Here is a 42,137-nt window from a genome sequence, read left to right as displayed (position 1 = left end):
CGTGCGTACAGCGCGAGGGGGCCGCACGGCCTCCGTCATCACGACCGCCGCACTGCTGGGAGCACTCGCGTTCCCGAGCGCGGCGGGGGCCACCGAGATCCTCGAGGCACTCGCCTCCGAGGCGACGCCGACCGCGGTCGCGCCGGTACTCGAGCCCACGCCGACCCCGATCGCCACCAGCGACCCGGAGCCGACGAGCACTCCGGAGCCGACGAGCACTCCGGAGGCGACGAGCACGCCCGAGCCGGCTCCGGTGCCGACCAGCGCTCCCGAGGCGACGACCGCGCCCACCGCGGCGCCGGCCGCTCCTGCGGCCGCGACTCCGGTCCTGACCCTCACCCGCACGACGTACACGGCCGGATTGGAGCCCCGCGAGGGCGACCTCGGCTGGGGCGACGGGATCAACGCCCTCCTCACCGGATTCGCCCCGGACTCGATCGTCACCGTCTCGCTGATGGACGGGCCGACCGAGGAGGCCCGCACCGAGTCGATCGTCTCCACGTCAGGAGTTGCAGCGGTCACGGACTGGTCGCCCTCGACCCTCACCGACGGCACCAGCCTGAACCCGCACCTCCCCCGACCCGGTGAGCGGATCACCGTCGTCGCGACCGGCCTCGACGCGGCCGGGCAGAGGGTCTCCTCGAACGCCGCGCCGCTGACGATCCTGCAGCCCGACCCCGCCGTCACCTTCTGGGTCGAAGAAACGTTCGGAATCCCTGCCGGCACCGAGATCGGCGTCGCAGGATTCCGGGTGTTCGGAGCGGTCGGCGTCCTGAGCGGCTTCGATCGCGACGAGACGGTCACGACGACGCTCACCGCTCCCGACGGCACGGTCACGACGATCGTCGGCGAGTACTCCAATCCGCTCTACGGCGAGGCCGCCGTGCCGCTGACCGAGGACACGATGGCCGACCAGTTCGGCACCTTCACCGTGACGGGCGTCGGAGAGACCAGCGGGCGCACCGTCTCGGCCTCGCTCGTGCAGGTCGCCGGCGACCCCGGTATCCGCATCTGGCCGATCCAGGCTCCGTTCGAGCCGGCTCCCGGTGACGGACAGCCCACGAGCGGCGGATGGGTGTTCGGCTTCGCTCCGAGCGAGAGCGTGACCGTGACGATCCACTCCGTCGACGGCACGCGCCAGCGCCTGGCCGACGGCGGCACTCGCCTGTCGTACACCGTGGATGCGGTCGGCTGGACCCCGATCGCGATCGGCGAGTACCCCCTCGCCGACCCCGAGGCCGAGGTCTACTGCGTCGTCGCCGTCGGCGCGAGCAGCGGCCGCGTCGCGAGCACGGCCTACGACTACGGGACGACCGAGGCCGACCCGATCGCGGAGGGGGCCGACTGCTCGGTCGCCGAGGCGGCGGCCCGCGCCGGCGCATCGACGGGCGCGGGCACCGGCTCGGGCACCGGAGTCACGGCAGGCCGGCCGGTCCTCGCCGCGACGGGCGTCTCGCCTGCGGCTCCCCTCGCCCTCGCGGCGTTCGGGATCCTCAGCGGACTCGCGCTGATGATCACGCGCCGCCGCCGCGCCTAGCGGTCTCGGCACTACCGGAGGGGCGTCCCGAGAGGGGCGCCCCTCCGTCGTTCCCACTGGTGCGCCGCTCGAGGCGCAGCGCTCAGAGGTCGCGCGAGAAGCAGAGCGACCACTCGCCGCCGATGTAGGCGCCGAAGAGCGGGACGGACGTGTAGCCCTCGCGCTCGTAGAAGCGGACTGCGTCGGGCTGCCGGGTGCCGGTCTCGAGGACGAGTCGCGTCGCTCCGAGCCCAGCCGCGAGCTGCTCGAGCCGGCGGAGGACGAGGGTCGCGACGCCGGAGCCGCGCGCCGACGGGTCCACGAACATCCGCTTGACCTCGATCACTCCGGGGCCGAGCACCGAGTCGGCCAGCGGTCGGAGGCCGCCGCAAGCACGTGCTGTGCCGTCGGCGTCGCGGGCGACGACGAACACGGGGACGTCGGCGGCGGAGGGAGGCACGCCGGGCTCGTGGTCGGTGCTGCCGTAGCGCTCGTCGAGCTCGACGCGCTGGGCGGCGCGGAGTGCATCCGCGTCGGGATGGTCGTAGGGGATCGTCTCGAGCTGCCAGGTCATGGGCGCCTCCGTTCGGGCTTCACCGTAGCGGGGGGCACGGACGTCAGGCGGCCGGGAAGGCCCGGCTGCGGGTGGTAGCCCTCCGACCCCGTCCCGTGGCAGGGTCGGGAGCGCCGACGAGAGGACGAGGATGTCGAACGACCGAGCACTGCGGGTGGCACTCGTGGGGACCGCATTCATGGGCAGGACCCACTCGCACGCCTGGCGCACCGCCGGCCGCTTCTTCCCCCTGCCGCTCCAGCCCGAGCTCGCGGTGCTCGTGGGGAGCAACCCCCGGACGACCCGCGAACGCGCCATGGTCCTCGGCTGGAGCGAGTCCTCGACCGACTGGCGCGCGGTGATCGAGCGCGACGACATCGATCTGATCGACATCTGCACCCCCGGGGACACGCACGCCGAGATCGCGATCGCGGCCCTCGAGGCGGGCAAGCACGTGCTCTGCGAGAAGCCGCTCGCCAACTCCGTCGAGGAGGCCGAGCGGATGGCGGCCGCCGCGCGCGCCTCCGACCGCGTCGCGATGTGCGGATTCAGCTACCGCCGCACGCCCGCGCTCGCCCTCGCCAAGCGCTTCGTCGACGAGGGCCGGCTCGGGGCGATCCGCCACGTCCGCGCGCAGTACCTGCAGGACTGGCTGCGCGACTCCGAGGCGCCGCTGACCTGGCGCCTGCAGAAGGACCGCGCCGGATCGGGCGCACTGGGCGACATCGGCGCGCACAGCATCGACACGGCGCAGTGGCTGACCGGCCGGCGCATCTCCTCCGTCTCGGCCGTGCTGCGCACCTTCACGACCGAGCGGCCGGTGCTCGCCGAGCAGTCGGGTCTCGGCGGGCGCGCCGAGGAGGGCGCCGAGCGCGGTCCGGTCACGGTCGACGACGCCGTCGCGTTCACGGCCGCGTTCGAGGGAGGCGCCCTCGGCGTCTTCGAGGCGACCCGCGTCGCGACCGGCCGCCGCAACGCCAACCGCATCGAGATCGACGGCGAGACCGGCTCGATCGCGTTCGACTTCGAGCGGATGAACGAGCTCGAGTACTACGACGCGCGCGACGACGACGAGGCGCAGGGGTTCCGGCGCATCCAGGTGACCGAGCCCGCGCACCCGTACATGGAGGCGTGGTGGCCCACGGGGCACGGCATCGGCTACGAGCACCTCTTCACGCACCAGGTCGTCGACCTGGTCGAGGCGATCGCGGGCGGCACCCCGGTGGCTCCGACGTTCGACGACGCGCTCGACGTGCAGCGGGTGCTCGACGCGGTCTCGACGAGCGCGGGGCGCAACTCCGAGTCGACGAGCGTCGCGCGGGGATCCGGTCCGGTCTGACCCTCGCGGCGGGGCAGCCGATCGGTGGACCTTCCGCCAGCCGACCGGCCGGAGTCGCGGAGCCGGTCTCGCCTCGTGAGGCGAGCTTGCGCCATAATGCGCCTATGAGCAAGAAGATTGACGCGGCCCACCAGGCACTGGTAGCAGCCCTCGACAAGCACGCCCGACTCGTCTCCGACAAGGACTCGAGCCCTCGGAAGGTCGAGCGCGCCGGCGCCGAGCTGCGCTCCGCCACTAAGGCCTACGCCGCCCTCGTCTCGGCCCGCACCGGGTCGGCGAGCCCGTTCGCCGACCTCGCGGACCCGCGCCTGGACCAGCCGACCATCGCGTCGCTCCGGGCCGAGCGCGATGCGATCGCGAAGCGCCTGGCGAAGCACGAGGCCGCGGAGGCCGAAGCCCTCGCGGGCTGACCCTGCTCCCCCGGCGGCGCGAGTCGTCGTGTTACGCGCATGTTTCGCGTCCACCGCGCGACATCCGTACCGTGGTCCCCGGGATCCGCGTCGACGCGGCGTCGTGCGATCGGAGGCCGGTCGCAGCGCCGGCGGTGATCAGCACCGCCCGTGGTCGCCGCTCCGTCAGCAAGCAGCACCGAGCGGATCCTCTCCACGGAAGGATCCACACAGCATGTCCCTGCGCACGACGCTCCTCGCGACCACCGCGATCACCGCCTCCGCCCTCCTCCTCGCCGGCTGCTCCGCCTCGGCGGGCGAGAGCGACACCGTCCGCATCGGCGTCGTCGGCGCCAGCGACCCCTACTGGGCCACCTACGAAGAGGCCGCGGCCGACGCCGGCATCGACGTCGAGATCGTCGACTTCAGCGACTACAACCAGCCCAACCCGGCGCTGTCCGAGGGCGAGATCGACCTCAACCAGTTCCAGCACATCGTCTACCTGGCGCAGTACAACACCTCCGCCGACGAGGACCTCGTGCCCATCGGCGCGACCGCGATCTACCCGCTCGGCCTCTACTCCACGCAGTACGACAGCGTCGAGGACATCCCCGAGGGCTCGACCGTGGCCGTCCCGAACGACGAGAGCAACCAGGCCCGCGGCCTGCTCGTGCTCCAGTCGGCCGGTCTGATCGAGCTGAAGGACGGCGGCAGCATCTTCTCGAGCGTCGACGACGTCGACACCGCGACGTCGAAGGTCGAGGTGACCGCCCTCGAGGCGTCGCTGACCCCGACCTCGCTGCCCGACGTCGCCGCCGCCATCATCAACAACGACTTCATCGAGAACGCCGGCCTCGAGGCCACCGACGCGATCGCGACGGACGACCCGAGCGACCCCAACGCCCTCCCCTACGTCAACGTGTTCGCCGCCCGCTCCGAGGACGCCGACAACGAGACCTACAAGAAGCTCGTCGACATCTACCAGAGCAGCCAGGCCGTGCTCGACGGAGTGTCGGAGCAGTCCGGAGGCACCGCGATCTTCGTGAAGACGCCCGCGGACGAGCTGGAGGCCTCGCTCGAGACCGTCGAGGCGGACACCGCCGCGCAGGGCTGATCCGCCGCGAGCTGATCCGTCCTCTCCTCGCGACGGGATCCCCTGCTCCGGCGGGAGATCCCGTCCGTCCGCCGGGACACCGGCACCCCCGCCCGAACCGTTCGAAGGGAGCGCCGTGCCGCTCATCCGCCTCACCGACGTGAGCAAGGTCTACCCGCCCCTGTCCCGCGGGGCGACGGCCTCGACCGCGGTCGACGGCGTCAGCCTCGACATCGAGGCCGGCGACGTCCAGGGCGTGATCGGCTACTCCGGTGCCGGGAAGAGCACGCTCGCGCGCCTCGTCAACGCGCTCGAGCCCGCCTCCTCCGGCAGCATCGAGATCGACGGCCGCGACATCGTCGGCCTGCCCGAGCGGGAGCTGCGCCGCATCCGGCTCGGCATCGGCATGATCTTCCAGCAGTTCAACCTCTTCGGCTCGAAGACGGTGTGGCAGAACGTCGCCTACCCGCTGCAGGTCGCCGGCACTCCGCGCGCCGAGCTGAAGACCCGCGTCGACGAGATGCTGAGCTTCGTCGGCCTCTCGGACAAGGCACGCAGCCACCCGGAGCAGCTCTCGGGCGGGCAGAAGCAGCGGGTCGGCATCGCCCGTGCCCTCGCCGCCTCGCCGCGCATCCTGCTCGCCGACGAGGCCACCAGCGCTCTCGATCCCGACACGACCGGCGAGGTCCTGGCGCTGCTCCGGCGCATCAACGAGGAGCTCGGGGTCACGATCCTCGTCATCACGCACGAGATGGACGTGATCCAGCAGCTCGCGACGAAGGTCGCCGTGATGGAGTCGGGCCGCATCGTCGAGCGCGGCGACGTGTTCGACGTGTTCTCGGCTCCGCGCGAGCCGGTCACCCGGCGCTTCGTCTCGACGGTCGTCCGCTCCGTCCCCTCCCCCGCCGAGGCCGCCGTGCTGCGGCAGCGCCACCGCGGCCGGCTCGTGACGCTCTCGTTCTCGGACGGCTCCGCCTCGCAGGGCGACGTCTTCGCCGACATCGCCGCCGCGGGCGTGCCGCTCGAGCTGGTCTACGGAGGCATCACCGACGTCCGCGGACGCGCCTTCGGCCACCTCACGGTCGCCCTCGACGCGTCGGACGACGTCGTCGAGCCCCTTCTCGCCCGCCTCGGCGCTCGCGTCGGCCTCACGGAGGTGCCCCGATGAACGCCCTGATCGAGCTGCTCCCCGAACTCGCGAAGGCCACCGGCGAAACGCTCTACATCGTCGCCCTCAGCCTGCTCTTCGGCGGGCTCGGCGGCCTGCTGATCGGCCTCGGCCTCGCACTCACCCGCGGCGGCGCGCTGTTCGCGAACCGCCTGGTCTACGGACTGCTGAACGTGATCGTCAACGTCTTCCGACCGATCCCGTTCATCATCTTCATCGCGGCCGCCCAGCCGCTCGCGCGCCTCGTGGTCGGCTCGGGGATCGGCACCGACGCGATCATCTTCTCGCTGTCGCTGGCCGCCGCGTTCGGCATCGGCCGCATCGTCGAGCAGAACCTGCTGACCGTGCAGCCCGGCGTGATCGAGGCCGCGCGCTCGGTCGGAGCGAGCCGGCTGCGCATCGTCCGCACCGTGCTGCTCCCCGAAGCGCTCGGCCCGCTGATCCTCGGCTACACCTTCGTCTTCGTCGCCATCGTCGACATGTCGGCGGTCGCCGGCTACATCGGCGCGGGGGGCCTCGGCAACTTCGCGATCCAGTACGGCTACCGCCAGTTCGAGCCGGTCGTGACGTGGGGCGCGGTGCTCGTGATCATCGTGATCGTGCAGCTGGTGCAGCTGCTCGGCAACGTGCTCGCGCGGCGGGTCCTGCGGCGCTGAGGGGCGGAGTGACGGGGCCGGTCCGAGCGCACGGCCCCGCGCCTCGTAGGCTCGTCGCACCATGACCTCCGCCACCGTCCCCACCGTCGTGGCCGTGCTGGTGCTCGCGCTGGTGACGACGGCGATCGCGGCCGCGCTGCGCCTGGAGCGTCCCGGTGCCCAGGTGGTCGCGATCGCGCGGGCCGCGCTGCAGCTCGGACTCCTCAGCCTCGTGCTGCACGGCATCATCGAGGATGCGCGGCTGGTCGCCGCCTTCCTGGTGCTGATGCTCGTCGCCGCGACCTGGACGGTGCGTGCCCGGTCGGGCCTGGACCGCCGCGGTCTGCGGACCTTCGTCGTGCTCCTCGCCGCGGCGGGCGTCCCTCTCGCGGTCGTGGTGGCGACGGGCGCCGTCGGAGCGGAGCCGCGCTACCTCCTCGCGACCGGCGGCATCGTGATCGGCGGCGCGATGACCGCCGCGTCGCTGATGGGACGCCAGCTGCGAACCGGTCTCGCCGCGGGGACGGAGGAGGTGGAGGGCTGGCTCGCGCTCGGCGCCACGCCGCGCCGTGCCGCCGTGCGCCTGGTGCGCGCGGCCGCCTCGACGGCGCTTGCCCCGGCGACGGACCAGACGCGGACGACCGGGCTCGTCACCCTGCCGGGAGCCTTCGTCGGCGCGGTGTTCGCGGGAGCGTCCCCGCTGGAGGCCGCGCAGTTCCAGCTCGTCGTGCTCGCCGCGGCCCTCGCGGCGGGCGCCGTCGTCGCGGCGACGACCGCGCTGCTGTTCGGCGCGCCGCGGCGGCACCCGGGGTAGGGCGGGGGCTTCTGGAGACGGGGGTCTCGATACGCGGCGTGCCGCCGCTACTCGACCAGCAGGGAATGCGCGCCGCTGCACCCACGCTCTACGCCGTCCCTTGCTGATCGAGTAGCCCGCGCAGCGGGCGTATCGAGATCTACCCCCTTGGACACGCGGGTCTCGATACGCGGCGTGCCGCCGCTACTCGACCAGCAGGGATGCGCGAAGCCGCGCCCACGCCCTGCGCCCCGCATCGTCCCTCGCTGATCGAGTAGCCCGCGGGAGCGGGCGTATCGAGATCCGCCTCGCCCGCGAGTCGACGCCAACCGGGCTTCGACTGTCTCTGTGCGCCCGCTCCGCGACGAGTCCCCCTCCGCCGCCGCGGTGAGTGGACGCGAACAGGGCACCGGCGGGCGGGCAGGGCCCGTTGCGCGTCCACTCGGAGGAGCGGCGGGACGACGGAGGGGCCGGGCCGCCGGCGGGGAGCGGTGGCTCCCCAGTCGGCGGACCGGCCCCTCGGGGTCGGCGCGCGAGCGCTAGTAGCGCGGCTTGCGGTCCGGGCGCTCGGACGAGCGGGACGGGCCGGAGGGGCGTCCGCCGCGGTCGGCGCCGGCGCGGCTCGGGCGGCGGTCGGGCTTCAGCTCGATCAGCTGGCCGCTGATGCGGGTGTCGGCGAGACGGTCGAGCACGTCCTGGGGCAGGTCGGCCGGCAGCTCGACGATCGAGAAGTCGGGGCGGATGTCGATGTGCCCGAAGTCGCCGCGGTTGAGGCCGCCCTCGTTGGCGAGCGCGCCGACGATCTGGCGAGGCTCGACGCGCTGGCGGCGGCCCACCTCGATCCGGTACGACGCGAGGTTGCTGTTCGCCGGGCGCTGGCGGCGCTCGGGACGCTCGCCCCGGTCGCGGTCGAAGCGGTCGCCGCGCTCGGGGCGGTCGCCCCGGTCGGGACGCGGCTCGCGGTCCTCGCGCTCGCGCCGGGCGAAGCGGGGGTCGTCGGGCGAGAGCAGCAGAGGCTCCTCGCCCTGGGCGACGATCGCCAGCGCCGCGGCGACATCCGACTCGACGACGTCGTGGTGCTCGACGTAGTGGCCGATGATGTCGCGGAAGCGCTGCAGACGCTCGGAGTCGGCGAGCGCCGCGGTGATCGCGTCGTCGAAGCGCGAGAGGCGCGTGACGTTGACGTCCTCGACGCTGGGCATGCGCATCTCGGTCAGCGGCTGGCGGGTCGCCTTCTCGATCGCGGCGAGCAGGCGGCGCTCGCGCGGCGTGACGAAGCTGATCGCCGCTCCGCTGCGCCCGGCACGGCCGGTGCGGCCGATGCGGTGCACGTACGACTCGGTGTCGATCGGGATGTCGTAGTTGACGACGTGGCTGATGCGCTCGACGTCGAGACCGCGGGCCGCGACGTCGGTGGCGACGAGGATGTCGAGCTTGCCCGACTTCAGCTGCTCGACGGTGCGCTCGCGCTGGGCCTGGGCGACGTCTCCGCTGATCGCGGCGGCGGTGTAGCCGCGGGCGCGCAGCTTCTCGGCCAGCGTCTCGGTCTCGCTCTTGGTTCGGACGAAGACGATCATGCCCTCGAAGTTCTCGACCTCGAGGATGCGGGTGAGCGCGTCGACCTTCTGCGGGTACGACACCATCAGGTAGCGCTGCGTGGTGTTGACGGAGGTCGTGGTCTTGTTCTTGACCGTGATCTCCTCGGGCTCCTTGAGGTACTTGCCCGAGATGCGGCGGATCTGCGAGGGCATCGTCGCCGAGAACAGCGCGATCTGCTTCTCGACGGGGGTGTCGGCGAGGATCGTCTCGACGTCCTCCGCGAAGCCCATCTTGAGCATCTCGTCGGCCTCGTCGAGCACCAGGTACTTCAGCGCCGAGAGGTCGAGGGTGCCCTTCTCGAGGTGGTCCATGATGCGGCCGGGCGTGCCGACGACGACGTGGACGCCGCGACGCAGCGCGGAGAGCTGGGTGCCGTAGCCCTGGCCGCCGTAGACGGGGAGCACGTGCACGCCGCGCAGGGCCGACGCGTAGCGCTCGAACGCCTCGCACACCTGGAGCGCGAGCTCGCGGGTGGGCGCGAGCACGAGGGCCTGCGGGGTCTTCTGCGAGACGTCGAGGCGGGAGAGGATCGGCAGCGCGAACGCGGCCGTCTTGCCGGTGCCGGTCTGGGCGACGCCGAGGACGTCGCGGCCCGAGAGGAGGGACGGGATCGTCGCGGCCTGGATCGCCGAGGGCGTCTCGTAGCCGACCTCCTTGAGAGCCTTGAGGACGGGCTCGCTGAGGCCCAGGTCGGAGAAGGTGAGCGAGCGGGGCTCGTCGGAGGCCGCGGCGGCGGGAGCGGCGGGGGCCTCGGTGGTCGGAGCCTCGGAGGCGTTCTGAGCCGCGGTCGCGCTCTGATCCTCGGGGGCGGTATCGGGTGTTTCGGTTGACGCCATGGTGCAACGGTAGGCCGTCGAGGCCCTCCGCGGTGGCCGCATCGCCCTGATCGGCCCGGATCGTAGTCGATCCGGGGGCCTGTGGAGGCGACTCGGAGGTTCGCGGCGCCGATTCCGGTGCGCGACGGGCCTCCCCCGGCCGTCGGGGTCCGTGCCTGATCCGTCACGAACGGTCGCCGGCGGGCGATCCGCACGGCCGATCGCGACGGATCGGAGCCGCGTCGCCGCGCAGCCCACCCTCGCTCGGATCCGTCACGTACGGCCGCCGTCCGCTGCTCCACGCGACCATCCGCGACGGATCGGAACCGCATGACTGCAGAACTCACGGTGCGGCCCGCCGTCACTTCACTCCCATCCGTCACGGACGGTCGCCGTAGACGGCTCCACGCGACCGTCCGCGACGGATCGGAAGTGCACGACCGCAGAGCCCGCCGCACGGCCCGGCCGTCGCCCGGCCCGCCCGCGTCAGTAGAACTCGACCGTGTCGACGCGGTTGATCAGCTCCTCGCCGTCGAGGAACCGCGTCGCGTTGCGCGCGAAGAGCTCGGCGATCAGCCGGTCCTCGGCGGCGTTCAGCGCCGCGGTGTGCGGGCTGATCAGCACGGCCGGATGCGTCCACAGCGGGCTGTCCCCGGGGAGCGGCTCCTGCGCGGTCACGTCCAGCACCGCGCAGCCGACGCGGCCGTCGTCCAGTGCCGCGAGCAGCGCGTCCTCGTCGATCACGGTGCCGCGGCCGACGCTGACGAGCGTCGCTCCCGGTCGCAGCGCCTCGAAGAACTCGGCGCCGACCAGCTTCTCGGTGGCGGAGGTGCCGGGCAGCGTCACGACGACCCCGTCGATCCGCTCGGCCACCTCGGCGATCGCGTCGGGCCGCACGATCTCGTCGACGTGCTCGACGGAGTCCTCGTGCCGGCTCGTGCCGATCACCCGCGCTCCCAGGCCGTGCAGCTTCTGCGCGGTGGCCCGGCCGATCGTGCCGAGTCCGACGATGAGGATCGTCTGCTCCGAGATCAGGCCCATCGTCCAGCGCGAGCCCCACTCCTTCCGCTGCTGCAGCTCGTGGAGCCTCGGCAGCGACTTGGCGCCGGCGAGCAGTCCGAACACCGAGAACTCGGCGAGCGGCTGGGAGTGGACGCCCGCGCTCGTCGAGAACGCGATCCGCTCGAGCGCGTCGGAGTCGAGCCCCGCAGCCTTCACCTGGCCACCGCCGCCCGCCGGCATCGTCTGCACCCAGCGCAGCGACGGATTCGCGGCGACGGTGCGCGCGAGGGCCGACGGCGTCTCGTCCGGGACCCCGTAGAGGACCTCGGCGGAGTCGACGAGCTCGTCGAACGCGGCCTGCTGCTCGGGAGTGCGCTCGAAGGCGGGATCGCCGCCGTGGTCGCCGGGGTGGCGCATCGGCGGGAGCAGGCTCTGGTCGGCCACGAAGTCGAGGCGCGGCTCGAGCTCCACCACGCGGGCGATCAGCTCGTCGCTGATCGGGGTGGCGGCGACGACGCGGAGGCGATCGGTCATGAGGAGGTCCTTCGGTCGGGGTCGGAGGGGGCCGAGCGGAGCGGCCGGGGTCGGAGGAGTCGGGTCGGAGCGGCCGGGTCGGAGCGGCCGCATCAGAGCACTCGCGCGGTCCAGAGGATCCCGCGCTCCACGAGCGTGCGCACCGTCGGATGCCGCAGCACCTCGACGCTGTGCCCGGGGGTGCTCACCGCGATGCGCCCGCGCCCCCAGTCCCGGGTCCAGACCGCGGGTGACGTGACGGGGCGGTGCCACTCCTGCCACGCCTCGGCGGGATGCGTGGTCGTGGCGAGCACGTCGCTGAGGTCGTCGTGCAGCACCCAGTACTGCTCGGTCACGAGCTCGAAGTCGTCGAGTCCGGCGGTGATCGGGTGCTCGAGCCCGGTGAACTCGATGCGGTGCCGACGGAACGCGTCCTCACTTCCCTCCGCCACCGCGGGGTGCGTGGCGAACTGGCCGCCGACGAGCTGCAGGTAGTCGGAGGAGGCGCGGAAGGAGTCGGCGATGCCGCCGTGCCAGCCGGTGAACCCGGTGCCGCCGGCCACCGCGGCGCGCAGGCCCGCGATCGCGGCGGGCGACGCCTCCGACATGGTCACGCACTGCACGACGACGTCGAGGCCCGCCATCGCGTCGGCATCGGCGTAGACCTCGGGCGAGTCCTCGACGCGGACGGCGAAGCCCTGCTCCTCGAGGAAGGGGAGGAAGAGGTCGGTCGCTTCGACCGGCTGGTGCCCCTCCCAGCCGCCGCGCACGACGAGTGCGCTCCTGGTCCGCGTGGTGTCCGGCATGCTCGTCCTCTTCCTCGTCGACGTCCCTCGACGATGCCATGCCGGGTGCCGCAGGCGCGCGCGCACGGGGCGGATCCTGCGGTTCCGGGACGGGAGGCGCGCACAGCATCAGCTGAGGAGGGGGTCTCTCGGCTGTCAGCGGTCAGAGCCCCCTCTCGGCTGAGGTTCTGCAGGGCTCGTCGCCTCGCGTGCTGCGGCGATCCGGGCCTCCGCCGCCCGATCTCCGCATTCGAAGTCGTAGAGTGGGCGCACAGCCGCAGATGCGGAACCGCACCGACCCGAGGATCCCCATGCTCCGAGTCCGCTCCCTCGCCGCCCTCTCCGCGGCGGCCCTGGCGGGCTCCCTCGCCGGCTGCGCCCCCTCCACCGACCCCGGCGCAGCGCCCCAGCCCCGCAGCATCACCGTCTTCGCCGCCGCCTCCCTCACCGGCGTCTTCACCGAGCTCGCCGACGAGTTCGAGGCCGCGAACCCCGGCACCACGGTCGAGCTCTCGTTCGCGGGCTCGTCCGATCTCGCCACGCAGATCGAGAACGGCGCACCGGCCGATGTCTTCGCCTCGGCCGACACCGCGACGATGCGGACGGTGCAGGAGGCGGGGCTCACCGCCGCCGATCCCGTGCCGTTCGCGACGAACGTGCTCGAGATCGCCGTGCCGCCGGGGAATCCCGCGGGGGTCCGCTCCCTCGCCGACCTCGCCCGCGAGGGCGTGGCGACGGTCGTCTGCGCACCGCAGGTGCCGTGCGGAGCCGCGGCCGACGCCGTCGAGCGCGCGGCGGGCCTCACGATCGAGCCCGTCAGCGAGGAGTCGTCGGTCACCGACGTGCTCGGCAAGGTCCGCTCGGGCGAGGCCGACGCCGGTCTCGTCTACGTCACCGACGTCCGGGGCGCGGGCGACGACGTGGTCGGCGTGCCGTTCGCCGAGGCCGAGCAGGCGGTGAACACCTACCCGATCGCTCCGCTCACCGACTCCGAGGCGGCCGCCGCGTTCACCGCGTTCGTCACCGCGGACAGCGGCCGTGCGGTCCTCGACGCGGCCGGCTTCGGCGCTCCCTGACGACCGCCGTCAGCGCAGCAGCCGCCGGCCGAGCGCCACGGCAGCCAGGCCGCCGAGCACCCAGGGCCCCGCGACCAGCAGCGGATCCAGCAGCTGGTGCCGCACGTCCGAGCGGCCGCGCCGCGACGCGATCGGATGCGCCTCCAGCTCGGAGAGCACGCCCGTCTCGGTGACGGGGTTGTCGGGCCGCAGCGTCGCGAGGGAGCGCAGGTGCGCCCCGGTCGCGTCGACCCGGTCGCCCAGCACCAGCAGCAGCCAGTGGGCCGCGCGCCCCTCGCTGAAGCGGTCGTAGGCGTAGCGGCGGATCGCTCCCGAGACCCCGTGCAGCGGCTGCGCGGTGCCGAAGACGGGCGGAAGCTCCTCGTGCTCGATGCTCTTCTCGCGGTACTCCCCCGGATCCATCGGCTCGGGCTTGTGCCAGTGCGCCCCGGTCTCGAGATCGAAGCGCTCGCGCGGGAACGAGGGCCGGTCGGCCGGGTCGAGGTCGGCGCCCCAGCCGGGGATGCGGGCGCGCAGCTCCTCCGCGGTCGGCGGCGGGATCGGCTTGTCGGCGGTGTACGGCACGGTGACCTCCTACGGCACCACGACGGTCTTGATGCAGCCGTCGAGCTTGGACGAGAACAGGTGGTACCCCTCGGCGATGTGCTCGAGTGGGATGCGGTGCGTGATCATGTCGCTGGGCTTCAGGTACCCCGCCCGGATGTGCTCGAGCAGGCGCGGCCACTGGCGCTTGACCGGCGCCTGGTTCATCCGGAGCGTGAGGCCCTTGTTCATCGCGTCGCCGAACTTCACGGCGCTGAAGAGCGGACCGTAGGCGCCCATCACCGAGATCGTGCCGCCCTTGCGCACGCCGTCGATCGCCCAGTTGAGCGCGACCGGCGAGCCGCCCTGGAGCTTGAGCTTGGCCGAGGTGACGTGCTGGATGAGATTGCCGTCGGCCTCCGCCCCGACCGCGTCGATGACCACGTCGGCACCGAGTCCGCCGGTCGTCTTCTTCAGGTGCACGACGATGTCGTCGTGCTCGAGGTAGTTCACCGTCTCGGCGAGCGCGAAGTCGCGCGCCTTCGCCAGTCGGTACTCGAGCTGGTCGACGACGATCACGCGACCCGCTCCCATCAGCCAGGAGGAGCGGGCGGCGGCGAGACCGACGGGGCCGGCACCGAGCACCACGACCGTGTCACCCTCGACGATGTCGCCGAGCTGCGCGCCGAAGTACCCGGTCGAGAACGCGTCGGTCAGCAGCAGCGCGTCCTCGTCGGGCAGCCACTCCGGGATCACGCTCGGCCCCACGTCGGCGAACGGCACGCGCACGTACTCGGCCTGCCCGCCGTCGTAGCCACCGGTCGAGTGCGAGTAGCCGTAGATGCCGCCGATGGCCGTGGCGTTCGGATTCACGTTGTGGCAGTTGGAGTAGAGGCCGCGCGCGCAGAAGAAGCACGTGCCGCAGTAGATGGTGAACGGCACCATCACGCGGTCGCCGACCTTCAGGTTCTGCACCGACGAGCCGACCTCGTCGACCACTCCGATGAACTCGTGGCCGAAGGTGTGGCCGATCCTCGTGTCGGGCATGAGCCCGTGGTACAGGTGCAGATCGGAGCCGCAGATCGCGGCGAGCGTCACCCGCACGATCGCGTCGTTCGGGTGCTCGATGCGGGGCCGGCCCTTCTCCTCGACACGGATCTTGTACGGACCCCGGTAGGTCATGGCTCGCATGCGTCCTCCTCCTCGACGCCGACAGCCTCCGTCGCGCTCCCGCCGGAGCTGTAGGGGGTTGCCATCGCCCGGCCACCCGTGGGAGCGTCCGGGCGTCTCCGCGTCCGCGGTCCTAGACTCGTCCTCATGCCGCAGATCCGGATCCGTGACGCCGCCGCCGCCCTCGGAGTTAGCGATGACACCCTGCGCCGCTGGATCGACAACGGGGTCCTCGAGAGCGGCAAGGACGCCTCCGGCCGCCTCGTCGTCGACGGACTCGCGGTCGCCGAGCTGGCCCGGGCGAACGCGGTGCTGCCGGAGGATCCGTCGCCCGTCGCGCGCTCGGCCCGCAACCGCTTCGTCGGCATCGTGACGAGCATCGTGATGGACACCGTGATGGCGCAGGTCGAGCTGCAGTGCGGACCGCACCGCGTGGTCTCGCTGATGAGCAGCGAGGCGGTGCGCGAGCTCGGCCTCGAGCCCGGCTCCCCCGCCACCGCGGTGGTGAAGGCGACCACCGTGATCGTCGAGACGCCGCTGCCGCGCACCTGATGCGCACCGGATCCGCGCCGCCGCGCTGGGTCGTGGCCCTCGCCGCGGTCGGCGCACTGCTGGTCCTGCTGCCGCTCGTCGCGATCCTCGCGCGGGTCGACTGGCCGCGCTTCGTGCCGCTGATCACCTCCGACTCGTCGGTCGCGGCGCTCCTGCTGAGCCTGCGCACGTCGGCCGCGGCGACCCTCCTGTGCGTGCTGCTCGGGACGCCGATGGCGCTGGTGCTCGCGCGCACTGCGTTCCCCGGGCAGCGGATCCTGCGCGCGCTCGTGCTGCTGCCGCTCGTGCTGCCGCCCGTGGTCGGCGGCCTCGCGCTGCTGTACACCTTCGGCCGGCTGGGCCTGCTGGGCGGCGCGCTCGAGGCGGTGGGGGTGCGGATCGCGTTCTCGACGACCGCCGTGGTGCTGGCGCAGACGTTCGTGGCACTGCCGTTCCTGGTGCTGAGCCTGGAGGGCGCGCTGCGCACCGCGGGGGCTCGCTACGAGGCGGTCGCCGCGACGCTCGGCGCGTCTCCGGGCACCGTGCTGCGCCGGGTCACCCTGCCGCTGATCCTGCCGGGGCTGGCGAGCGGAGCGGTCCTGTCGTTCGCGCGGGCGCTCGGCGAGTTCGGCGCGACGCTGACCTTCGCGGGCAGCCTCGAGGGAGTGACGCGCACCCTGCCGCTCGAGATCTACCTGCAGCGCGAGAGCGATCCCGACGCGGCGGTCGCGCTGGCCCTGGTGCTCGTGGTCGTCGCGGTGCTGGTGATCGGGCTGGCGTACGGCCGGCGGGAGGCGCGACCGTGACCCTCCGGTTCGACGCGCGCCTCGCCTCCCGCGGGTTCGACGTGGCGCTCGAGGTCGCCGACGGCGAGACCGTGGCGGTGCTCGGGCCCAACGGCGCCGGCAAGTCGACCCTGGTCGAACTGCTCGCGGGCCTCGTGCGCCCCGATGCGGGCAGCGCTCGCCTGGGCGACTCCGTCCTCTTCGGGCCGGGTGCGTGGACTCCCCCGCACCGTCGCGGGGTCGCCCTGCTCGCGCAGGATCCGCTGCTGTTCCCGCACCTGAGCGTCCGCGAGAACGCCGCGTTCGGTCCGCGCAGCGCGGGGGTGGGCCGGGCGGAGGCGCGCGCGCGTGCCGAGCGCCGCCTCGCCGACGTGGACGCGCTGCCCCTCGCCGATCGTCGGCCGGGGACTCTGTCGGGCGGGCAGGCCCAGCGCGTGGCACTGGCGCGCGCCCTCGCGACGGATCCGCGACTCCTCCTGCTCGACGAGCCGATGGCCGCGCTCGACGTGCGGGTCGCACCGGTGCTGCGGCGGATGCTGCGGACCGTGCTCGCCGACCGCACCACGATCCTCGTCACCCACGACGTGCTCGACGCGTGGACGCTCGCGGACCGCGTCGTCGTGATGCACGAGGGGCGCGTGGTGGAGGAGGGGCGGACCGCCGACGTGCTCGAGCGGCCGCGCACGGCGTTCACCGCCGAGCTGTCCGGGCTGCGCCTCGTGCGCGGGGTGCGGACGGCCGCGGGGCTGCGGCTGGAGGACGGGCGCGAGATCGCGGGCGTCTCGGATGCTGCCGTGGGGTCGGCCGTAGCCGCAGCGGTGCGCCCCTCCGCCGTGACGCTGGGCGAGGGCGGGCTGCGGGAGGAGATCGTCGACCTGGAGCCGCGCGGGGACGCGGTGCGGGTGCACGGGCGGGTGCTCGCGGCCGACGTGACTCCGGCGGAGGCGGCGCGGCGCGAGCTGGCCCCGGGGGTCGAGGTCGGGTTCGTGCTGGAGCCGGTCGAGCTGTACGCGGTGTGAGCTAGGTCTTCAGACCTGCATCCAGGATCCGATCCCGGCGCGGCGGCGCCGCTCGGCGCGGTCGACGAGCACCTCCTCCTCGGCGCCCGGCCCCCAGAGCCCGCTCTTCGACACCATCGTCTGCGCGGCCGTCCGCACGTCCTCCATCGGATCGTCCACGAGCGACTCGGCGAGCGCTCGAGGGGCCCCTGCGCGGTAGAGGACGGCCCAGCGGACATCGGCGGAGCGGTCGCGGGCAGCGACGGCGAGGTGCTCGGCGTCCGGGAAGCTGAGTCCGGAAGCGACGGCCGTGCAGCGCGCGCGGCGATCGGGGTCTCTCAGCAGGGCATCGACGTCCGTCCGATCAGCGCGCGGATTGGCGGCGCACCACCCGCGGACACTCGGCCTCTCGTCGCGCAGCAGCAGATCGAAGAGGTCCCGGTAGCTCGTGATCTGCGCGAGCATCTCCCGCGACTCCGCCATGCCGTCGCGCACGAGGAGCTCCTGGGAGGCACGACTCGGGATCCGCCCCGTCGCGCAGGCAGCGCTGACGAAGACGAAGCGCACCCACGGGTCCGGTGATCGGACGAGCTCGGATTCGAGCACCTCCCTGTCGACGGCGGTACCGGCGGCCGTGACGCGGACGAGGTGGTCGTCGTCGCCGAGCAGCACCGTCAGCAGGTCGTCACTCACTCCGGGATTCTCGGCGACCGCCACTCGCACCCGAGGAGACGCGTCGGCGGCGAGCTCCCGCCGCCGAGCGGGGGAGGTCGTCGAAACGGCCTCCGCGACGAGCCCTGCGACGACTCTCCGAGCGCCCGTCATCGTCCGCGCCTCTGCACTGCCACGACGTCATCCTCGCACCGGTCGCGGCTCGCCCCGAAGGAGTGCTCGTGTCCGCTAGGCGGCGGGAACCGGGCGCGCAAGGGGCGCGGGCACCCGGTGACGGCGGGCGGGGTGGCCCCTACGGTGGGCACATGACCGACTCCGGCTCCCGCGCCCTGCACCACGACGTGCTCGTCATCGGCGGTGGCAACGCCGGGCTCTCGGTGGCGGGGCGGCTGCGACGCTACGGAGTGTCGGACGTCGCGGTGATCGAGCCGCGCACGACCCACTACTACCAGCCGATGTTCTCGCACGTCGCCGGAGGCACGGCGCCGGCCTCGAAGGCGACCCGTCCGCAGGGCGAGGTGACACCGAAGGGCGTGACGTGGATCCGGGACCGGGTCGCGACGATCGATCCGGTGGCGAAGACGGTGACGCTCGAGGGCGGGCGCGCGGTCGGCTACGGCCAGCTCGTGGTGTGCCCGGGCATCCGGAAGGACTGGGACGCGGTGCCCGGCCTCGTCGAGGCGATGGAGTCGCCGGTCGGCATCTCGAACTACGAGTTCGAGTACGCGCGGAAGGCGTCGAGCGTGCTGCGCGACGTCCACTCGGGAACCGTCGTCTTCACGCAGCCGAGCGGACCGGCCACCTGCTCCGGGGCCTCGCAGAAGCCGATGTACCTGGCGTGCGACTACTGGCAGAAGACGGGCGTGCTCGACGACATCCACGTGGTGCTGGTCGTGCCGACGCCGACCCTGTTCGGCATGCCGCTCATCGACGCCGAGCTCGAGCGCAAGGTCGCCGAGTACGGCATCGAGGTGCACTACGACCGCGAGCTCGTCGAGGTGGACGCCGCGTCGCAGACGATCGAGCTCGCGGGCGAGGACCGGCCCACCGCACTGCTCGGACCCGATCACTCGACGTCGCTCGAGGGCCTGGAGGGCGACCACCGCGAGACGCTGGCCTACGACGTGCTGCACGTCGTTCCTCCGCAGTCGGCGCCCGCCTTCCTCGAGGGCTCGGGCCTGACCGACGGCGGCTTCGTCGAGGTCGACCCGCTGACGCTGCGGCACGTCCGCTTCCCGGACGTCTGGTCGCTCGGCGACGCGGCCGCGACGACCAACTCGAAGTCGGGCGGGGCGCTGCGCCCGCAGGCGAAGACGCTGGCGAAGAACCTCATGGCCGCGCGGAAGGGGAAGCCGCTGCCGATGACCTACGACGGCTACTCCGTCTGCCCGTTCGTCGTGTCGCGGAAGACCGTCGTGTTCGCCGAGTTCGACGACCGCTACCGCCCGAAGCCCACGATCCCGTTCTGGAAGGGGCTCGCGAAGGAGCGTCGGGCGACGTTCCTCGCGGACCGGTTCGTGCTGCCGTGGGTGTACTGGAACCTGATCCTGCAGGGGCGGGCGTGAGCACCGATCGCGCGGCCGCCACGCCGGCGTACACGACGACGGTGGTGCTGGCCGTCACCGGCCTCGTGCTCGCGCTGTTCCCCGTCTTCGACGTCGCGGGGCTGGTGCTGAGCGTCCTCGCGTTCCGGAAGAGCCGCCGTGACGGCGGGCCGCGCGGGCTGGCGCTGGCGGGGATCATCGTCGCGTCGGTGACGATCCTGCTGTTGGCGGCCGGAGCGGTGCTGCTGGGGACGCTGTTCGGCGGGCTCTTCGCGACGTGCGCGGAGCTGGGCGAGGGCGTGCATGTGGTGGACGGGGTGACGTACACCTGCTCGTGAGGCGCTGACTCGCCACTTGCAGCACGAGTTGTAGCTTGGGCGCATCACTTCCTCCGCTTAGTGGGCGTCCGATGGTCTGCCGGCCGCCAACTGACGAACCGCGAAAAGCATAGATCGCTAGCGCGAATCTCGAGCGCGATCTAAGATCACGCGAAGAGGTCGAAAATCGAACACGATGAACAGAGCGAGTAATGATGAGTAGACCAAATCACTTTTCCCTCGCGTCAAGCATCCTTACGCTTTTGGGGATGCCTGATTTGCTAGTAGGGTCTGTCAGCCTTGCGGGCGAGGCAGCGAGCTCTAATCGAGCGCAGAAAAGTCGAAGTTTGGCCTTTAGTCTGGCGGCAGAAAAAGCCGCCTCCAGACTGGCCGATCAACCTGGCGAGTACTCGCAAGTAACCGACGCTGACAAGCAGGCGTCCATCGCCTACCTCACGAGCGCAATCGATCGAGCCGACCGAAGCAACTTACTCGGTAGCGCACTCCTAGCCGAAGGTCATTTCCGAGTCGAACTACTTGGACAAGTGGACGCAAGAGTGGACGGCCTTAGCCAAGAAGGGCAGTTCTACCTCGACGCTCTGATCGCAACAACGCACGGAGTCGTGCGTTCTCTCTCAATAGACTCGGACGTAGTCGGGGCCAGCGTAGTAGCGATGATGCAGACCGTAGCCCCTCTGGTGGATGCGAGCACTACACGTGCCGAAGTCGAAGACTTGATCACACAAGCCCTACAGACGATTGAAGACGAAAGACCAGTTGCCCTCCGCGTGGCAGGTCGAAGACCACGAGTCATATCAACACCGGTGGCTCGAGATGAGTTGCTAGCCCTAGAGAAAGCTTTCGTCGCCGACGACCGAGCAACTATTTGCTCCTTGGGAGGAATGCGAGGAATCGGTAAGACGCAACTGGCTGCGCTGTTCGCAGAGCGCTGCGAGAACGCCAGCTGGGCCTTTGTCGGTTGGGTGACAGCATCGTCGAGAACTCAAGCGATAGCAGACTTAGCTGCCATGGCCTGGAGCGCAAAACTGCTCAGGTCCGACGCTAGCGCCGAAGAAGCTGCTCAGATGCTTTTGACGCACTTGTCGAATCTTTCAGGAGACCGACTGCTCGTCTTCGACAACGTGGAAGCGTTCGAAGACCTAAATGAGCTTCTACCGTCCGGCGCCGGCATTCGAGTCCTTGTGACGACAACAGTGGTCGATTCAAACTTCGGGATAAAGATCGCCGTACAGCTATTTGATGAAAAACAATCCGTAGCTCACCTGGAAAACGGGACAGGACTCCGGGACGACGGGCGGGCTGCGCCTATCGCCACCAAACTAGGGTATTTACCGCTTGCTCTAACTCAAGCAGCGACGACCATCCGCCTCCGCGACTACACTTATGGCGAATATCTCGAAGCGCTGAATTCCTCACAAGCGCTCGATTCCCTTTTCCTGAGCGAAGGCGGAGACCCGTACCCTCTTCACGTTACGCGCGCGCTCAGACTTGCCGAGCAGTCTGTCCTCGACTGCATGCCGACTGACGCCATTCGCTCAGCGGCTAGGCGGATCCTGGAGGCCCTGGCGCTTCATGGCGGTGGCTCCGTTCCGAGAAAGTGGCTATATGCACTGGGCGAGCAAGAAACAGCTCGTGATGCTGTCGGCATACTTGTACGGGAGTCGATCCTTACGCAAACTGTTGATCGCACAGTCTCCTTGCATCGGCTTTTCGCGCGCTTGGTGAGGGACGACGCGCGTTTAGGAGAGTATGAAGATGAATCATTAGATTCCGCGCTAAACGTTTTCGGAACCGCGATATCGATCGCAGTTCAGCAACTTCGCGATGCGCAACACCAGCGAGCGCGGGTCGCTTTGAGAGAGCTGGGCCAGAGTCTTACGGACCTAACTCCTCAGAACGAGTTGAGGACGCTCTGGAATTCGCCCGCTGTGCTCGGCATCGTCCTTGAAGTGCAGAGACTACAGAATCAAATTTCGGATCCGGGCCCAGCCATGGCCCTGTCAAGATACTTAGACATCGCCGAGGGGCACTTGGGCAAAACCCATAAACTTGTAATGAATATTCGTGACGCTCTAGCCGTATCGTACCTGCATGGCGGGTTCACGACTAAAGCCTTGGCTCTTCATGAAGTAAATCACTCGGAATGGAGAAAGCTCGAATCGAGTAGTGATCCAGACGCGATCCATGGACTCAACAACTATGCCCTCGCTCTCGAACGAGATACCCAGTTTTCACAGTCGATATCCATTTACCTTGAGATCCTACCGATTGCCGAGCGGATACATGGCACGAACGGGGAAGTTGTTCTTAATATTTTGAACAACCTCGGCGGCGCCTATGAGAGAAGTGGTAACGCTGGGCAGGCGATCTCGATTCACCAGAGAGTTCTCAAGGGGCGCGCCGCATTGCTGGGAGACCAACATAAGGATACGCTTACAAGTCAGAATAATTTAGCAAATGCCTACTTCTCGTCTGGGAGTGTCGATGTCGCGATCGATCTATATAGGAGCACTCTCGGTACTCGAGAAAAGGTTTACGGACTGGATCATGCACATACCATCACAAGCAGGAACAGCCTTGTCGGAGCCTATATTCGACTCGACAGGGGTGCAGAAATTGTGACCTTATGCGAGGAAGCCTACGAAATAGCTCAGATGGCGCTGGGTTCGAGCCACCCGGCGACCATCACGGCGATCGGAAGTTTAGCTGCAGCATACCGTTCAAGCGGCAACTTTTGGAAAGCATTGAAGCTGCTAAAAAGGCAGCTTGAATATTGCGTAAGCACCTTCGGCCCCGCCAATCAGATGACATTCGTGTCTCGAAATAATCTGGGGGAAATTTTCCTTAGTGCGGGCAATGCGGTGAAGGCTGTACAACTTTTTGAGCAAAACCTGGCGATCGCTCAGTCATCGTCGGAACTGTCGGCTGACGTAGAACGAGCCGCGAAGAATCTTGCGTTGGCGCGGACTCAACTGTGACCGCAGGGCGCCGGCCGAGACCGCGGCCGCCACGCACCCGGCCCGGCCAGCCGAAGCGGCGGCGCTGCACACGTACCTGATGAAAGACTTCGTCGCGCTGGCCCGCGAGGGTTGCCACTACAAGATCGAGTTCGAACGGGTCTCGACGCGCTCTTCGACGGTGTAAAGGTGTGGCGGGCGGGATGACGATCGGAACACTGACCTGCCTGCATCGGTCTCAACCGGAGGGTCCCACTGGTGAAGCACCGGCAGGAGTCGGACGGTCGCGGACGGCATTCGAAGGGCGGCGTGTGCGCAGAGCGGGCTCCTCGACAGTCGCGGCTACCGGACCGGTTCCGAGCGGGCCGGCGAGGTCGGCACCTCCCCCGGGAAGGCTGTGGCACAGGCAGGCGGTCGCGCGACAGTACCCGCCAGCAGAAGGGCCGATTACTCAGAAGAGCGATAGAATAAAATAAATACCGTTTGGAGGTCGAGATGGTGGATACCGCGCCGAGTCCGTTCACCCCTGGCTACGGCAGGAAGCCTGCCGTCTTCGGCGGTCACGGGGAAGAGCTCACCGAGCTCCGAGCGGTGTTCGACACGCTCGACTTCGGCGAGAACCACTCCGTTCTCGTCTCGGGTCTGCGCGGCGCAGGCAAGACCTCGTTCCTGACGACTCTTCAAGACGACGCGCGTGACGCCGGTTGGCTGGTCATCAGCGACGACGCCAGCGCCGGTTTGATGGGACGGGTCATGGACTCGACCATCCCGGCGCTCATCAACGAGATGACCCCGGAGAGCCGCACTCGTCTGACCTCGCTCGGGGTCTGGGAGATCAGCGCGGAGATCGAGTACGTCGACCGGCACCGCGGCGTCAAGCCGCAGCTGCGCACCGACCTCGTCGCCCTGTCCTCAGCGCTCGGCGCGAGCGGCGGCATCCTCATCACCATCGACGAAGTGTCCTCCGGCAAGGTGCGCCTGCGTGAGCTGAGCCGATTCGCGTTGCAGGTCTCGCACGCACTCCAGGACGGCGCCCAGATCATGGTCGTCTTCGCCGGAGTGAGGGTCAGCCTCGACGCTCTCCTCGCCGAAGAGCACACCACCTTCCTCCGGCGCTCTCGTGAGGTCGAGTTCCAGCGCTTGTCCGCGCCTGAGACCAGCCGCGTGTTCGTGGAGACCGCCGGCCTCGGCGGCCGCCGCATCGAGAGCGACGCACTGAAGAAGCTCGTCTCCCTCTCCCAGGGCTACCCGTACCTGGTGCAGCTGGCCGGCGACTACGCCTGGCGCAACGATTCCACCTCACCCGCGATCACCCTCGCCGACGCCGTCGTCGCCCACGACAAGGCCATCAAGGCGGTCGAGAGCCGCGTCATCAGCCGCGTCTTCGGGGACCTCTCGGACGTCGACCAGAAGTTCCTCACTGCGATGGCGGAGAACGACGACCGCACGAAGGTCGCCGACATCGTCAAGCAGATGGGCGTGTCCGACGCATATGTCCAGGTGTACAAGAAGCGGCTCATCGAGAGCGGCTACGTCCATGCTGCCGGACGCGGGTACGTCCAGTTCTCCCTGCCCTACCTCGGCGCCTACATCCGTCGCCAACTCGCCGCCGAAGCCCGCGATGACAGCGGCAACGGCGGCTGGGACGCCTACCCCGCACCGGATCTGCCCTCCTGAGCCGGTCACCGCGTCGCCGCGCGGCCTCTCACCCCGCGACGAGCTCGCCCGCCCGCCAGACCCTGCGCACCAGCTGCACCCCGGGGCGGTACGCGAGGTGCGCCGGATCCGGAGCGTCGAGCTCGACGAGGTCCGCCCGCGCACCGACGCGGAGCGACCCGACGTCGTCGCGACGCAGCGCCGCAGCGCCTCCCGCCGTCGCTGCCCACAGCGCCTCGGAAGCGGTCATCCCCATCTCCCGCACGGCGAGCGCGACGCAGAACGGCAGCGACGACGTGAAGGACGAGCCGGGATTGCAGTCGCTCGCGAGCGCGATCCGCACGCCCGCGTCGATCAGCCGGCGGGCGTCCGGGTACGGCTGCCGGGTCGAGAACTCGACGCCGGGCAGCAGGGTGGCGACCGTGCGGGAGCCGGCGAGAGCGGCGATGTCGGAGTCGGTGAGGTAGGTGCAGTGGTCGACGCTCGCGGCGTCGAGCTCGACGGCGAGGCGCACGCCTTCGCCGGGTCCGAGCTGGCTCGCGTGCACCCGCACGCCCAGTCCGCGGTCGCGGCCGGCGGTGAGGACGCGGCGGGCCTGCTCCGGAGTGAACGCACCCGTCTCGCAGAACACGTCGATCCAGCGGGAGTGCGGGGCGCAGGCGTCGAGCATGGCGCCGACCACGAGGTCGACGTACTCGTCGCGCCGCTCGGCGTACTCGGCGGGCACCACGTGCGCTCCGAGGTACGTCACTTCGTCGCTCAGCTGCGCGGCGAGGCGCACCAGGCGCTCCTCGGTCGCGACGTCGAGGCCGTAGCCGCTCTTGATCTCGAGGGTCGTGGTGCCGTGCGCGTGCGCCTGGCGGAGGAGGTGCCGCGCGTTCGCGAGCAGGGTCGCGTCGTCCGCGGCGCGCGTCGCCGACACCGTCGAGCGGATGCCGCCGGCGGAGTAGCGCGCGCCCGCCATCCGCGCCTCGAACTCGGCGGCGCGATCGCCCGCGAAGAGCAGGTGGCTGTGCGAGTCGACGAAACCGGGGATCACCGCCCGGCCGTCGATCCCGACCGCGACGTCGGCAGCCGGGGCGTCGGCGGCCGCGCCGGTCCAGGCCACGAGCCCGTGCTCGACGACGAGCGCGGCGTCGGTCACCGCTCCGAGCTCGCCGATGCGGGGAGGCGAGCCGTCCGCCGGCACGTTGGTGACGAGCCGTCCGATTCCGGTGAAGAGGGTCGAGGTCATGGCAGTGGCCTTCCGAGGAGGTCAGGGGAGGGAGGCGGAGCGCGCCGCGTCGATCGCGTCCAGCGCCGGTGCGAGCAGGCCCCGTGCGGGAGCGACGAGCCGGCCGGCGACGATCGTCGTCAGCACGTCGGCCGCCGTCGCGACGAGCGGGGAGGAGTCGAGCGGCGCGCGGGTCGTCCGATCCGACTCCGCATCGAGTTCGACGAGGTCGCAGACCGCGCCGACGCGCAGGCCCCCGCTCCAGCCGAGGGAGCGGTACCCGCCGTCGGTGCCGACCCGCCACAGCTCGGCGGGCGTGAACACTCCGCGACGGCCGCGGCTCAGGCGCTCCCCCGCCTCCAGGCCGCGCAGTTCGAGCAGCGGGTCCACGACGGCGTTCTGGTCGGAGCCGATCGCGAGGGACGTGCCAGCGTCGACGAGGTCGCGCGCGGGTCCGATGCCGTCGCCGAGGTCGGCCTCGGTGCTCGGGCACATCACGACCGAGACGCCGGCCGCGCCGAGCAGGTCGCGGTCGGCCGTCGTCAGGTGGGTCGCGTGCACCACCGACAGGCGGTCGGAGAGGACGCCCGCGCGGGCGAGCAGCGCCGTCGGAGTGAGCCCGGTCGCGGCGAGGCACTCCTCGTTCTCGCGCGGCTGCTCCGAGAGGTGCACGTGCAGCGGCACGTCGGCGGGGAGCCCCGCGGCGAGCGCCGCGATCTCCTCCTCCGGGACCGCGCGCACGGAGTGGATCGCCGCGCCGAGCAGCACGTCGCCCCGGTCGGCGAGACGGGAGCGGAGCCGGTGCCAGCGCTCGAGCCATCGGCCGGCGCTGCCGTCGCCGAAGCGCACCTGGCCCGGTTCCAGCCCGCGGCCGGGTCCGGCCCCGAGGTAGAGCGTGTCGAGGAGGGTGAGCCGGATGCCCGCATCCCGCGCGGCGTCGACCACGGCGAGCTCCATCGCGTGGTCGTCGTAGGGCGCGCCGTCGGTGCGGTGGTGGACGTAGTGGAACTCGCCGACGGCCGTGTATCCGGCGGCGAGCATCTCGCCGAAGACCGCGCGGGCGAGATCCCGGTAGAGGGCGGGGTCGAGCACGGCGGCGACGGCGTACATCTCGTCCCGCCAGCGCCAGAAGTCGCCGCCGTCGGCGTGAGTGCGTCCGCGGAGCGCCCGGTGGAACAGGTGGGAGTGGGCGTTCGCGAAACCCGGAGCGACCGTGCCCAGCCGGTGGTCGCCCGGCTGCGGGTCGACTCCGGTCTCCAGCCGGGAGACGACGCCGCGCTCCGCCACGATGCGCACCCGATCCACCGGGACTGCATCGACGAGCGCTCGCTCGCACCAGAAGGCCGTCACAGCAGGTCCCTCAGAACGCGGACGAGAGCATCCGCTCCGCGACGGCAGTCGTCGTCCTCGGCGAACTCCTCGGGCGAGTGCGAGACGCCGGTGGGGTTCCGCACGAACAGCATCGCGGTGGGGACGGACCCCGCCAGGATGCCGGCGTCGTGACCCGCTCCGCTCTCCAGCACCGGGACTGCGCCGCCGAGTGCCCCGACGAGGCGATCCCGCAGGGCGGGGTCGAAGGCGACCTCGGCGCCGTAGGACTCCTCGACGACCTCCAGCGCGCACCCCTCCTGCTCAGCGGCGGCGTGCGCCCGGGCGAAGATGTCCTCGACCGCCGCACGCGCTTGGGCGTCGACGCCCGAGCGCACGTCGAGCCAGGTGTCGACGCGCGAGGCGATCACGTTCGTCCCTCCTGGCACGGGCACGAGGCGGCCCACGGTCGCCCGGGTCGGTGTCCGCTCGGCGGCGACCTCGCGGGAGGCGAGCACGGCGCGGGCCGCGGCGACCATCGGATCGCGCCGATCCTCGATCGCGGTGGTGCCGGCGTGGTTGCCCTCGCCCGAGAACGAGAGGCGCCAGCGCCCGTGCGCCAGGATGCTGGACGCCACGGCGATCGGCGCGTCGAGATCGATGAGACCGCGCCCCTGCTCCACGTGCAGCTCGACGAACAGCCCGAGGCGCCCGAGCGCCTCGCGGTCGACGCCGAGGTGGGGCACCGAGAGCCCGGCGGCCGAGGCCGCCTCACCGAAGCTCACACCGTCGGAGTCGCGGAGCGCGGCGGCCCGCTCGCCGCTGATCGCGCCCGAGAGCAGGCGGCTGCCGAGGCAGGCGATGCCGAACCGCGACCCCTCCTCCTCGGCGAACACGACCACCGCGAACGGACGCGAGGGCACGACTCCGCTCGCGCGCAGCTCCTCGACGGCGACGAGGGCGGAGGCGACTCCGAGCGGACCGTCGAACGCTCCCCCTCCGGGCACGGAGTCGAGGTGGCTGCCGGTCACGACGGCGTCGTCACCGGGCTCGCCCCACCAGGCCCACAGGTTCCCGTTCCGATCCGTCTCGACGCCGAGACCGAGACCCTCCGCGCGCTCGACGAACCACTCGCGCAGCTCGCGCTCACCGCGGTCGAACACGTGGCGGGAGTAGCCGCCGCGGGTGCGGTCCCGGCCGACCCCGTCGATCTCGGCGAGCAGCGCCGGCACGCCTCCGGTCGCGCTCACTCGGCCTCGACCCCTTCCCACATCGGCACGCGCAGGCCGCGCTCGCGGGCGACCTCGGCGGCCCGCTCGTAGCCGGCGTCGACGTGCCGCATCACTCCGGTGCCCGGGTCGTTCGTGAGCACGCGCTCGATCTTCTCGGCGGCGAGAGCGGTGCCGTCGGCCACGATCACCTGTCCGGCGTGCAGCGAGCGGCCGATGCCGACTCCTCCGCCGTGGTGCAGCGAGACCCAGGTGGCGCCGGACGCGGTGTTCAGCAGCGCGTTCAGGAGCGGCCAGTCGGCGATCGCGTCGGAGCCGTCGGCCATCGCCTCGGTCTCGCGGTACGGCGACGCCACGGATCCGGAGTCGAGGTGGTCGCGCCCGATCACCACGGGCGCCGAGAGCTCGCCGCTGGCGACCATCTCGTTGAAGCGCAGCCCGGCGAGGTGGCGCTCCTTGTAGCCCAGCCAGCAGATGCGGGCGGGCAGACCCTCGAAGGCGATCTTCTCGCCGGCCGAGGTGATCCAGCGGCGCAGCTTCTCGTCGTGCGGGAAGAGCTCGAGGATCGCCCGGTCGGTCGCGGCGATGTCGGCCGGGTCGCCCGAGAGCGCCGCCCAGCGGAACGGTCCCTTGCCCTCGGCGAACAGCGGGCGGATGTAGGCGGGCACGAAGCCGGGGAAGTCGAACGCGCGCTCGTACCCGCCCAGCTGCGCCTCGGCGCGGATCGAGTTGCCGTAGTCGAAGACCTCGGCGCCGGCGTCCTGGAAGCCGACCATCGCGCGCACCTGCTTGGCCATCGCGGCACGGGAGCGGACGGTGAAGTCCTCGGGCTCCGCCGCGGCGCGCTCGGCCCATTCGGCGACTCCGGTGCCCTCGGGGAGGTAGGACAGCGGATCGTGCGCCGAGGTCTGGTCGGTGACGATGTCGACGGCCACTCGGCGCTCGAGGATCTCGGTGAACACGGTGGCCGCGTTGCCGACGACGCCGACCGACAGGGCGCGCCGCTCGGCCTTGGCGCGGAGCACCCGCTCGAGGGCGTCGTCGAGGTCGTGCGTCATCTCGTCGAGGTAGCCGTGGTCGACCCGGCGCTGGAGCCGCGCGGGATCGACGTCGACGATCAGCACCGCGCCCTCGTTGAGCGTCACCGCCAGCGGCTGGGCGCCGCCCATCCCACCCGCGCCTCCCGTCAGGGTGAGCGTCCCCGCGAGGGTGCCGCCGAAGCGCTTGTCGGCGATGGCCGCGAACGTCTCGTAGGTGCCCTGGAGGATCCCCTGCGTCCCGATGTAGATCCACGAGCCGGCGGTCATCTGGCCGTACATGGTGAGCCCGAGCGCCTCGAGGCGGCGGAACTCGGGCCAGGTGGCCCAGTCCCCGACGAGGTTCGAGTTCGCGATCAGCACCCGCGGCGCCCACTCGTGGGTGCGGAACACGCCGACCGGCTTGCCCGACTGCACCAGCAGCGTCTCGTCCGACTCGAGCGCCTCGAGCGTGCGGACGATCGCGTCGTACGCCTCCCAGCTGCGGGCTGCCTTGCCGGTGCCGCCGTAGACAACAAGGTCGTCGGGGCGCTCGGCGACCTCCGGGTCGAGGTTGTTCATCAGCATCCGGAGCACGGCTTCGGTCTGCCAGCTCTTGGCGGTGAGGGCGGTGCCGCGGGCGGCGCGGACGGGGCGGGGGCCGTGCATGGAGGATCCTTCGGTGCGGGGAGCGGTGGTGGGAGTGTCGAGGGCCGTCACGAGAGGTGCTCGGCGATCCACGCCTTCGCGATGCCGGTGAGATCGGCACCGGTGGCCGCCTCGGCGTTCATGGCGATGAGGTCCTCGGTGGTGAGGGCGGCCGAGACCTCGTCGAGAGCGGCGCTCACGGTGTCGTCGAGCTTCGCCTCGGCGATCACGGGCACGACGTTCTCGGCCGCGAACAGGGACTTGTCGTCCTCGAGGGCGACGAGGTCGTTGGCGGTGAGGCCCGGATCGGTGCTGAAGATGTCGCCGACCTGGACCTGGCCGCTGGTGAGTGCGGTCATGGTGAGCGGTCCGCCCGCGTCGAGCGAGACGAACTCCTTGAACTCGAGGCCGTAGACGTCCTTCAGACCGACCACGCCGTTGACGCGCGTCTTCCACTCCGGCGGGCCGCCGAGCGAGAGCTCACCGGCGACGGGCACGAGGTCCGAGATCGACTCGAGGCCGTACTGGTCGGCGGTCGCGCGGGTCACCGCGAGGATGTCCTTGTCCTGGGCGTCGGAGGGCTCGAGCATCGCGACACCCTCGGGCAGCACGCCGGCCAGCTCCGCGTCGACCTCCTCCGAGGTGGAGGCCTTCGACTCGGGGTCGAGGTACTTCAGGAACGCGCCGGAGTACTCGGGGACGAGGTCGATCGAGCCGTCCTGGAGGGCGGCGATGTAGACCTCGCGGCTGCCGATGTTGAACTGCTCCTTCACCTCGACGCCCTCGGCCTGCAGAGCCTGCGAGTAGATCGTGGCGATGAGCTGGCTCTCGGTGAAGTCGGCCGAGCCGATGATGATCTGCTCGCCGTCGGATCCGCCGGCGGACCCGCCCGCGAGAGGGTCGCCTCCGCCCGAGCAGGCGGTGAGGACGAGGGTGAGCGCGGCGGCGGAGGCGAGGAGCACTCCGGTGGTGGCACGGGACATGGTGGGCCTTTCGGTCGGGTGGGGCGCGTGCGGGAAGGGGTGGCGGGGTCGCCGGAGGAACCGCGCGGAGGAACGGGACGCGCGGCGGGAAGAGGGGGACGGCTAGGTGAGGGTCAGTGCCCGGGTGGCCGTGTCGGTCGGCCGCGGGCGGCGCACCTTCGCCGTGCGGCGCAGGCCCGGCGAGACGACGAGCCCGGTGAGTGCGGTGAACGCGAGCTCCAGCACGAGGGCCAGCACGGCGACGAGGATCGCCCCGGACGCCATCTGGATGTAGTCGCCCTGCGCCCGTCCGTCGATGATGAAGCGGCCCAGGCCCTGCAGTCCGAGGTACGAGGCGACCGTGGCCGTCGAGACGATCTGCAGGGTCGAGCTGCGGACGCCGGACAGCAGCAGCGGCAGTGCGCACGGCAGCTGGACGTGCACCAGGATCTGCCACTTCGTGTAGCCGAGGCCGCGAGCGGCGCCCACGGCGTCCGGATCGGCGTTCTGGATGCCGGCGTACGTGCCGGTCAGCACGGGCGGGATCGCCAGCAGCACCAGCACCACGATCGTCGGCAGCACGTAGACGAGCTGACCGCCGACCACCGGCGAGACGACGAGGAAGAGCAGCACGAGCAGCCCCAGCGTGGGCAGGGCGCGGAGCGAGTTCGCGACGCCCGCCACGACCGTCTCTCCGCGGCCGGTGTAGCCGATGACGACTCCCAGCGGCACGGCGATGAGGAGGGTGACGGCGAGCGCGATGGCGGAGTAGAGGAGGTGGAAGCCGACCTGCGCGGGGATGCCGTCGGCGCCGGCCCAGTTCTCGGGGGCGAGGAACCAGTCGAGGATCGTCATGCCGTCACCGTCCTGCGGCGCCAGGGGGTCAGCGCTCGGCTGAGCCACTGCACGAGGAGGTCGAGGACGACCGCGAGGAGGACGCAGAGGACGATGCCGGTGAGCAGCGGCACCACGAGGCGGAGCTGGAAGCCCTGCGTGAAGAGCGTGCCCAGCTGCGGGATCCCCAGCAGCGCGGCCATGGTCAGGATGCTGACGTTCGAGACCACCGCGACGCGCAGCCCCGCGAGGATCACGGGCACCGCGACCGGGAGCTCCACGAGCAGCAGCCGCTGCCATCCGCGGTACCCCATCGCCTCGGCGGCCTGGCTGGTGTCGGCCGGCACCGAGGCGAGGCCGTCGGCGACGACGCGGACCAGCAGGGCCACCGTGTAGACCGTCAGGGCGACGACCACGTTCAGCGGATCGAGGATCCGGGTTCCGAGGATCGGCGGGAGCACCACGAAGAGCGCGAGCGACGGGATCGTGTAGAGCAGGCCCGCGACGCCCACGATCACCGGGTAGCCCCGGCGGGAGCGGTTCGCCCACCAGCCCAGCGGCAGGGCGACGAGGAGCCCGAGGACGGTCGGCACCAGCGTGAGGACGAGGTGGTTCCCGGTGAGCGTCGCGATCGTCGGGAGGTTCTGCAGTATCCAGTCGGCGTTCATGCCGCTGCCCGGTCCTGCTTCGCGAGTCGGATCGCCTCGACGACGTCGGCCGCGTCGGCGGTGCCGATGAGCAGACCCGCCGGATCCACGAGCATCGCGCGGTGGGCCGGGCTCGAGAGAGCGGAGTCGAGGTAGGCGCGCAGGGTGCCGTCGGCGGGGGCCGCGGTCCCCGACAGGTCGAGGTCCTCGTGCGAGACGACCGAGGTGCGCACGCGACGCGCATCGATCCAGCCCAGCGGGCGTCCGCCGCCGTCCACCGCCACCAGCCACTCGTCCGCGCCCGGAGGCAGCGGCTCGCCGAGGCGGACACTCGCGACCGGGCCGACCGCGACGCTCCCGGCTGCAGGCACGAAGCCCAGCGCCTGGTAGCCGCGCGCCGATCCCACGAAATCGGCGACGAAGGAGTCGTGCGGAGCGGCGAGCAGGTCGGCCGGGGCGGCCACCTGTGCCAGCGTCCCGCCCTCGCGGAGCACGGCGACCCGGTCGCCCAGCTTCAGCGCCTCGTCGATGTCGTGGGTGACCATCACGATGGTCTTGGAGAGATCGGCCTGGAGCCGCAGGAACTCGTCCTGCAGCTGGGCGCGCACCACCGGGTCGACCGCGCTGAACGGCTCGTCCATGAGGAGGAACGGCGGGTCCGTCGCGAGGGCTCGCGCCACTCCGACCCGCTGCTGCTGGCCGCCCGAGAGCTGCCACGGATACCGGCCGGCGAACTTCGCATCGAGGCCGACGCGCTCCAGCAGCTCCATCGCACGGGCCCGGGTCTCCTTGCGGCCCTGGCCGAGCAGCCGGGGCAGGGCCGCGACGTTGTCGACGACCGTGCGGTGCGGGAAGAGGCCCGCGTTCTGGATGACGTAGCCGATCCGGCGGCGCAGGTCCACGCGGTCCAGACTCTGCGTGTCGACCCCGTCGATGGCGATGACGCCGGAGGAGGGGTCGATGAGGCGGTTGATCATCCGCATCGAGGTGGTCTTGCCGCAGCCGGACGGGCCCACCAGCGTGGTGATCCTGCCCTGCGGCGCCTCGAGCGTGAGACGGTCGACCGCGACGGTGCCGTCGGGGTAGACCTTCGAGACTTCCTGGAACGTGATCATGAACGAGCTCCTCGGGGGGTGCGCTGCAGTGCGGGGCGGGTCGGGGGTGCGGCGATCATGCGGTGCCGCCGAGGCCGGCGGAGACGAGGCGGGCGGCTCGCGCGAGCGCCATGCCGTGCCGCATCTCGTCGACGGCGCGCTCGCGGTAGCTGGGAACGACGAGGCTCAGGGCCCCAATGATCCGGGTGCCGGCGAGGACGGGTGCGGCGATGGCGGTGACATCGGGCTCGATGCCGCTGACCACGACGACGAAACCCTCGTCGGGAGTCCGCCCGGTCAGCACGGCACCGGCGGCCGAGCCGTCGAGCGGGATCGAGCGGCCGACCCAGCTGGCGTGCCGGACCGAGTGCGTGCCCTCGACGATGCTGATGTAGAGCGCGGTCGCTCCGTGGCCCTCGATGCTGAGGTAGACGGACTCCCCCGTCTCCTCGACCAGGTCCTCCATCACGGGACGCGCCAACGCGACCAGCGATTCGCTCGTGAGAGCCTGGGCGCCGAGCTGGATCAGGCGGCTGCCCGGGCGGAAGGTGCCGTCGTCGTCGCGGCGGATGAATCCGCTGCCCTCCAGTGTGCGCAGCAGCCGGAGCGCCGTGCTGGCCGCGAGGTCGGTGGCGCGGGCGCTCTCGGCGAGCGTCGCGCTCCCCCGGTCGCAGACGACGGCCAGAAGGGCGAGTGCCCGGTCGACGGTGCGAGTGGCGGCTTCCTCGGCCATGGTGCCTCCTCCTGTCTCGATGGGTGCCGCGGGTCGTTCCGGCGATGACGTCCACGCTAGGGACCGCTCGTTTCGGCTGACCTGCCCTCATGTTTCCGTTCAGTAAAACGTGATTGCCACTGGATGGAATGCACCATCGAGTGGGTCAGGATGGTCGGACACAGGCAGGAGGTCCCGATGATCACGCTCGACGGTTCCCTGGGCATCGACGGCGTCGTCGCCCTCGCGGACAGGAGTCGCCGCCCCGCGCTCGGAGACGGCCAGCTGGATCGGATCGCCGCGGCGGCCACCGCGGCCACCGCGATCGCCGACCGCCACCCCGTCTACGGCCGCTCGACCGGAGTCGGCGCGAACCGCACCACCGCGGTCGCCGCTGACCACGGGCACGCTCTCCGGCTCCTGCGCAGTCACGCCGTGGACGCTGGGCCCGCCCTGCCGGCCCGGGCCGTCCGCGCGATGCTCGCCGTGCGGCTGAACCAGCTGTGCCTCCCAGGCTCCGGCATCGACCCCCGGGTCGCGAGCGGGCTGCTCCGGATGCTGGAGCTCGATGCCCTCCCCGAGGTGCGCTCGCTCGGCTCGCTCGGGACCGGCGATCTCACGGCGCTGGCCGGGACGGCCCTGGCTCTGCTGGGCGAGCGGCCGACAACGCACCCGCTGCCGCCACTGGAGCCCTGGGGCGCGGAGAGCGCCCTCGCCTTCATCAGCAGCAACGCGCTGACGATCGGACGCGCGTGCCTCGCCGTCGAGGAGCTCTCCCGCCTCGAGCGCGCCGCACGTGTCGTCCTCGCGATGAGCGCCGTGGCTCTGGGCGCCGAGCCCGGCGCCTTCTCACCCCGCGCCGCCGACGCGGCGGCAGCGCCCGGTGTCGCCGAGGTGTCCGCGTCGGTGCGGCAGCTGCTCGCGGGAGTGGGCGACGATCGGATCCTCGCCGCGCGCGTCCAGGACCCGTACGGCTTCCGCGTCGTCCCGCACACCCAGGGCGCGCTCCTCGCCGGCCGTCGAGCGCTGGCCGATCAGGCCGAGGCGCTCCTGGGGACCGCGCAGGAGAATCCGCTCTTCGACCCCGCCTCGGGGACCGTCGTGCACCACGGCGGCTTCTTCCAGACCGCCCTCGCGCTCGCCGGGGAGTCCGCGTCGCTCGCCCTCGCCGGCACGACGTCGACCACGCTGTCGCGGATCCGCCTCCTCAACGAACCGGAGTACAGCGGGCAGCGCCCGTTCCTCGCGGCCGGCCCCGCGGGCGCCTCCGGCCTGATGATGGTGGAGTACGTGGCCGCTGCCGCGATCGCCGAGATCCGCGCCGCCGCGCACCCCGCGTCCCTCGGCACGGTCTCACTGTCGCGCGGCACCGAGGACGACGCACCGTTCACCGCGCAGGCGATCGCCCAGCTGGAGCGCGCGGTCCCGGCCTACCGGGTCCTGCTCTCGTGCGAACTCGTCGGAGCGGTGCGCGCACTGCGCCAGCGCGGAAGGGCGTCAGGCCACGCGGGGCTGCTCGGACAGGCCGTCGCACTGGTCGCCTCACTCCCGTCGGACGACTCCGACCGCGATCTGCGCGGCGACCTGGACGAGGCGGGCGTCCTCCTCGACGGCCTCGCGACGATCCTGGACGACCTGTCGTGACCGCGCGGCTCGTCCGGCTCGGCGACCTCCCCTCCGGGAGGTGGCCCAACGGCCTCGGGGAGACGCGGTCGGTGCACGCGAACGAGGGCCTGAAGGTCGGCGTCGCCCGGATCCACGAGGCCGCCCCGTTCTCCGTGCTCACCGGTCGCGACCGCCTCCTCACCATCCTCGGACCCGAGGGGATCCTGCTCCGGATCGACGGGCAGGAGCACCGGCTCGCTCCCGGCGACGGCATCCGGTTCCGCGGGGACGCTCCCGTCTCGGTCGCCGCGACGGCGGCGCCCACCGCGGTGCTGAACCTCATCCACGACTCCGGCTGGAGCGTCGAAGCGGCCTGCGGGCGCGCCGAGAACCTGTCCTCCGCCCTCGCGCTCCTCGCCGCGGCTCAGCCCGCCGACTCGCGCGCGCTCGCGATCGCGCCCGGAGCGCTGGCGCTCCGCCTCGACGTGCCGGGCGAGGACCGCGTGGTCCTCGCGTCCTGGCGACGGGCGCACCGCGCGGACGAACCCGCCTGACGGCGGCCCGCCGGCGGCCTCAGCCCGCCTGGTCCGGCAGCGCCGCCGTCCCCGTCGTGCGCAGGCGCTCCTTCACCAGCTCCGGGAAGAGCGGTCGGCCGTAGAAGTAGCCCTGCGCCCGCTCCGCGCGCAGCGACGTCAGCAGCTCGTGGGCCGACGGCGTCTCGACGCCCTCGACGATCGTGTGCATGTCGAGGTCCGAGACGAGGTTGATGATCGAGCGGAGGATCGTGGCGTGCTTGGGGTTCTCCTCGTCGGCCAGGAAGACGCGGTCGATCTTGACGATGCTCAGCGGCACCGTGAGCAGGGCCACGGCACCCGCGTGCTCCTGGCCGTAGTCGTCGAGGGCGATCGCGATGCCCTCCTCCGTCAGCCGGCGCACCCGCTCGATCACCTCGGCGTCGACGTGGCCGATCGAGCCCTCGGTCAGCTCCAGGCAGAGCTGGATGCCCTTCTCGGCCGTGCGGTGGCCGCGGACGAGGTCGAGGACGTCGTCGTGCAGGAGCTGGTCGGCCTCGAGATTGACGCTGAGGAACGTGACCGTGTCGTCGATCTCGCGGAACTCGACCATGCAGGCGACGGCCTGGTCGATGATCTGCATCGTCAACCGGTCGAGCAGCCCGAGTGAGCGGGCGACATCGACGAGGGTCGGCGGGCCCAGCGGAGTGCCGTCGCGGCGCGTGTATCGGGCGAGGGCCTCGAAGCCGACGATGCGGCGCTCGGCCACGTCGATGACCGGCTGGAACGCGACGCGGACCGCCCCGTCGAGCACGGCCTCGTGGATCTCGGTGAGCAGGTCCTCGCCCGTCGGGTCCTGGGGCGCCCCCTTGCGCTCCTTCTTCGACTCGTACATCCGCTCGTCGGCCTCCTGCATGACCCGGTCGAAGCTGCCGCCGTCGACGGCGACCGGGGCGCCGATGCTGATGCGGGGGTGGAGGGTGAGTCCGCCGACGAGGACGGGACGCTCGACGGCGCGGCTGATGCGCTCGGCGACGGCTCCCGCCGTGGCCGAGTCGAGCAGCACGGCGAACTCGTCGCCGCCGATGCGCGCGACGACGTCGTCGCCGCGCACGCTCTCGCGGATCCGACGGCCGACCTCCTCGAGGACCGTGTTGCCCGTCGAGTGGCCGTGGGTGTCGTTGATCGCCTTGAAGGCGTCGAGGTCCATGAACAGCATCGCGCGGCGCGACGGATCGGTGATCGCGTCGAACTCCTCGTAGAGGCCGCGGAGGTTCGTCAGGCCGGTGAGCGAATCCGTCGTCGCCGCATCGCGCAGGGCACGCGTGTTGCGGCGGTCGTACAGGGCCTGGGTGGCGATGTGGGCGAGGGCGAGCAGCGTCCTGCGCTCCAGCGGGCTGAAGCCGTCGGAGTCGGGGCGGCGGGTGAGGACGACGTGGCGGACGCCGGTCCCCGGTGCGGTCACGGGCGCGGACAGCTCGAAGGGCCGCCCCGGCTCCGCGGCGACGCGGACGCTGGCCGACGGGATCGACTGGCGCGCGGACTTCTCGAGCGTCTCGAAGATCGCGGCCTGGTCGCCCCACGGCAGCGCGAGCGATGCCCGCACGAGGCCCTCGAGCTTGCGCTCGACGCGGGTGCGGCGCAGGTGCTGGCTGACGACGGCGATCGCCAGTGCGATCAGCAGCAGGGTGTTGGCCGAGCGGATGTCGAGGCCGACGCCGACGTCGATCCTCTCGATCCCGGAGGAGAGCCGGGCGCCGTAGGCGAGCGCCACCAGCCCGATGTTCAGGGCGAGCGCCAGGACGACGCGGCCCGGGCGCAGAGCCGGGCGCGGCACATCCGCCACCTCGTCGAGCGTCAGCCACGCCTGCAGGTTCTCGATGCCGATCGAGAACAGGCCGTAGACGAGCACCGCGGGGACGGCCGCGATCACCGGCCACCAGCCCGTGTGCGGGAACAGCGAGAGCGTCAGGAGGAACGCGCCGCCCGAGAGTCCCGCGAGCCCGGTCAGGTAGACGATCACCATCCACGGCCGGCGACCGACGACCAGGACGACCGCGAGCGCCAGCACCCAGAGCACCAGCGCCTGGGCCCTCGGCATGTCCTCGGCGAGGAACGCGAGGACCGACACCCCGACCCCGAAGGTCACGGTGCCGATGCCGGAGGACAGCTCGAGCCGGAACGGCGCGATGATCCACATCGCTGCGAGCAGGACGAGGAACGGCAGTCCGAGAGCGGGCAGCACGGTCGCGTTCGACACGAGGAGGACGGCCGTGACGAGCAGCCCGGCCGCGCCGACACCGAGGCGGAGAGCGCGGATCCGCGCGGACGCTCGAGCCTCCGCCCCGTTCGGCAGCAGGATCGTCTCGTCGGCGCGCGCGCTCACGACTCCGTCACTCACTCGGACCCCCCGCGTCCGCTCTGGTGCGGATTCGCCCACTCTGGCAGATCGGCGGGCGGGAGCGCCCCTCCCCTGCGGGATCGGGATCGGCGCCCCGGCGACGCCGTCACGGCCTCAGCCCTGCACCGGCAGGCGCGCCGCGAGCCGCGCACCGCCCGAGGCGGACGGCAGCAGCTCGAGCCCGCCTCCGTAGACCGCGAACTGGCGGGCGAGACGCTCGAGACCACTCCACTCCGGAGCCTCGCCCGGACCCCGGCCGTCGTCCTCGAGGGACACCAGCACGGCGGGAGCGTCGTCGACCGCGACCGTCAGCCGCACCGCGTCCGCCCCGCCGTGCTTGAGCGCGTTCGTCAGCGCCTCCTCGACCATGCGCACGAGCAGGACGCGCTGATCCAGGGGGACGGCGCGCTCCTCCACCTCGGCGTAGCGCTCGTCGATGTCGAGCTCGACCGCGATCTCGAGCGGGAGCCGCGCGAGGAGGTCGCGCACCGCCGCGACCAGGCCGTGGTCGATGTCGACCGGGTAGAGCGCGCCGCTCGCGGCTCTCACCTCCTGCTCGCGGAGCTCGTCGAGGCGGTCGGCGATCGAGACGACGCGGGAGGGATCGGCCGGGGCGTCCGCCGCCGCGCGCAGCTCGGCGCTCAGTACGACGAGCGAGTTCTGGAGCCGACCGTGCAGGTTCTGCGCGACCTCGCGGCGCACGCGCAGCTCCTCCTCCTGCAGCGCCTGCACGGCCTGGACCGCCTGGAGCAGCACGCGGGCGTTCTCGCGCTCCTTCTCGCGCACCCGCCGCGCGGTGCGCACGAGCAGGAAGCCGAACGCGGTGATCATGCCGATGACGACGGTGCCGACGGCCAGCTCGATGACGAGAGCGTCGATCGCGTCGAGCGGATACACGGCCGCGAGCACCTGCAGCGTGCAGCGTACGAGGGCGACCCCCACCGCGAGCGCCACGACCGCCGGCACCGACGTGCGGCGCGGCCACCGCTCGGGGCGCAGCACCGCGAGCACCAGGACCGCCAGGGCGATAGCCGAGACGTTGACGCTCACGCGGACCACGACGTCCAGGACGGGCCCGCCCGCCACTCCGCGGACCGTCTGCGACAGCATGCCGAGCGCGAAGACCGCCTGCAGCGCGGCCAGCACCGAGAGCACGCCGCCCAGGAGTGACACGACTCCGACCAGGATGCGGTTGTCCTCGCGGACGTCCTCGCGGGTCCGATCGGCGCCGTCGACGAGGGTCATCCGGTGTGCTCGAGGAACTGCAGGGTCGCCTCGACCCGGGGGTTGCGGGCGCCGTCGGCGCGCAGGCCCAGGCCCGCGTAGACCGCGTTGACGTGGTTGTCGACCGAGCGGACGGCGATGCCCAGCTTCTCGGCGATCGCCGCGTTGGTCAGGCCCGCCGAGAGCCAGGTCAGAACCTCGTACTGGCGGCGGCTGAGGGCGGCGACGGGCGAGTTGCGGCGGGCCGTGCGGGCGGCGACGAGGGCCGGATCCAGGACGGTCCGCCCGTCGGACGTCGCGCGGATCGCGGTGAGCAGTGCGGGGGTCGAGAGCGAGGACGTCTTGGAGAGGTAGCTCCAGCCGCGGGCCTCGGAGCGGTCGAGCCGGAGGAAGCGGTGCATCGCGTCGACCGCCGAGAGCAGGACGACGGCGAGCTCGGGATTGCGGGCGCGCAGCTCGCGGCCCAGCTCGATGCCGTCGCCGTCGCCCAGCTCGATGTCGAGGATCGCGACGTCGAGCGACTCCGGCTGCAGCCGCTCGCGCGCCTCGGCGACGGAGGAGGCGTCGACGACGCTCCGCACGCCGGGCACCGAGCGCAGCATCGACGCCAGCATCTGCCGGTAGAGGGGCTGGTCGTCGACGACGGCCACCCTCAGATCTCGAACGCCCCCCACGGATGTCACGGATCCATGATCGCGCATCGACACGGTGGCCGAACGCCGCCCGGTCTCGCGGCGTCACCCCTAGAAGAGGGCCCCGCTGAGGGCGAGACCGAGGAGCGCCGCGGCGAGCGCCGCCGCCCACGTGCCCAGGCCGTAGGCGAGTGCGGCGGCCCGGCGCCCCTCGAGCAGCATCCGCGCGGCCTCGACGCTCGCGGTGCTGAACGTGGTGAATCCGCCCAGGAGCCCCGTGCCCAGCAGGATCCGCCACTCCTCGGCGACGACGCCCGCGAGAGCGAGGCCGGCGACGAGCCCCAGGAGCAGCGACCCGGCCACGTTGATCAGCGCCGTGCCGATCGGCCAGCGCACGGGCACGAGCGAGCGCGCGACTCCGTCGACGACGAGGCGCGCGGCCGAGCCGGCACCGCCGGCCAGCGCCGTGCCCAGGAGGAGGGCGAGCGGAGTCACTCCGCGGTCCGACCGGCGGGCGTCGGTTCTGCGCGCGCGCGGTGGGCGAGCAGGATGCCCAGCACGGCGGCCGAGGTGCCGAGCACCAGCGTGATCGCGACGGCGAGCGCCGCCTCGGCGACGCGTCCCGCGAGGAGCAGCTCCGCGGTGTCGAGCGAGAAGGCGCTGTAGGTGGTGAAGCCGCCGAGCACGCCCGTGCCGAGCAGGAGCCTTGCCGCGCGACGGCCGCCGTCGTCGGGGCCGCTCCAGGCGAGCGACTCGAGGAGCACGCCCAGGAGGAACGCGCCGACGAGGTTCACCGCGATCGTCGGCAGGGGCAGGCCGCCGACCGGAGGCAGTGCGAGCGCGGTCGCGTACCGGGCGGCGGTTCCGACGGAGCCGCCCGCCACGACGATGAGGATCGGACCGGCGCGCAGATGCAGCGGGCGCGTCACTCCGCGAGATCCCACGGCACGCGGTGCGACGCGTCGCGCTCGGCGCGCGGCACCACGACGACGGGCCGGTGCTGGCGGTGGGCCAGGTGCACGGCCACACTGCCGCTGAGGAACTCGGCGATGCTCGCGAGCACCCCGGAATCGCGGGTGCCGACGACGATCATGCGCGCGTCCGTCTTCTCGGCCGCATCGCTGAGCGCGAGCGCGGGCTCGCCCTCCGCGACCTGGAACGTGTGCTCGGCGCCGTCGAGGATCGACTCGACCTCGGCCACGAGGCTCGGCGGAGCGGTCGGCCGGTCGGACGGACGGCCTCGTCCGACGACCGGGATCGCGCCCGTCATCGGATCGACGTACTCGCCGACGAGGTAGGGATCGGGGGCGGCGTAGAGGACGAGGAGCGGAGCGCCGAAGTCCTTCGCGAAGCGCGCGGCGGTGCGCAGGACCTCCGGTCGCTGACCCTCGGCGACGCCGACGAGCACGGGACCCGTGGGGGTGGACTCGGTCATGGACGGCTCCTTCCCTTGCCCGTCCATCCTGGCACCGGGGACCGCGCGACGGGCCGTGATCCTTTCGTTATCCGCGGGGGTCGGGTTAGACTCGCTCCTCGCCGGTGCCCGACCGGCCCCGCCGGTGGCCCCGAAGCCCCGCGGACGGACGATCCCGAGGAGTACGCGCGCGTGTCGAACCCTGGCGTTCCCGAGGATCCGGAGCGCGCGGAGGGG

Annotated in this window: 38 protein-coding genes and 1 pseudogene; 17 read left to right on the top strand and 22 right to left on the bottom strand. The window is 71.7% G+C overall.

The features are described from left to right. Positions 1–1,537: pseudogene (locus ASF46_RS01850) on the top strand (hypothetical protein); the annotation flags it as partial. 82 nt (positions 1,538–1,619) lie between these two features. Here ASF46_RS01850 and ASF46_RS01845 read toward each other — a convergent pair. Next, a complete protein-coding gene (locus tag ASF46_RS01845; RefSeq protein WP_056866185.1) occupies positions 1,620–2,090 on the bottom strand; it encodes a GNAT family N-acetyltransferase in 471 nt (156 codons plus the stop codon). Between the two features lie 130 nt (positions 2,091–2,220). On the opposite strand from ASF46_RS01845, the gene ASF46_RS01840 reads away from it, so the two are divergent. From ASF46_RS01840 to ASF46_RS01815, 6 genes are all read left to right on the top strand, one after another. Then, positions 2,221–3,408 carry a Gfo/Idh/MocA family protein gene (locus ASF46_RS01840; RefSeq protein WP_056866184.1) on the top strand — a complete coding sequence of 396 codons (1,188 nt, stop codon included), beginning with the start codon at positions 2,221–2,223 and terminating at the stop codon, positions 3,406–3,408. Between the two features lie 104 nt (positions 3,409–3,512). Further along, a complete protein-coding gene (locus ASF46_RS01835; RefSeq protein ID WP_056866183.1) occupies positions 3,513–3,818 on the top strand; it encodes a hypothetical protein in 306 nt (101 codons plus the stop codon). A gap of 214 nt (positions 3,819–4,032) precedes the next feature. After that, complete coding sequence (locus tag ASF46_RS01830) at positions 4,033–4,911, top strand: MetQ/NlpA family ABC transporter substrate-binding protein (RefSeq protein WP_056866182.1); 879 nt, start codon at positions 4,033–4,035, stop codon at positions 4,909–4,911. Between the two features lie 115 nt (positions 4,912–5,026). Further along, positions 5,027–6,058 carry a methionine ABC transporter ATP-binding protein gene (locus tag ASF46_RS01825; protein WP_056866181.1) on the top strand — a complete coding sequence of 344 codons (1,032 nt, stop codon included), beginning with the start codon at positions 5,027–5,029 and terminating at the stop codon, positions 6,056–6,058. Continuing rightward, the gene (locus tag ASF46_RS01820; protein WP_055785834.1) at positions 6,055–6,714 is read left to right on the top strand and encodes a methionine ABC transporter permease; all 660 of its coding nucleotides are present in this window, start codon (positions 6,055–6,057) and stop codon (positions 6,712–6,714) included. Before ASF46_RS01825 ends, ASF46_RS01820 begins: the two co-directional genes overlap by 4 nt. A gap of 61 nt (positions 6,715–6,775) precedes the next feature. After that, complete coding sequence (locus ASF46_RS01815; RefSeq protein ID WP_056866180.1) at positions 6,776–7,507, top strand: ABC transporter permease; 732 nt, start codon at positions 6,776–6,778, stop codon at positions 7,505–7,507. A 518-nt stretch (positions 7,508–8,025) separates the two neighbouring features. Here the strand turns inward: ASF46_RS01815 and ASF46_RS01810 are convergent. The 3 genes from ASF46_RS01810 to ASF46_RS01800 form a co-directional block, all read right to left on the bottom strand. After that, positions 8,026–9,921: a DEAD/DEAH box helicase gene (locus ASF46_RS01810; protein ID WP_082485134.1), complete on the bottom strand. Its 1,896-nt coding sequence runs from the start codon at positions 9,919–9,921 to the stop codon at positions 8,026–8,028. A gap of 465 nt (positions 9,922–10,386) precedes the next feature. After that, positions 10,387–11,436, bottom strand: a complete 1,050-nt coding sequence (locus ASF46_RS01805; protein WP_056867395.1) for a D-2-hydroxyacid dehydrogenase — start codon at positions 11,434–11,436, stop codon at positions 10,387–10,389. 92 nt (positions 11,437–11,528) lie between these two features. Beyond that, positions 11,529–12,221 carry a ThuA domain-containing protein gene (locus ASF46_RS01800; protein WP_056866178.1) on the bottom strand — a complete coding sequence of 231 codons (693 nt, stop codon included), beginning with the start codon at positions 12,219–12,221 and terminating at the stop codon, positions 11,529–11,531. Positions 12,222–12,511: 290 nt separating this feature from the next. Between ASF46_RS01800 and modA the strand changes: the two genes are divergently transcribed. After that, positions 12,512–13,276, top strand: a complete 765-nt coding sequence (modA, locus tag ASF46_RS01795; RefSeq protein ID WP_056866177.1) for a molybdate ABC transporter substrate-binding protein — start codon at positions 12,512–12,514, stop codon at positions 13,274–13,276. Between the two features lie 9 nt (positions 13,277–13,285). Here the strand turns inward: modA and ASF46_RS01790 are convergent, their stop codons facing one another. Continuing rightward, on the bottom strand, positions 13,286–13,840 hold the full coding sequence (locus ASF46_RS01790) for a hypothetical protein (RefSeq protein ID WP_056866176.1): 555 nt from the start codon (positions 13,838–13,840) through the stop codon (positions 13,286–13,288). 9 nt (positions 13,841–13,849) lie between these two features. Then, positions 13,850–14,989 carry a zinc-dependent alcohol dehydrogenase gene (locus ASF46_RS01785; protein WP_056866175.1) on the bottom strand — a complete coding sequence of 380 codons (1,140 nt, stop codon included), beginning with the start codon at positions 14,987–14,989 and terminating at the stop codon, positions 13,850–13,852. 126 nt (positions 14,990–15,115) lie between these two features. Here ASF46_RS01785 and ASF46_RS01780 point away from each other — a divergent pair, with 126 nt between their 5' ends. From ASF46_RS01780 to ASF46_RS01770, 3 genes are read left to right on the top strand one after another with little or no spacing between them, the layout of a single operon-like run. Next, the gene (locus ASF46_RS01780; protein ID WP_055785804.1) at positions 15,116–15,520 is read left to right on the top strand and encodes a TOBE domain-containing protein; all 405 of its coding nucleotides are present in this window, start codon (positions 15,116–15,118) and stop codon (positions 15,518–15,520) included. Further along, positions 15,520–16,305 (top strand): ABC transporter permease, encoded by a 786-nt coding sequence (locus ASF46_RS01775; protein WP_056866174.1) that lies wholly within the window; start codon positions 15,520–15,522, stop codon positions 16,303–16,305. The genes ASF46_RS01780 and ASF46_RS01775 overlap by 1 nt, the downstream gene beginning before the upstream one ends. Then, complete coding sequence (locus ASF46_RS01770) at positions 16,302–17,303, top strand: sulfate/molybdate ABC transporter ATP-binding protein (protein ID WP_056866173.1); 1,002 nt, start codon at positions 16,302–16,304, stop codon at positions 17,301–17,303. The genes ASF46_RS01775 and ASF46_RS01770 overlap by 4 nt, the downstream gene beginning before the upstream one ends. Before the next feature lie 9 nt (positions 17,304–17,312). Here the strand turns inward: ASF46_RS01770 and ASF46_RS01765 are convergent, their stop codons facing one another. Further along, positions 17,313–17,975 (bottom strand): hypothetical protein, encoded by a 663-nt coding sequence (locus tag ASF46_RS01765; protein WP_157602150.1) that lies wholly within the window; start codon positions 17,973–17,975, stop codon positions 17,313–17,315. 284 nt (positions 17,976–18,259) lie between these two features. On the opposite strand from ASF46_RS01765, the gene ASF46_RS01760 reads away from it, so the two are divergent. The 4 genes from ASF46_RS01760 to ASF46_RS01745 all read left to right on the top strand — a co-directional run bounded on the left by ASF46_RS01760 (position 18,260) and on the right by ASF46_RS01745 (position 24,470). After that, a complete protein-coding gene (locus ASF46_RS01760; protein ID WP_056866171.1) occupies positions 18,260–19,519 on the top strand; it encodes an NAD(P)/FAD-dependent oxidoreductase in 1,260 nt (419 codons plus the stop codon). Further along, the gene (locus tag ASF46_RS01755; protein WP_056866170.1) at positions 19,516–19,836 is read left to right on the top strand and encodes a hypothetical protein; all 321 of its coding nucleotides are present in this window, start codon (positions 19,516–19,518) and stop codon (positions 19,834–19,836) included. Before ASF46_RS01760 ends, ASF46_RS01755 begins: the two co-directional genes overlap by 4 nt. 248 nt (positions 19,837–20,084) lie before the next feature. Further along, positions 20,085–22,814 (top strand): tetratricopeptide repeat protein, encoded by a 2,730-nt coding sequence (locus ASF46_RS18680; protein WP_162240149.1) that lies wholly within the window; start codon positions 20,085–20,087, stop codon positions 22,812–22,814. A gap of 474 nt (positions 22,815–23,288) precedes the next feature. After that, positions 23,289–24,470 carry an ATP-binding protein gene (locus ASF46_RS01745; RefSeq protein WP_056866168.1) on the top strand — a complete coding sequence of 394 codons (1,182 nt, stop codon included), beginning with the start codon at positions 23,289–23,291 and terminating at the stop codon, positions 24,468–24,470. A gap of 28 nt (positions 24,471–24,498) precedes the next feature. Here the strand turns inward: ASF46_RS01745 and hutI are convergent, their stop codons facing one another. The 9 genes from hutI to ASF46_RS01700 form a co-directional block, all read right to left on the bottom strand. Continuing rightward, the gene (hutI, locus tag ASF46_RS01740) at positions 24,499–25,683 is read right to left on the bottom strand and encodes an imidazolonepropionase (RefSeq protein ID WP_056866167.1); all 1,185 of its coding nucleotides are present in this window, start codon (positions 25,681–25,683) and stop codon (positions 24,499–24,501) included. 21 nt (positions 25,684–25,704) lie between these two features. Beyond that, positions 25,705–27,012, bottom strand: coding sequence for a formimidoylglutamate deiminase (locus ASF46_RS01735; protein WP_056866166.1), 1,308 nt, complete (start codon positions 27,010–27,012; stop codon positions 25,705–25,707). Further along, positions 27,009–28,220 carry an allantoate amidohydrolase gene (locus ASF46_RS01730; RefSeq protein ID WP_056866165.1) on the bottom strand — a complete coding sequence of 404 codons (1,212 nt, stop codon included), beginning with the start codon at positions 28,218–28,220 and terminating at the stop codon, positions 27,009–27,011. The genes ASF46_RS01735 and ASF46_RS01730 overlap by 4 nt, the downstream gene beginning before the upstream one ends. Further along, positions 28,217–29,884, bottom strand: coding sequence for a urocanate hydratase (gene hutU, locus ASF46_RS01725; RefSeq protein ID WP_056867394.1), 1,668 nt, complete (start codon positions 29,882–29,884; stop codon positions 28,217–28,219). The genes ASF46_RS01730 and hutU overlap by 4 nt, the downstream gene beginning before the upstream one ends. 47 nt (positions 29,885–29,931) lie before the next feature. Continuing rightward, the gene (locus ASF46_RS01720) at positions 29,932–30,846 is read right to left on the bottom strand and encodes an ABC transporter substrate-binding protein (RefSeq protein WP_056866164.1); all 915 of its coding nucleotides are present in this window, start codon (positions 30,844–30,846) and stop codon (positions 29,932–29,934) included. Between the two features lie 102 nt (positions 30,847–30,948). Next, positions 30,949–31,680, bottom strand: a complete 732-nt coding sequence (locus ASF46_RS01715; RefSeq protein WP_200919648.1) for an ABC transporter permease — start codon at positions 31,678–31,680, stop codon at positions 30,949–30,951. After that, complete coding sequence (locus ASF46_RS01710; RefSeq protein ID WP_056866163.1) at positions 31,677–32,327, bottom strand: ABC transporter permease; 651 nt, start codon at positions 32,325–32,327, stop codon at positions 31,677–31,679. The genes ASF46_RS01715 and ASF46_RS01710 overlap by 4 nt, the downstream gene beginning before the upstream one ends. Continuing rightward, positions 32,324–33,421, bottom strand: a complete 1,098-nt coding sequence (locus tag ASF46_RS01705; protein ID WP_056866162.1) for an ABC transporter ATP-binding protein — start codon at positions 33,419–33,421, stop codon at positions 32,324–32,326. Before ASF46_RS01705 ends, ASF46_RS01710 begins: the two co-directional genes overlap by 4 nt. A 55-nt stretch (positions 33,422–33,476) precedes the next feature. Beyond that, positions 33,477–34,133, bottom strand: a complete 657-nt coding sequence (locus tag ASF46_RS01700; RefSeq protein ID WP_056866161.1) for an IclR family transcriptional regulator — start codon at positions 34,131–34,133, stop codon at positions 33,477–33,479. Between the two features lie 177 nt (positions 34,134–34,310). Here ASF46_RS01700 and ASF46_RS01695 point away from each other — a divergent pair, with 177 nt between their 5' ends. Both ASF46_RS01695 and ASF46_RS01690 read left to right on the top strand, forming a co-directional pair. Beyond that, on the top strand, positions 34,311–35,756 hold the full coding sequence (locus tag ASF46_RS01695; protein ID WP_082485132.1) for an aromatic amino acid lyase: 1,446 nt from the start codon (positions 34,311–34,313) through the stop codon (positions 35,754–35,756). After that, complete coding sequence (locus ASF46_RS01690; RefSeq protein WP_056866159.1) at positions 35,753–36,271, top strand: HutD family protein; 519 nt, start codon at positions 35,753–35,755, stop codon at positions 36,269–36,271. The genes ASF46_RS01695 and ASF46_RS01690 overlap by 4 nt, the downstream gene beginning before the upstream one ends. Before the next feature lie 19 nt (positions 36,272–36,290). Here ASF46_RS01690 and ASF46_RS01685 read toward each other — a convergent pair whose 3' ends face one another. The 6 genes from ASF46_RS01685 to ASF46_RS01660 all read right to left on the bottom strand — a co-directional run bounded on the left by ASF46_RS01685 (position 36,291) and on the right by ASF46_RS01660 (position 41,921). Further along, positions 36,291–38,615 (bottom strand): putative bifunctional diguanylate cyclase/phosphodiesterase, encoded by a 2,325-nt coding sequence (locus tag ASF46_RS01685; RefSeq protein ID WP_056866158.1) that lies wholly within the window; start codon positions 38,613–38,615, stop codon positions 36,291–36,293. A gap of 129 nt (positions 38,616–38,744) precedes the next feature. Then, positions 38,745–39,875, bottom strand: a complete 1,131-nt coding sequence (locus ASF46_RS01680; RefSeq protein ID WP_056866157.1) for a sensor histidine kinase — start codon at positions 39,873–39,875, stop codon at positions 38,745–38,747. Further along, complete coding sequence (locus ASF46_RS01675; RefSeq protein ID WP_235576827.1) at positions 39,872–40,537, bottom strand: response regulator transcription factor; 666 nt, start codon at positions 40,535–40,537, stop codon at positions 39,872–39,874. Before ASF46_RS01675 ends, ASF46_RS01680 begins: the two co-directional genes overlap by 4 nt. A 60-nt stretch (positions 40,538–40,597) precedes the next feature. After that, positions 40,598–40,981 carry a CrcB family protein gene (locus ASF46_RS01670; RefSeq protein ID WP_055785775.1) on the bottom strand — a complete coding sequence of 128 codons (384 nt, stop codon included), beginning with the start codon at positions 40,979–40,981 and terminating at the stop codon, positions 40,598–40,600. Next, positions 40,978–41,415 carry a fluoride efflux transporter FluC gene (locus tag ASF46_RS01665; protein ID WP_157602146.1) on the bottom strand — a complete coding sequence of 146 codons (438 nt, stop codon included), beginning with the start codon at positions 41,413–41,415 and terminating at the stop codon, positions 40,978–40,980. Before ASF46_RS01665 ends, ASF46_RS01670 begins: the two co-directional genes overlap by 4 nt. Beyond that, a complete protein-coding gene (locus ASF46_RS01660; protein WP_056866156.1) occupies positions 41,412–41,921 on the bottom strand; it encodes a universal stress protein in 510 nt (169 codons plus the stop codon). The genes ASF46_RS01665 and ASF46_RS01660 overlap by 4 nt, the downstream gene beginning before the upstream one ends. Between the last annotated feature and the right edge of the window lie 216 nt (positions 41,922–42,137).

The sequence above is a fragment of the Rathayibacter sp. Leaf296 genome (genome assembly GCF_001423045.1).
Classification (GTDB): Bacteria; Actinomycetota; Actinomycetes; order Actinomycetales; family Microbacteriaceae; genus Rathayibacter; species Rathayibacter caricis.
The sequence above is the reverse complement of the archived record's forward strand: the minus strand, read 5'-3'. Positions and strand labels throughout refer to the sequence as shown.

Coding starts and splice junctions, on each gene's coding strand:
- ASF46_RS01660 (WP_056866156.1), bottom strand. CDS start 41,921: ATGACCGAGTCCACCCCCACGGGTCCCGTGCTCGTCGGCGTCGCCGAG.
- modA (WP_056866177.1), top strand. CDS start 12,512: ATGCTCCGAGTCCGCTCCCTCGCCGCCCTCTCCGCGGCGGCCCTGGCG.
- ASF46_RS01810 (WP_082485134.1), bottom strand. CDS start 9,921: ATGGCGTCAACCGAAACACCCGATACCGCCCCCGAGGATCAGAGCGCG.
- ASF46_RS01745 (WP_056866168.1), top strand. CDS start 23,289: ATGGTGGATACCGCGCCGAGTCCGTTCACCCCTGGCTACGGCAGGAAG.
- ASF46_RS01830 (WP_056866182.1), top strand. CDS start 4,033: ATGTCCCTGCGCACGACGCTCCTCGCGACCACCGCGATCACCGCCTCC.
- ASF46_RS01775 (WP_056866174.1), top strand. CDS start 15,520: ATGCGCACCGGATCCGCGCCGCCGCGCTGGGTCGTGGCCCTCGCCGCG.
- ASF46_RS01805 (WP_056867395.1), bottom strand. CDS start 11,436: ATGACCGATCGCCTCCGCGTCGTCGCCGCCACCCCGATCAGCGACGAG.
- ASF46_RS01695 (WP_082485132.1), top strand. CDS start 34,311: ATGATCACGCTCGACGGTTCCCTGGGCATCGACGGCGTCGTCGCCCTC.
- ASF46_RS01715 (WP_200919648.1), bottom strand. CDS start 31,680: ATGACGATCCTCGACTGGTTCCTCGCCCCCGAGAACTGGGCCGGCGCC.
- ASF46_RS01785 (WP_056866175.1), bottom strand. CDS start 14,989: ATGCGAGCCATGACCTACCGGGGTCCGTACAAGATCCGTGTCGAGGAG.
- ASF46_RS18680 (WP_162240149.1), top strand. CDS start 20,085: ATGCCTGATTTGCTAGTAGGGTCTGTCAGCCTTGCGGGCGAGGCAGCG.
- hutU (WP_056867394.1), bottom strand. CDS start 29,884: ATGCACGGCCCCCGCCCCGTCCGCGCCGCCCGCGGCACCGCCCTCACC.
- ASF46_RS01780 (WP_055785804.1), top strand. CDS start 15,116: ATGCCGCAGATCCGGATCCGTGACGCCGCCGCCGCCCTCGGAGTTAGC.
- ASF46_RS01845 (WP_056866185.1), bottom strand. CDS start 2,090: ATGACCTGGCAGCTCGAGACGATCCCCTACGACCATCCCGACGCGGAT.
- ASF46_RS01710 (WP_056866163.1), bottom strand. CDS start 32,327: ATGAACGCCGACTGGATACTGCAGAACCTCCCGACGATCGCGACGCTC.
- ASF46_RS01835 (WP_056866183.1), top strand. CDS start 3,513: ATGAGCAAGAAGATTGACGCGGCCCACCAGGCACTGGTAGCAGCCCTC.
- hutI (WP_056866167.1), bottom strand. CDS start 25,683: ATGACCTCGACCCTCTTCACCGGAATCGGACGGCTCGTCACCAACGTG.
- ASF46_RS01800 (WP_056866178.1), bottom strand. CDS start 12,221: ATGCCGGACACCACGCGGACCAGGAGCGCACTCGTCGTGCGCGGCGGC.
- ASF46_RS01680 (WP_056866157.1), bottom strand. CDS start 39,875: ATGACCCTCGTCGACGGCGCCGATCGGACCCGCGAGGACGTCCGCGAG.
- ASF46_RS01700 (WP_056866161.1), bottom strand. CDS start 34,133: ATGGCCGAGGAAGCCGCCACTCGCACCGTCGACCGGGCACTCGCCCTT.
- ASF46_RS01820 (WP_055785834.1), top strand. CDS start 6,055: ATGAACGCCCTGATCGAGCTGCTCCCCGAACTCGCGAAGGCCACCGGC.
- ASF46_RS01720 (WP_056866164.1), bottom strand. CDS start 30,846: ATGTCCCGTGCCACCACCGGAGTGCTCCTCGCCTCCGCCGCCGCGCTC.
- ASF46_RS01840 (WP_056866184.1), top strand. CDS start 2,221: ATGTCGAACGACCGAGCACTGCGGGTGGCACTCGTGGGGACCGCATTC.
- ASF46_RS01705 (WP_056866162.1), bottom strand. CDS start 33,421: ATGATCACGTTCCAGGAAGTCTCGAAGGTCTACCCCGACGGCACCGTC.
- ASF46_RS01815 (WP_056866180.1), top strand. CDS start 6,776: ATGACCTCCGCCACCGTCCCCACCGTCGTGGCCGTGCTGGTGCTCGCG.
- ASF46_RS01760 (WP_056866171.1), top strand. CDS start 18,260: ATGACCGACTCCGGCTCCCGCGCCCTGCACCACGACGTGCTCGTCATC.